At 67.4% G+C, this 54,302-nt stretch carries 58 protein-coding genes and 1 tRNA gene (2 of these 59 running past the window's edge); 40 read left to right on the top strand and 19 right to left on the bottom strand.

Annotation, left to right across the window (positions count from 1 at the left end):
- A protein-coding gene (locus tag ACNQPB_RS04375; RefSeq protein WP_498749413.1) for an APC family permease crosses the window boundary here: on the bottom strand, positions 1-504 show its 5' end (the start). Its footprint begins 1,473 nt before the window's first position; the window shows 504 of its 1,977 coding nt (coding positions 1-504); the start codon lies at positions 502-504; its stop codon lies off the left edge, out of view.
- 243 nt (positions 505-747) lie between these two features.
- Here ACNQPB_RS04375 and ACNQPB_RS04380 point away from each other — a divergent pair, with 243 nt between their 5' ends.
- Positions 748-1,314: a hypothetical protein gene (locus ACNQPB_RS04380; RefSeq protein ID WP_498749415.1), complete on the top strand. Its 567-nt coding sequence runs from the start codon at positions 748-750 to the stop codon at positions 1,312-1,314.
- A gap of 31 nt (positions 1,315-1,345) precedes the next feature.
- Here the strand turns inward: ACNQPB_RS04380 and ACNQPB_RS04385 are convergent, their stop codons facing one another.
- A complete protein-coding gene (locus ACNQPB_RS04385; RefSeq protein WP_498749416.1) occupies positions 1,346-1,954 on the bottom strand; it encodes a TetR/AcrR family transcriptional regulator in 609 nt (202 codons plus the stop codon).
- A gap of 99 nt (positions 1,955-2,053) precedes the next feature.
- On the opposite strand from ACNQPB_RS04385, the gene ACNQPB_RS04390 reads away from it, so the two are divergent.
- From ACNQPB_RS04390 to ACNQPB_RS04450, 13 genes are all read left to right on the top strand, one after another.
- Positions 2,054-3,556, top strand: coding sequence for an APC family permease (locus tag ACNQPB_RS04390; protein WP_498749418.1), 1,503 nt, complete (start codon positions 2,054-2,056; stop codon positions 3,554-3,556).
- Complete coding sequence (locus tag ACNQPB_RS04395) at positions 3,549-5,249, top strand: amidohydrolase (RefSeq protein WP_498749420.1); 1,701 nt, start codon at positions 3,549-3,551, stop codon at positions 5,247-5,249. Before ACNQPB_RS04390 ends, ACNQPB_RS04395 begins: the two co-directional genes overlap by 8 nt.
- A gap of 65 nt (positions 5,250-5,314) precedes the next feature.
- Complete coding sequence (locus ACNQPB_RS04400; protein ID WP_498749421.1) at positions 5,315-6,241, top strand: LysR family transcriptional regulator; 927 nt, start codon at positions 5,315-5,317, stop codon at positions 6,239-6,241.
- Between the two features lie 91 nt (positions 6,242-6,332).
- Complete coding sequence (locus ACNQPB_RS04405) at positions 6,333-7,703, top strand: MFS transporter (RefSeq protein ID WP_498749423.1); 1,371 nt, start codon at positions 6,333-6,335, stop codon at positions 7,701-7,703.
- A 34-nt stretch (positions 7,704-7,737) separates the two neighbouring features.
- On the top strand, positions 7,738-8,970 hold the full coding sequence (locus tag ACNQPB_RS04410) for a M20 family metallo-hydrolase (RefSeq protein WP_498749424.1): 1,233 nt from the start codon (positions 7,738-7,740) through the stop codon (positions 8,968-8,970).
- A complete protein-coding gene (locus tag ACNQPB_RS04415) occupies positions 8,967-10,397 on the top strand; it encodes an amidase (protein ID WP_498749426.1) in 1,431 nt (476 codons plus the stop codon). The genes ACNQPB_RS04410 and ACNQPB_RS04415 overlap by 4 nt, the downstream gene beginning before the upstream one ends.
- Before the next feature lie 207 nt (positions 10,398-10,604).
- On the top strand, positions 10,605-11,756 hold the full coding sequence (locus ACNQPB_RS04420; RefSeq protein WP_498749428.1) for a GGDEF domain-containing protein: 1,152 nt from the start codon (positions 10,605-10,607) through the stop codon (positions 11,754-11,756).
- The gene (locus ACNQPB_RS04425; RefSeq protein WP_498749429.1) at positions 11,756-13,096 is read left to right on the top strand and encodes an FAD-dependent oxidoreductase; all 1,341 of its coding nucleotides are present in this window, start codon (positions 11,756-11,758) and stop codon (positions 13,094-13,096) included. The genes ACNQPB_RS04420 and ACNQPB_RS04425 overlap by 1 nt, the downstream gene beginning before the upstream one ends.
- 4 nt (positions 13,097-13,100) lie before the next feature.
- Positions 13,101-13,625 carry a hypothetical protein gene (locus ACNQPB_RS04430; RefSeq protein ID WP_498749431.1) on the top strand — a complete coding sequence of 175 codons (525 nt, stop codon included), beginning with the start codon at positions 13,101-13,103 and terminating at the stop codon, positions 13,623-13,625.
- A 29-nt stretch (positions 13,626-13,654) separates the two neighbouring features.
- The gene (locus ACNQPB_RS04435; protein WP_498749432.1) at positions 13,655-15,337 is read left to right on the top strand and encodes an ATP-binding cassette domain-containing protein; all 1,683 of its coding nucleotides are present in this window, start codon (positions 13,655-13,657) and stop codon (positions 15,335-15,337) included.
- Between the two features lie 114 nt (positions 15,338-15,451).
- Positions 15,452-16,030, top strand: coding sequence for a sugar O-acetyltransferase (locus ACNQPB_RS04440; RefSeq protein ID WP_498749434.1), 579 nt, complete (start codon positions 15,452-15,454; stop codon positions 16,028-16,030).
- 4 nt (positions 16,031-16,034) lie between these two features.
- On the top strand, positions 16,035-16,640 hold the full coding sequence (locus ACNQPB_RS04445; RefSeq protein WP_498749435.1) for a TetR/AcrR family transcriptional regulator: 606 nt from the start codon (positions 16,035-16,037) through the stop codon (positions 16,638-16,640).
- The gene (locus tag ACNQPB_RS04450; RefSeq protein ID WP_498749437.1) at positions 16,637-17,821 is read left to right on the top strand and encodes an MFS transporter; all 1,185 of its coding nucleotides are present in this window, start codon (positions 16,637-16,639) and stop codon (positions 17,819-17,821) included. The genes ACNQPB_RS04445 and ACNQPB_RS04450 overlap by 4 nt, the downstream gene beginning before the upstream one ends.
- An 80-nt stretch (positions 17,822-17,901) precedes the next feature.
- Here the strand turns inward: ACNQPB_RS04450 and ACNQPB_RS04455 are convergent, their stop codons facing one another.
- The 6 genes from ACNQPB_RS04455 to ACNQPB_RS04480 all read right to left on the bottom strand — a co-directional run bounded on the left by ACNQPB_RS04455 (position 17,902) and on the right by ACNQPB_RS04480 (position 23,157).
- Positions 17,902-18,276 carry a hypothetical protein gene (locus ACNQPB_RS04455; protein ID WP_498749438.1) on the bottom strand — a complete coding sequence of 125 codons (375 nt, stop codon included), beginning with the start codon at positions 18,274-18,276 and terminating at the stop codon, positions 17,902-17,904.
- 49 nt (positions 18,277-18,325) lie between these two features.
- Positions 18,326-19,567: an ABC transporter permease gene (locus tag ACNQPB_RS04460; RefSeq protein ID WP_498749439.1), complete on the bottom strand. Its 1,242-nt coding sequence runs from the start codon at positions 19,565-19,567 to the stop codon at positions 18,326-18,328.
- The gene (locus ACNQPB_RS04465; protein WP_498749440.1) at positions 19,567-20,265 is read right to left on the bottom strand and encodes an ABC transporter ATP-binding protein; all 699 of its coding nucleotides are present in this window, start codon (positions 20,263-20,265) and stop codon (positions 19,567-19,569) included. Before ACNQPB_RS04465 ends, ACNQPB_RS04460 begins: the two co-directional genes overlap by 1 nt.
- Before the next feature lie 36 nt (positions 20,266-20,301).
- Positions 20,302-21,840, bottom strand: coding sequence for an efflux RND transporter periplasmic adaptor subunit (locus ACNQPB_RS04470; protein WP_498749442.1), 1,539 nt, complete (start codon positions 21,838-21,840; stop codon positions 20,302-20,304).
- Positions 21,841-21,915: 75 nt separating this feature from the next.
- Entirely contained in the window at positions 21,916-22,581 is a 666-nt protein-coding gene (locus ACNQPB_RS04475) for a phosphatase PAP2 family protein (protein ID WP_498749444.1), read from the bottom strand.
- A gap of 9 nt (positions 22,582-22,590) precedes the next feature.
- On the bottom strand, positions 22,591-23,157 hold the full coding sequence (locus tag ACNQPB_RS04480) for a hypothetical protein (protein WP_498749446.1): 567 nt from the start codon (positions 23,155-23,157) through the stop codon (positions 22,591-22,593).
- Between the two features lie 206 nt (positions 23,158-23,363).
- On the opposite strand from ACNQPB_RS04480, the gene ACNQPB_RS04485 reads away from it, so the two are divergent.
- Together ACNQPB_RS04485 and ACNQPB_RS04490 are read left to right on the top strand one after the other, a co-directional pair.
- A complete protein-coding gene (locus ACNQPB_RS04485; protein WP_498749448.1) occupies positions 23,364-24,587 on the top strand; it encodes an aspartate transaminase in 1,224 nt (407 codons plus the stop codon).
- A 46-nt stretch (positions 24,588-24,633) separates the two neighbouring features.
- Positions 24,634-25,308 carry a 4-carboxy-4-hydroxy-2-oxoadipate aldolase/oxaloacetate decarboxylase gene (locus tag ACNQPB_RS04490; protein WP_498749449.1) on the top strand — a complete coding sequence of 225 codons (675 nt, stop codon included), beginning with the start codon at positions 24,634-24,636 and terminating at the stop codon, positions 25,306-25,308.
- A 115-nt stretch (positions 25,309-25,423) separates the two neighbouring features.
- Here the strand turns inward: ACNQPB_RS04490 and nac are convergent, their stop codons facing one another.
- Entirely contained in the window at positions 25,424-26,365 is a 942-nt protein-coding gene (nac, locus tag ACNQPB_RS04495; RefSeq protein WP_498749450.1) for a nitrogen assimilation transcriptional regulator NAC, read from the bottom strand.
- Between the two features lie 239 nt (positions 26,366-26,604).
- On the opposite strand from nac, the gene ACNQPB_RS04500 reads away from it, so the two are divergent.
- The 10 genes from ACNQPB_RS04500 (at position 26,605) to ACNQPB_RS04545 (ending at position 37,343) form a co-directional block, all read left to right on the top strand.
- Positions 26,605-27,414: a LamB/YcsF family protein gene (locus tag ACNQPB_RS04500; protein WP_498749452.1), complete on the top strand. Its 810-nt coding sequence runs from the start codon at positions 26,605-26,607 to the stop codon at positions 27,412-27,414.
- Positions 27,411-28,190: a 5-oxoprolinase subunit B family protein gene (locus ACNQPB_RS04505; protein ID WP_498749454.1), complete on the top strand. Its 780-nt coding sequence runs from the start codon at positions 27,411-27,413 to the stop codon at positions 28,188-28,190. The genes ACNQPB_RS04500 and ACNQPB_RS04505 overlap by 4 nt, the downstream gene beginning before the upstream one ends.
- Entirely contained in the window at positions 28,187-29,200 is a 1,014-nt protein-coding gene (locus ACNQPB_RS04510; RefSeq protein WP_498749456.1) for a 5-oxoprolinase subunit C family protein, read from the top strand. Before ACNQPB_RS04505 ends, ACNQPB_RS04510 begins: the two co-directional genes overlap by 4 nt.
- 56 nt (positions 29,201-29,256) lie before the next feature.
- Positions 29,257-30,597: an MFS transporter gene (locus ACNQPB_RS04515; RefSeq protein ID WP_498749457.1), complete on the top strand. Its 1,341-nt coding sequence runs from the start codon at positions 29,257-29,259 to the stop codon at positions 30,595-30,597.
- Between the two features lie 69 nt (positions 30,598-30,666).
- On the top strand, positions 30,667-31,419 hold the full coding sequence (locus ACNQPB_RS04520) for an SDR family oxidoreductase (RefSeq protein ID WP_498749459.1): 753 nt from the start codon (positions 30,667-30,669) through the stop codon (positions 31,417-31,419).
- 221 nt (positions 31,420-31,640) lie between these two features.
- Positions 31,641-33,284, top strand: a complete 1,644-nt coding sequence (locus ACNQPB_RS04525; RefSeq protein ID WP_498749460.1) for a bifunctional phosphatase PAP2/diacylglycerol kinase family protein — start codon at positions 31,641-31,643, stop codon at positions 33,282-33,284.
- 136 nt (positions 33,285-33,420) lie between these two features.
- On the top strand, positions 33,421-34,416 hold the full coding sequence (locus tag ACNQPB_RS04530) for an ABC transporter ATP-binding protein (protein ID WP_498749462.1): 996 nt from the start codon (positions 33,421-33,423) through the stop codon (positions 34,414-34,416).
- Positions 34,413-35,264 (top strand): ABC-2 transporter permease, encoded by an 852-nt coding sequence (locus tag ACNQPB_RS04535; RefSeq protein WP_498749463.1) that lies wholly within the window; start codon positions 34,413-34,415, stop codon positions 35,262-35,264. Before ACNQPB_RS04530 ends, ACNQPB_RS04535 begins: the two co-directional genes overlap by 4 nt.
- A 49-nt stretch (positions 35,265-35,313) precedes the next feature.
- The gene (locus ACNQPB_RS04540; protein WP_498749465.1) at positions 35,314-36,642 is read left to right on the top strand and encodes a sensor histidine kinase; all 1,329 of its coding nucleotides are present in this window, start codon (positions 35,314-35,316) and stop codon (positions 36,640-36,642) included.
- Positions 36,639-37,343, top strand: coding sequence for a response regulator (locus ACNQPB_RS04545; RefSeq protein WP_498749467.1), 705 nt, complete (start codon positions 36,639-36,641; stop codon positions 37,341-37,343). The genes ACNQPB_RS04540 and ACNQPB_RS04545 overlap by 4 nt, the downstream gene beginning before the upstream one ends.
- Positions 37,344-37,407: 64 nt before the next feature.
- On the opposite strand, the gene ACNQPB_RS04550 is transcribed toward ACNQPB_RS04545, so the two are convergent.
- Positions 37,408-37,623, bottom strand: coding sequence for a hypothetical protein (locus tag ACNQPB_RS04550; protein WP_498749468.1), 216 nt, complete (start codon positions 37,621-37,623; stop codon positions 37,408-37,410).
- Between the two features lie 65 nt (positions 37,624-37,688).
- Positions 37,689-37,946: a hypothetical protein gene (locus ACNQPB_RS04555; protein ID WP_498749470.1), complete on the bottom strand. Its 258-nt coding sequence runs from the start codon at positions 37,944-37,946 to the stop codon at positions 37,689-37,691.
- 298 nt (positions 37,947-38,244) lie between these two features.
- Here ACNQPB_RS04555 and ACNQPB_RS04560 point away from each other — a divergent pair, with 298 nt between their 5' ends.
- The 3 genes from ACNQPB_RS04560 (at position 38,245) to ACNQPB_RS04570 (ending at position 41,379) form a co-directional block, all read left to right on the top strand.
- A complete protein-coding gene (locus tag ACNQPB_RS04560; RefSeq protein ID WP_498749942.1) occupies positions 38,245-38,949 on the top strand; it encodes a TetR/AcrR family transcriptional regulator C-terminal domain-containing protein in 705 nt (234 codons plus the stop codon).
- A gap of 69 nt (positions 38,950-39,018) precedes the next feature.
- Positions 39,019-39,966, top strand: coding sequence for an intradiol ring-cleavage dioxygenase (locus ACNQPB_RS04565; RefSeq protein WP_498749471.1), 948 nt, complete (start codon positions 39,019-39,021; stop codon positions 39,964-39,966).
- A 9-nt stretch (positions 39,967-39,975) separates the two neighbouring features.
- Positions 39,976-41,379, top strand: a complete 1,404-nt coding sequence (locus tag ACNQPB_RS04570) for a M18 family aminopeptidase (protein ID WP_498749473.1) — start codon at positions 39,976-39,978, stop codon at positions 41,377-41,379.
- Between the two features lie 29 nt (positions 41,380-41,408).
- Here the strand turns inward: ACNQPB_RS04570 and ACNQPB_RS04575 are convergent, their stop codons facing one another.
- Together ACNQPB_RS04575 and ACNQPB_RS04580 are read right to left on the bottom strand one after the other, a co-directional pair.
- Positions 41,409-42,098, bottom strand: coding sequence for a DUF1345 domain-containing protein (locus ACNQPB_RS04575; protein WP_498749475.1), 690 nt, complete (start codon positions 42,096-42,098; stop codon positions 41,409-41,411).
- Positions 42,085-42,246 (bottom strand): hypothetical protein, encoded by a 162-nt coding sequence (locus ACNQPB_RS04580; protein ID WP_498749477.1) that lies wholly within the window; start codon positions 42,244-42,246, stop codon positions 42,085-42,087. Before ACNQPB_RS04580 ends, ACNQPB_RS04575 begins: the two co-directional genes overlap by 14 nt.
- A gap of 149 nt (positions 42,247-42,395) precedes the next feature.
- Here ACNQPB_RS04580 and ACNQPB_RS04585 point away from each other — a divergent pair.
- Positions 42,396-42,478, top strand: a tRNA-Leu gene (locus tag ACNQPB_RS04585).
- A gap of 46 nt (positions 42,479-42,524) precedes the next feature.
- Here ACNQPB_RS04585 and ACNQPB_RS04590 read toward each other — a convergent pair.
- A complete protein-coding gene (locus tag ACNQPB_RS04590) occupies positions 42,525-42,863 on the bottom strand; it encodes a YnfA family protein (protein WP_498749478.1) in 339 nt (112 codons plus the stop codon).
- A 228-nt stretch (positions 42,864-43,091) separates the two neighbouring features.
- On the opposite strand from ACNQPB_RS04590, the gene rpsF reads away from it, so the two are divergent.
- The 7 genes from rpsF (at position 43,092) to ACNQPB_RS04625 (ending at position 47,247) form a co-directional block, all read left to right on the top strand.
- The gene (gene rpsF, locus ACNQPB_RS04595; protein WP_021473324.1) at positions 43,092-43,397 is read left to right on the top strand and encodes a 30S ribosomal protein S6; all 306 of its coding nucleotides are present in this window, start codon (positions 43,092-43,094) and stop codon (positions 43,395-43,397) included.
- 55 nt (positions 43,398-43,452) lie between these two features.
- Complete coding sequence (locus ACNQPB_RS04600) at positions 43,453-44,040, top strand: single-stranded DNA-binding protein (protein ID WP_498749480.1); 588 nt, start codon at positions 43,453-43,455, stop codon at positions 44,038-44,040.
- Positions 44,041-44,166: 126 nt separating this feature from the next.
- Entirely contained in the window at positions 44,167-44,406 is a 240-nt protein-coding gene (gene rpsR / locus ACNQPB_RS04605; protein WP_003800144.1) for a 30S ribosomal protein S18, read from the top strand.
- 17 nt (positions 44,407-44,423) lie between these two features.
- The gene (gene rplI, locus ACNQPB_RS04610) at positions 44,424-44,876 is read left to right on the top strand and encodes a 50S ribosomal protein L9 (RefSeq protein ID WP_498749481.1); all 453 of its coding nucleotides are present in this window, start codon (positions 44,424-44,426) and stop codon (positions 44,874-44,876) included.
- 257 nt (positions 44,877-45,133) lie between these two features.
- Positions 45,134-45,985, top strand: coding sequence for a PhzF family phenazine biosynthesis protein (locus tag ACNQPB_RS04615; RefSeq protein WP_498749483.1), 852 nt, complete (start codon positions 45,134-45,136; stop codon positions 45,983-45,985).
- A 191-nt stretch (positions 45,986-46,176) separates the two neighbouring features.
- A complete protein-coding gene (locus ACNQPB_RS04620) occupies positions 46,177-46,803 on the top strand; it encodes an FMN reductase (RefSeq protein WP_498749485.1) in 627 nt (208 codons plus the stop codon).
- A 108-nt stretch (positions 46,804-46,911) separates the two neighbouring features.
- Positions 46,912-47,247 (top strand): TFIIB-type zinc ribbon-containing protein, encoded by a 336-nt coding sequence (locus ACNQPB_RS04625; RefSeq protein WP_498749487.1) that lies wholly within the window; start codon positions 46,912-46,914, stop codon positions 47,245-47,247.
- A gap of 17 nt (positions 47,248-47,264) precedes the next feature.
- On the opposite strand, the gene ACNQPB_RS04630 is transcribed toward ACNQPB_RS04625, so the two are convergent.
- The 3 genes from ACNQPB_RS04630 to ACNQPB_RS04640 all read right to left on the bottom strand — a co-directional run bounded on the left by ACNQPB_RS04630 (position 47,265) and on the right by ACNQPB_RS04640 (position 48,662).
- Positions 47,265-47,840: a hypothetical protein gene (locus tag ACNQPB_RS04630; protein WP_498749488.1), complete on the bottom strand. Its 576-nt coding sequence runs from the start codon at positions 47,838-47,840 to the stop codon at positions 47,265-47,267.
- A gap of 3 nt (positions 47,841-47,843) precedes the next feature.
- Positions 47,844-48,341 (bottom strand): hypothetical protein, encoded by a 498-nt coding sequence (locus ACNQPB_RS04635; protein WP_498749490.1) that lies wholly within the window; start codon positions 48,339-48,341, stop codon positions 47,844-47,846.
- Positions 48,342-48,449: 108 nt separating this feature from the next.
- On the bottom strand, positions 48,450-48,662 hold the full coding sequence (locus ACNQPB_RS04640; protein WP_498749492.1) for a hypothetical protein: 213 nt from the start codon (positions 48,660-48,662) through the stop codon (positions 48,450-48,452).
- 327 nt (positions 48,663-48,989) lie between these two features.
- Here ACNQPB_RS04640 and dnaB point away from each other — a divergent pair, with 327 nt between their 5' ends.
- On the top strand, positions 48,990-50,372 hold the full coding sequence (dnaB, locus tag ACNQPB_RS04645) for a replicative DNA helicase (RefSeq protein WP_498749494.1): 1,383 nt from the start codon (positions 48,990-48,992) through the stop codon (positions 50,370-50,372).
- Positions 50,373-50,412: 40 nt separating this feature from the next.
- Here dnaB and ACNQPB_RS04650 read toward each other — a convergent pair whose 3' ends face one another.
- The gene (locus ACNQPB_RS04650) at positions 50,413-51,384 is read right to left on the bottom strand and encodes an acyl-CoA thioesterase (protein ID WP_498749495.1); all 972 of its coding nucleotides are present in this window, start codon (positions 51,382-51,384) and stop codon (positions 50,413-50,415) included.
- A 127-nt stretch (positions 51,385-51,511) separates the two neighbouring features.
- On the opposite strand from ACNQPB_RS04650, the gene aztD reads away from it, so the two are divergent.
- Positions 51,512-52,804, top strand: coding sequence for a zinc metallochaperone AztD (gene aztD, locus ACNQPB_RS04655; protein ID WP_498749497.1), 1,293 nt, complete (start codon positions 51,512-51,514; stop codon positions 52,802-52,804).
- A gap of 78 nt (positions 52,805-52,882) precedes the next feature.
- Here aztD and ACNQPB_RS04660 read toward each other — a convergent pair whose 3' ends face one another.
- Positions 52,883-53,317 (bottom strand): DoxX family protein, encoded by a 435-nt coding sequence (locus tag ACNQPB_RS04660; RefSeq protein ID WP_498749498.1) that lies wholly within the window; start codon positions 53,315-53,317, stop codon positions 52,883-52,885.
- A gap of 97 nt (positions 53,318-53,414) precedes the next feature.
- Between ACNQPB_RS04660 and ACNQPB_RS04665 the strand changes: the two genes are divergently transcribed.
- Positions 53,415-54,302 carry the 5' portion of an MATE family efflux transporter gene (locus tag ACNQPB_RS04665; protein WP_498749499.1) on the top strand. It continues 453 nt past the right edge of the window, so the window shows 888 of its 1,341 coding nt (coding positions 1-888); the start codon lies at positions 53,415-53,417; the stop codon falls past the right edge of the window.

The following is a 54,302-nucleotide window of genomic DNA, read 5'->3' on the forward strand; positions in this document are numbered from 1 at the left end:
AAGCCACCCCGGCATCAGGGGGTTCTGGACGGCGTGGGCGGTGGCGTCGGCGGCGGACAGGGTCATGGTGATCATGAAATCCGTGGCGGCAAAGCCAAGCAGGACCAGGACCAGCAGTTTTCCGCTCCAACTCGGCAGCAACCGCTCCAGCATCGCGATGGAACCCTCGCCGCGGGGGCTTTCCTGAGCGACTCTCCGATAGACCGGAAGGGCGCCGAACAGGGTCACGATGATCAAGACCAGGGTTGCCAGCGGGGAAATCACGCCCGCGGCCAGGGCGGCGATGGCCGGCTGGTAGCCCAGGGTGGAGAAATAGTCCACACCGGTCAGGCACATGACCTGCCACCAAGTGTGTTTCCTCAAGTGCTCGTCGCTGACGGCGCCGGGCCCCTGGTGCAGGCCCTTTGCGTCCTGGAGGCCGAACAGCAGCCATCTGCGGAAGCGCTCCGCGGACCCCGGCCGCGGCGCAGAGGGATCCGCCGGCGGGCGGCTGAGCGTGGTCATGATTACCTCTCCGCGACGGGGCGGGAACTCCGTGGCACTGCCGACGCTAGCACCGCGGAAAGACCCCGGAAGCGGTGTACCGGAATCCTTGATGAGTCCTTAACGCCCAGGGTCCGACGGCGACGGCTTTTCGCAGATTGGGCGTTTGGAATTCGTAAAGGCCGGTGTTGGAAAAGCTCGGACGGTGCTCCGATGGAGGGAGAGAACCCGGCGTTCACCGCTTCTGGCACAGGAGGTCAAGGAATGGAACCGGAATCACAAGAAGCCACGGACGCGCCGGGAACCGCGGCGTTCTTGTCGATCGATGAGACCGGCGACTTCAGCTACCACCCCTCGGAACAGGCGTTGCTTGAGGGGTATGAGTATGTGGGCGAGGCGGCCTGCATCCTTGACCGGGACGGCGCCCAGTACCGGCTTGTCCTGGACGAGGACCGCCGGCTTCGCTTGGGACCGCGGCTGGGGCAGGTCGACTTGAACTGGCTCAGGCAGGCATGGACCACCGCGCTGAAGACGCACGCCCCGGCGCATCGGCTGCGCCGGCACCTGCCGGCAGATTTGGGCACACTGCCCGCCGAGTTATTCGAGATCCTGGCCCTTGAACAAGGCGTCCCGCCCTTGGACGGTCCGTGGGTCCTTGAGGCCAAGGGAAAGACGGAAACGCTGCCAACCTTGGCGGAGACGGACCGGCGTGCGGCGGCCCTGCACGAACACGATGGCATCCGGGTAGAGGACCCGTACGGCCGCAGCTACCGCCTGGAATGGCCGCACCCGCGCCTGGTTCCCGGCAGGCCGTTCTACGTCGAAGTGTAGATTCCCCAGGATTCTTCGCCGAATGGCTCCCTTAGCCGGCGCCCACTCCAGCGCAGCCAAGCTGCGCGGCGAAGGCCAGCATGGCGTCGCGTGCCATGTCCACGGTGACGAGCCTGTTGCCGGACACGATGTGCAGCCCGTACGCGTCCTCGAGGGCCACCATGTTCATGGCCGCCTGGCCGAGATCCGAGGTGATCGAGAAGGCGCCGGAGGCATTTCCCTCCTCGAAGATGGCCCGGTACGTGGCGGTCTGCCGGAGGTACATCTGCTGGACCAGGGAGTCGTGCAGTTCCGAGCTGCCCGCCATGAAGTCGAACTCATAGAGCAGGCGCATGAGGGCGTCGTCCGGCCCGCTCGGCAGGCCGCCGTCGACCGCTGCGCGGAGCTTGTCCGCAGGGGACTTGAGCTCAGCCACCAGCTCGTCCCTCCGGTCGCAGAAGCGTTCGGTGCCGGCCCGGTGCGCCTCGACAAGGAGGGCATCCAGGTCGTCGAAATAGTAGAGCAAGGCCCCGCGGGTGAGGCCTGCACGCTTGGCGATGTCGGACAGCGAGAGGGAGCGCAAGCCCTGTGCGGAGGCTTCCTTGAGGGCGGCTTCCACGAGTTCCGAGCGCCGCTGCTGCTGCGTGTTGGGGCGGGCCATGCCCTTGACACTATCCGATGTGAGCTGCCACACTCCAATGGTTATTTGACGCTGGTGTCAAAAAACAAAATCCTTCCTTCGCAGACCGAACGGATTCCCATGGAAAAGCCCAGCAGCACCGCTCCGGTACGGGGCACGGCCCAGGCCCCGGATACGCAGGCGCCGGACACGCAAGCATCGGACACCCAGACAGGACGGTCCTACGACGCATCCCTGTCCCGCAGCCTCGGCCTTGGCGGCAACATCCTCATCACCCTGTCCTCCATCTCCCCCGCGTCCAGCGTCTTCATCCTCGGCGGTGCCGCACTGGCTGCGTTCGGCACCGGCGTGGTCTGGGGCTTCCTCATCGCAGGAATCGTCAGCATCCTCGTCGCCTTCTGCTACGCGGAACTCGCCTCCGCCTACCCCGTGGCGGGCGGGGACTACTCACTGGTGGCGCGGGCACTGGGCCCGGCGGCCGGCGTCGTGACCTTCTTCATCAGCCTCGTCTCGCTGCCGCTGATCGTCGCGGTCTTCGCGCTCGGCGTCGCAGACTACCTAGGGGTGGCCATCGCAGGCCTGTCCCCCGAAACGACCGCCCTCGTGGTGGTGGTGCTGACCACCGTCACCGCCTGCTTCAACATCAAGGCCAACGCCTGGCTCACCGGGGTTTTCCTCTTCGTGGAGATGGCGGCACTGGTGCTGCTCGCGGTCCTTGGCCTGGTCCATGTGGAGCGGCCGGTGGGCACCCTCTTCGTTCCGCAGGCACTCGACGCCGGCACCGGAGCCCTTGCGCCGCTGGCGATCGCGGGCCTGATGATCGCCGTCACCCAGGGCATCTTCTCCTTCAACGGCTATGGCGGAGCCGTCTACTTCGCCGAGGAAACCAGGAACCCCGCCCGCACCCTGGCGCGCGCCGTGCTGTGGAGCGCCGCCGCGACGATCGCGGCCGAGCTGATTCCGCTGCTCGCGATCCTGCTCGGCGCTTCCTCGCAGGAAGAACTGTTCGCCTCGGAACTGCCGGTTGAAGAGTTCCTCAGCGAACGCGCGGGTGACGCCGTCACCACCCTTGTGCTGCTCGCCGTCGCCTTCTCGATCATCAACGCCATCATCGCCATCACCCTCCAGTCCGGCCGGCTGCTCTATGCCGCGGCCCGCGACCGTGCGCTGCCCGAAGGCGTGGCCCGCGGCCTGCGCCGCGTGAGCTCCAGGGGCCAGGCGCCCGTCGCGGCAACCGCCGTCATGGGTGCCATCGCCTTCCTCGCCTGTTTCGTTCCGGTCGACATCCTGTTGACCGCCACCGGATCCACCCTCACGTTCAGCTACCTTTTCATCGCCCTCGCTGCAATCACCCACCGCCGGCGGTCAAGCATCCCGGGCAAACAGCCGGGGACCGGCTACCGGATGCCGTGGTGGCCGCTCCCGCCGGCCATCTGCATTGCCGCCCTGGTGCTGGTCTTCGTGGTGGCCGTCCTGGACCCGGAGCAGTGGCTGAGCGTGGGCATCTCCCTGGCCTTCGTCGCCGCCGGCTTCGCCTACTACTACCTGTACCTCCGGCCGCGCTCCGGAACCCACCTGCTGCTGCTTGACGCAGTGCACGACGAGGAGGACCACCTTGCTTGACTTGCTGCTCCACAACGGATCCGTTCGCACCTTCGACGGAACAGGCTGGGCCGAAGCGGTCGGCATCAGCAACGGTCTCATCAGCTACGTCGGCGCCGACCAGGACGCCCCTCCGGCCCGGCGCCGGCTCGACCTGCGCGGCCGGCTCCTAAGCCCCGGCGTCATCGACAGCCACAATCACCTCCTCCTGGGCTTCGACCCCGACGCGGTCAGCCTCGAAGGGGCCCACACCCTGCAGGAGGTGCGCCACCGGATCGCGGTCCACGCGGCTGCCCGGCCCGAACTGGACTGGGTCTGCGCCGAAAACGCTGTGTACGCCGTCGTCGAGGGCCGCCGGCCGAACGCTGCGGACCTGCGCGGCCTGACGGACCGGCCCGTCTTCATCACCACGTACGACCAGCATTCGGTGTGGCTCAACGACGCCGCGATCCGCGCCCTCGGGATCGAACGCGGCGCTACGATCCCGTGGGGCCGCCCCGAGTTCGACGACGACGGCCGGCCCACCGGCTGGGTGACCGATTTCTACACGAGCGCCATGACGACGGCGGGCCTGGCAGGACTGCAGCGCGATATTCCGATGTACTCCCCGGACCGCCGCTACCGCCGGATCACGTCCAGCCTTGAGATGGCGGCAGCCAGCGGCATCACCACCGTGGTCGAGCCCCAGGTTCCCCTTGCCGAGCTGGACCTCATGTACCGGGCCCGGCGCGAAGGCAGGATGCACTCCCGGGTCATCACGGCCCTGTTCCACCCTGTCGGTTCGGACGCGGCGTTCCGCCGGGAACTGCGCGACGCCGTTGACGGCGCTCCAGCCGACCCGATGCTCCGGCTCGGCCCGGTGAAGCTCTACGCGGACGACGTGATCGAACCGCACACCGCCGCGATGCTCGCCGACTACGCCAACCGGCCCGGCCACCGGGGTGCCCCGAGCTGCCCGCCCAACGAGTTCACGGCGACGCTCACGGAGCTGGACCGGCTCGGCTTCCAGACGCACACCCACGCCACGGGCGACTGGGGAGTGCGGCTGGCCCTCGATTCGATCGAGCACGCCCAGCGCAGCAACGGGACGGGGAGCAACGGCGCCGGCGACCGCCGGCACGGAATCGTGCACGTGGAGTGCCTGGCCGAGGAGGATGTTCCCCGCTTCGCGCAGCTGGGGGTGGTACCGGCGATGCAGCCGCGCCACTGCTCCCCGGACCTGGTGGCGGGAACGTGGATGGACAACGTGGGCGAGGAACGCTGGGACCGCGCCTGGCGCTTCAAGTCCCTCGCCCGCTCCGGCGCCCGCCTGGCGTTCTCCAGCGACTGGCAGGTGGGCGAGATGGACCCGCTGGTCGGCCTGTACAGCGCCCTCACCCGGGATTCGCTCGACGGCGGTGCCGCCTGGACGCCGGACGAGCGCCTAGACCTGGACACCAGTCTGCGGGCGTACACCCAAGGCGGCGCCTGGGCCTGGCACGCCGAGGACGAACTGGGCGTGATCCGCGTGGGCGCCCGGGCCGACGTCGTGGTGTGGTCCGCCAACCTGTACCGGCTGGAAGCCCCGGAACTCCTGGGTGAGAAGGCGGACCTGACGATCGTGGGCGGTGCCGTGGTGCACGACGCCCACCACGAGCTCAACGACGCCCCGCCGGTGCACGCCTCCGCGGTCCACGCCGGCCACCGGGCGCCGTCGATGGGGTGTGCACACTAGAAGCGTGCGTTCCTCCCTTTGAATCTTCCCGGCAGCTACGAGCTACGGAGTGGCACCATGGACGGATGGCCAAGCCCTTTACCCTGACCCAGCTGCGCTACTTCGCCGTGGTGGCCGAACTGGAGAACATGACGGCCGCTGCCGAGGTCCTCAAAGTCACGCAGCCCGCGCTTTCCACCGCGATGGCCCAGCTTGAAACCAGCCTTGCGACCCAGCTGTTCGTGCGTCAACGGACCCGAGGCATCCGGCTCACGTCCACCGGCAAACAGTTCGCCCAGGACATCAAGTCCTTCCTGGAGCACGCCGATTCGCTCTACGAGTCGGCCCGCGGCATGGCCGCCAACCTCTCCGGCGAACTCAAGGTAGGAGTCTTCGCCCCGCTTGCGCCGTTCCGGTTGCCGGCCATCCTGCAGGCCTTCGAGGCCGAGCATCCGGGTGTGGAGGTATCCATTGTGGAGGCCGACCTCGCACGCCTTCAGGAGGCGCTGTTGGGTGGGCAATGCGACGTTGCGCTGATGTACGGGCTCGGGCTGGGTCGCGGGTTCACGTATGAGGTGTTGGAGCGGATCCCTCCCCACGTGCTTGTCCACGTAGGGCATCCCCTGGCGATGGCGGGCCGGAAGGAGATCGCGTTGCGCGAATTGGAAGGTGAGCCGTCCGTGGTCCTGGACTTGCCGCACAGCCGCGAATACTACGAGCAGCTTTACGCCATGGCCGGCGTGGTCCCCAACGTCCGGCACCGCTTTTCCGGCTACGAAACCGTGCGCTCCTTCGTGGCCAAGGGCCATGGCTACGCTGTGCTCAACCAGCGCCTGCACAGCGACACCACCTACTCGGGAGGGCACGTCGTTTCCCTGGCGCTCACGGACAACTTCCCGCCGATCGAGGTCATGGTGGTCCGGCCCGAAGGAGTCCAGGCAACCCGAAGGGTCCTGGCCTTCGAGGAAAGCTGCCGCCGGATCTACGGGAGCAAAGGCCTCGGAGGCGCATAACTGAAATCTATGGGCCAACTAAAAACAATCAATTAGACAGATGTGATGGCCGTCACTGATTGTTGAATCCAAGCTCTTCTAAGGAGATTCAATGGTCCTGAAGTACGTCGAAGATGTCAGCGGAACCTCATCCGAAGGCTCCACCGTTCAAGCCAGCACCGACCAAGCCAGCGCCGCCCCCGCAGCGGCGAAGACCACCGCCATGCAGCGGCGGGTCCTCGCCGGCGGCAGCGTGGGCCAGTTCATCGAGTTCTACGATTTCACCCTGTACGGCCTTACGGCCGTGATTTTCTCCCAGGTGTTCTTCCCGGGCGGCAGCCCTCTCACCGCCATGCTCGCGACATTCGCCACCTTCGGCGTTGCCTTCGTGGTCCGCCCGCTCGGCGGCCTGTTCTTCGGAGCCCTGGGCGACCGCATCGGCCGACGCCGGGTCCTCACCATCACGCTCATGGCGATCGGCGGTGCCACCGCCCTGATGGGCCTGCTGCCCGGCTACGCGCAGATCGGCGCCTGGGCGCCCGTGCTGCTGGTCCTGTGCCGTCTCATCCAAGGCTTCTCCGCCGGCGGTGAATCCGTGGGCGCCCCGTCCTTCGTTTTCGAGCACGCTCCGGTGAACCGGCGCGGCTTCTGGCTCAACATCACCATCGCCGCGACGGCCTTGCCCTCGGTGGTTGCCGGCACCATGATCCTGATCCTCAGCCAGTCCATGCCCAATGAGGCCTTCACCTCCTGGGGCTGGCGCCTGCCCTTCCTGTTGGCGCTGCCGCTCGCCATGGTGGGTGTCTGGATCCGCAGCCGCACCGAGGAAAGCGAGGCGTTCAAGGACGCCCAGGCCACGCGGGAGAAGGAGTTCAGCCCGGTCCGCGAGGCCTTCCGCCAGAACAAGCTCCGCATGGTCCAGGTCATCTTCGTCATGGGACTGACCGCCATGGGCTTCTACTTCCTGTCCGCCTACTTCGTCTCCTATGTGCAGACCACCGGCCACCTGAGCCGCGAACAGTCTCTCCTGGTGAACGCAGCCGCCCTCGCCCTGTACGCGGTCCTGCTGCCGATCGGCGGACGGCTGGGTGACCGCTTCGGCCGCAAGCCGATGCTCATCGCGGGCTCGGCGGTGCTGGCCGTGCTTTCCGTCCCGAGCTTCATGCTGGTCACCAGCGGAAACCTGGGGCTCGCGCTCCTGGGCCAGTCCCTCTTCGTGCTGGCGCTCTGTGTCTACGGCGGCGGCTGCTACACCTTCTTCGTCGAAATTTTCACCACCAACACCCGTTTCACCTCGGCGGCCGTGAGTTACAACGCGGCCTACGCCATCTTCGGCGGCACCGCCCCGTTCATCGGCACCGCCCTGGTGGGAGCAAGCGGCGTCCCGCACATGCCAGGCGTGTACATGGCGGCCGCTGCCGCCGTCGTACTCCTGCTGGTCACCCTCACCAAGGTGCCCGAGACCCGCGGCCGCATCGGTTAAGACCCTCCCACCCGCTCCAGCTAAGGAATCCATCATGAGCGCAACAGCCTTCCTCGCCGATTTTCACCACGTGGCAACCATCGGCGCCACTCCCAACAACGGCGTGGACCGCCAGGCAGCCACCGCCGAGGACCGGCTCACCAGGGACTGGTTCGCCGCCTTTGTGCGCGACGCCGGGTGGCAGCTGCAGGTGGACGGCATCGGCAACATGTTCGGGATGCTGGAGTGGACGCCGGGCGCGCCGTACGTCCTGGTCGGATCGCACCTGGACAGCCAACCCCTTGCCGGACGGTTCGACGGCGCATACGGCGTGATCGCCGCGCTCCACGCGGCCAGGAGGCTCGACGCCGAAGTGGCGGCGTCCGCTGCCGCGCCACGGTACAACCTGGCGGTGGTGAACTGGTTCAACGAGGAAGGCAGCCGCTTCGCCCCGAGCATCATGGGCAGTTCCGTTTTCGCCGGACTGTTCGAGTGCGGGCAGATGCTGGACGTCCGGGACTTCACCGGAACAAGCGTCCGCGAGGCGTTGGGCGGGATCGGCTACCTCGGCACGGACCCCGGGCCGGAAGCGGCAGGCTACGCCGAAATCCACATCGAACAGGGCCGCATCCTGGAGCGCGAAGGGATCAGCATCGGCGTCGTCGATTCCAGCTGGCACACCCAGAAACTGGACATCGAGGTGCTCGGCGAGCAGTCCCACACCGGGGCCACGGCGATGGCGGACCGGCACGATGCGCTCGTGGCGGCGTCGAAAATCATCCTCATGGTGCACGACGTCACGAAGGACTTCGCCGAGGAATCACTGGTGTCCTCCGTGGGCCAGCTGACCCTGGAGCCCAACTCGCCGATCGTCGTCGCCCGCCGGGTGCACCTGGTGGCGGACCTGCGCTCCGGTGACCCGGAGATTGTGGGGGCGGCACGGGCAAAGCTGCTGCGCGACATCGACGTGCTGGCCCGCGAGCACGACATCAAGGTCAACGTGAAGGACTTCGACATCCGGCCGATCCGGCGCTTCCCTGACGCAGGGCTGGAACTCTCGGAAAAAGTCGCGGCCAACCTGGGGCTGACGGCGCGGCGGATCCAGACCATGGCCGGGCACGATTCCGTGGCCATGAACACCATGGTGCCGTCGGTGATGCTGTTCATCCCGAGCGTGGACGGCGTCTCGCACTGCGAACGGGAATTCAGCACCGATGCAGACATGGTTGCCGGCGTGGACATGCTCACCGGCGTGGCCCGGGAACTCGTGTCGGGGGCGCTGGCATGACGGAGCTTCACTATCTCGACGCCGGCACGGCCCTGCGCTTGTTCCGCCGCCGGGAGCTGTCCCCGGTGGAGCTGATGGACGCCGTCATCGCCCGGACTGAGCAGGTCAACAGCGGCATCAATGCCCTCACGGAGACCCTCTTTGACGAGGCACGGCGCACCGCGCGGCAGGCAGCCACCGCCTACGCCCGCGGCCGCGGCCTGACCCCGCTGCTCGGCCTGCCGGTCGCGGCGAAGGAGAAGCACGGACTCGCCGGGCACACCCTGTCCCAAGGCTTGATTGCGCAGAAGGATGTGATCGCTGCCGAAGACCATCCGGTCATTGCGCGGATCCGGGCTGCCGGTGGGATCATCCACGCACGCACCACCACCCCGGAGTACAGCTGCGCCACGGTCACCCACAGCCCGTTGTGGGGAATCACCCGGAACCCTTGGAACCCGAGGTACTCGCCCGGTGGTTCTTCCGGCGGCGCCGGAGCAGCACTGGCCGCGGGGCTGGCTCCCTTGGCAACGGCCTCGGACATTGCCGGCTCAACCCGCCTGCCGGCGTCGTTCACTGGAACGGTGGGCTTCAAAGCGCCGTACGGCAGGATCCCGGGGCTGGCCCCGCTGTCCGCCGACCACTACCGCGGCGACGGTCCCATGGCCCGGACCGTGGCCGACGCCGCCCTGCTGGCAAACGTCATGGCCGGCCGGCACCCGCGAGATCACACGTCGCTGGCGGATGGTGCACCTGTTTCGGCCGGTTCCGGCGCAGAAGCTGCCCGGGGGATGCGGATCGCGCTGTGCATCCGCCTGGGCAACTACCCGGTGGCGTCCGACGTCGAGGCCAACACCCGCACAGTGGCCGCGGCACTGCGGGACGCCGGCGCCGTCGTCGAGGAAGTCGAACTGCCCTGGACCACGGAATTCATCAGCCGGACCATGTTCACCCATTTCGGCTACCTTCTGGGGCCCGCCATGGAGGACGAGACGGACGGCACCGAAGACCAGCTCGCCCCCTACACGCGGCAGTTCATGGCCGATGCCCGTTCCGCAGCTAAGGCCAACCGCTTCGTGGACGGAATCCGCGCCGAAACGCAGATCCAGGCCCAGCTGGCGTCTGCCATGGCGGGGTTCGATGCACTGCTCTGCCCGGCCTCGGCCGTTCCCGCGCTGGAGGCGGAGGAAATGTACCTGGACGGGATCGACGCCGGCGGAGTGCACCTGGAGCACTACTGGCAGGGCCACATGACCGGGCCGTTCAACATCGCCAACCGTTGCCCCGTCCTTGCAGTGCCGAGCGGCATGGCGGACTGCGGAATTCCCACCGGCGTGCAGATTGTGGGCCATCCTTTCGACGACAACCCGGTCTTCAAGGTAGGCACCGCCGTCGAGGCCTTGCTCCCATGGGAGCGCCGAAGGCCGGAACTGAACCTGTCGGCCTGAGCGGCCGATGCGAGCCGCCTGGCTGGAGGCAGGCAAGCCCCTACTCACGCGCCCCGGCCGTTGATAAGCTCACATCCAGTCGAGCATCGGATCTAGCTGAGGGGATCAACATGCCCGTCGGCACAGCGTTTGAGCCCGCCAGTCTTTGCGGGTTGGAGCGCGGCCGGCCAGGGACTGTGGCCGCCGATCTCCGACGGGCTGGCACCGATGGCCCTTGACACTTACAGCCTGAGGGTGGCCTTCGCGGTCGTCGCGTTTACGGTGGGCCTCCTGTTCTACTTCGCGGACTATCTCACCACCCGCTCCCCGTACAGCGGCTGGTGGTGCGTATCGCTGGCCCTGTTCCTGATCGGATCGGCAGTGTTCCTGCTTGAACTGACGCCGCTGCGCTGGTTGGCGAATCCGGTGGGGAACCCCATGTTGGTGGCCGGCGCCTGCGCCGTCTGGGCCAGCGCCCGCTCCCTCAGGGCGCTCCGTCCTTCCGTCTGGGTGCTCGCGGCGGTGCCGGGGTGCGCGGCGGTGGCGGCAGTCGCAGATAATCCGTCCACCAACGAATGGGCCGGCGATCCGGTGTTCCTGGCTTTCATGTCCCTCATGATCGGACTGGCCGGACGGGAGCTGTGGCTCGGCGGGCCCGAGGCTTCCAGGATCCGGGTGTCCATGGGCATCGCCGCCGCCGCGGTCTCCACGTTCTACCTCTGCCGGCTCATGTCCTTCACCCTCGACGGCCCCCACAGTGCCCGGTACAACACCCTCTTCGGTTCCGCGGCCACGACCCTGGTTGGCATGGCATTCCTGGCTGTCGCTTCATTCAGCATGTTCGCCCTCAGCAGTGAGAACCGCACCCGTGTTCTCAGGACCGCTGCCGCCCAGGACGGCCTCACCGGCCTGCTGAACCGGGCCAGTTTTTTCCAGGAGGCGGGTGAGGAGCTCCGCAGGATGCGGCTCGATGACCGCACGGGCTCCTTGGTCCTGGCCGACCTCGACCATTTCAAGGCGGTCAACGACAGCTACGGGCACGCTGCGGGAGATGTCGCGCTGAAGGCATTCGCCGGGGCGTGCCGGGCGGCGGTCCGCTCCGGGGACCTGGTGGGGCGGATCGGCGGGGAGGAATTCGTCCTCCTCGTCCCGGGCATCAGCGCCGAGCGGGCACACACGATCGTCCAGGAGATCAGCGACCGCTTCGAAACGGCCGGCACCTCCGCCCGCTTTCCGATGCCCACCGTGAGCTACGGCATCATTGCGATCGACAAGGAAGGGGTGGATCTCGAGGCGCTCATCGGAGCTGCGGATACTGCCCTGTACATGGCCAAGAGCCTGGGCCGTAACCGCGCCGTCATCGGCACCCTGGGCGCCTGATGCACAAGGCTGAATACACCAGCTGCGTGATCGCCGGCGGGGGTCCGGCGGGGGTGATGCTCGGGTTGCTGCTGGCGCGGGCCGGCGTCGAGATCACCGTGCTGGAGAAGCACGCAGACTTCCTGCGCGATTTCCGCGGCGATACCGTCCACGCCTCCACCATCCGGCTCCTGGACGAACTCGGCCTCGGCGAAGAGTTCCGCAGGCTCCCGCAGAGCAGGCTGGAGAACTTCCGGCTCCCCACCCCGTCCGGGGATTCGGTGGTGCTGGCCGACTTCGGGCTGCTCAAGGCTCCCTACAACTACGTGGCCATGGTGCCGCAATGGGACCTGCTGAGCTTCCTCGTGGAAGCCGCCGGGCAGGAACGGGCCTTCACGCTCCGCCTGAACACGGAGGCCACGGATCTGTTGCGGGACAGCGCCGGGAAGGTCACCGGGGTGGCGTACCGGAGCCGGGAGCCGGAAAGCGGTGCCGAAACAGCTTCGGGGGAGATCCGGGCGGACCTGACGGTGGCGTGCGACGGCCGCGGCTCGGTGCTGCGGCAGCGGGCCGGGCTGGTGCCGCGCGAGTTTCCGGTGCCGTTCGACACCTGGTGGTTCCGGCTGCCTCGCGCTGCCGACGAGACGGAGCCCGTGGCCTCGATCGCGCCGCGCTTCGCCGGTTCCGAAGTGCTCCTGAGCCTGACGCGCAAGGACTACCACCAGATCGCCTACCTCGCGGCGAAGGGCCTGGACGCGAAACTCCGCGCGGACGGCGTCGAGGCGTTCCGTGCCCGGGTGGCCAGGCTCCGGCCGGACCTCGCCGACCGCGTGGACCACATCCGCTCCATGGACGATCTGCACCTGCTCGACGTCAAGCTCAACCGCCTGCCGAGGTGGCACCAGCCGGGCCTCCTGCTGCTGGGCGATGCCGCACATGCCATGTCCCCCGCCGGCGGCGTGGGCATCAACCTCGCCATCCAGGACGCGGTGGCCGCGGCCCGGCTCGTCGCCAAGCCGTTGTTGAGCAGAACGCTCGACGACGGCCACCTCGCCGCCGTCCAGAAGCGCCGCTGGATGCCCACGGTCACCGTGCAGTTGTTCCAGCGCTTGCTGCACCGCGCGGTTTTTGCGCAGGTCATGGCCGGCAAGCAGCCCGATCCACCCAAGCCCTTGGTCTTCGTGGCCCGGAACTTCCCGGCGTTCCGCAAACTGCCCGCGCGGATGATCGCTTTCGGTCCGCGTCCGGAACACGCTCCCGGGTTCGCCCGGCGCAAGCCGGACGCCCCGCCGGAGCCGGGCTCCGCCGTCGAACCCCCTGCCGGGCCGGACGCCGGACCGGCCGCCGGACAGGCAGGATAAGGCCATGGCTGAGCGGCGGTTGCTGCCGCAGGGTTGGAGAAAGCTGGTCCTGGTGCTGCATATCATCGGCGGCGTCGGCTGGATGGGCCTGGACGTCGGACTCCTGTTCCTCGTGTTCACAGGTCTGCTGACCGAGAACGGGAGGACCGCCGTCGCTGTGTATACCGCTCTCGGAATATTCGTTCCGCCGGCCGTTATCGCCCTCAGCCTGCTGATGCTGGTTACGGGTCTGATTCAGGGCATCTGGACCAAATGGGGATTGTTCCAGTACTGGTGGGTGTTCGTGAAGCTTCTGCTGGGAATCGTGTTGACGGCTTTGGTGTTTGTCGCGTTGCTGCCCGCTGTGGGCTCTCTGCCTGCCGGACTTACGGACGCGGACGGGACCAGCGGGGCAGCGGTGCGCCGCGCGCTGGGTGCCGCACCGGTCCAGCTTCTCTTTCCGCCCGTGGTGTCCTTCCTGTCGCTGGGATTTGCACAGGTGCTGGCCATCTACAAGCCCTGGGGCCGGCTGGGGAAGCGACTCCCTTAGCGGAAGCTCCGTCATGGGAAGATTGGGCAGTGGCCCATATTGACGTTTCCGGCATCGATTACTTCCTCTCCGACGGCACCCAGCTGCTCAACGGCGTGACCTTCAAGGTCCCGGACGGCAGCAAGACGGCCTTGATCGGGCCGAACGGAACCGGCAAGACCACCCTGTTCAAGATCATTTCCGGCGACATCACGCCGGACGAAGGCGTTGTGGGCCGCTCCGGCAGCATGGGCATCATGCGCCAGTTCGTGGGCCAGGTCCGCGACGAATCCACCGTGCGGGACCTGCTGGTCTCCGCCGCGCCGCCCGCCCTTGCCGCCGCCGCGAAGGCCGTGGAGGACGCCGAGCTCGCCATGATGGAGCACGACGACGAGCCCACCCAGATGCGGTACGCCCAGGCGATCGTGGACTGGGGAGACGCGGGCGGCTACGACGTCGAGACCGTCTGGGACGAGGTCTGCATGGCCGCGCTCGGAGTTTCCTTCGACAAGGCCCAGCACCGCCGCGCGTCGAGCCTGTCCGGCGGCGAGCAGAAACGGCTGGTCCTCGAAGCGCTCTTCGCCGGCCCGGACGACCTGCTCCTGCTGGACGAACCGGACAACTACCTGGACGTCCCCGGCAAACGCTGGCTGGAAGGCAAACTCAACGAATCCAGGAAGACCGTGTTCTTCATCAGCCACGACCGTGAACTCCTCAACAACGCCGCGGGCAGGATCGTCACTTTGGAACCGGGCATCAACGGCGCCGGCGCGTGGATCCACGGCGGCGGCTTCGGCAGTTATGTGGAGGCCCGTGCGGACCGGAACGCCCGCTTCGAGGAACTGCGCAAGCGCTGGGACGAAGAGCACGTGAAGCTCAAGGAACTGGTCAACATGTACAAGACCAAGGCCGCGTTCCGTTCCGACATGGCCAACAAGTACCAGGCCGCCCAGACCCGCCTGGCCAAGTTCCTGGAGGCCGGCCCGCCCGAGGCCCTGCCGCTGGAACAGAACGTGCAGATGCGCCTGCGCGGCGGCCGCACCGGCAAGCGCGCCGTGGTCGCAGAGAAGCTGGAGCTCACCGGCCTGATGAAGCCCTTCTCCACCGAGATCTGGTTCGGCGACCGCGTGGGCGTGCTGGGCTCCAACGGTTCCGGCAAGAGCCACTTCCTGCGGCTGCTCGCCGCCGGCGGCACCGACCCGGAGCGCGAACACCTGCCGGTCTCCGACGTCGAAATCGCCGAGGTGCCGCACGAGGGCACCGTGAAACTCGGCGCCCGCATCCGGCCCGGCTTCTTCGCCCAGACCCATTCCCGGCCGGACCTGCTGGGCCGGACCCTGCTGGACATCCTGCACCGCGGCGACGAGCACCGCTCCGGGCTGGGCCGTGAAGCCGCGTCCGGAGCCCTGGACGCCTACGGGCTGGTGGGCTCCGCGGAGCAGAAGTACGAGTCCCTGTCCGGCGGCCAGCAGGCCCGCTTCCAGATCCTGCTGCTGCAGCTGTCCGGCGCCACGCTCCTGCTCCTGGACGAGCCCACGGACAACCTGGACCTGCACTCGGGCGAGGCCCTGGAACGCGCGATCGACGCCTTCGAGGGGACCGTGCTGGCCGTGACCCACGACCGCTGGTTCGCCAAGTCCTTCGACCGCTTCCTGGTGTTCGGCTCCGACGGCAAGGTCTACGAATCCGCCGAACCGGTGTGGGACGAAAGCCGGGTGGAGCGGGCGCGGTAGGACACCACGCGCACCGCCACTTCGGGGTGAGCCGACGACGGCGGGCCCCCGGCCGCCGTCGTCATGGTTCCGGCGGGCTTCCTTCCCGGCCCGCCGATGCGTACGATCGTACGCATGACTGATTACTTCGCCGGAGACCCCCGCAGCAACCGGGAGCGCATGCTCGCCGGAGATCTTTACATCTCCGACGACCCGGAGAGCGAGAAGGAGGCCCAGCGCGCCATGGCGCTGCAGGCGAAGTTCGCCGCCGCCTACCCGGAGGATCCACTGGGATCGCAGGCCATCCTGGAGGAACTCCTCGGCAGCCTCGGTGAGGACGTGCACATCAAAGCGCCGATATATGTCGATTACGGCACATATATCTCGGTGGGTGCCCGCACCTTCATCAACTACAACCTCACGGCCCTCGACGTCGCCGCGATCACCATCGGCGAGGACTGCCAGATCGGCCCGAACGTCCAGCTCCTCACCCCCACACACCCTGTCGACCCGCAGCCGCGGCGCGACCGCCTCGAAGCGGCCGAGCCGATCACCATCGGGGACAATGTCTGGCTGGGCGGCGGCGCCATCGTGCTGCCGGGCGTCACCATCGGCGAAAACTCCGTGATCGGCGCAGGAGCCGTGGTCACGAAGGACATCCCGGCCAACTGCGTCGCCGTCGGCAACCCGGCGCGCGTCATCCGGGAGATCTGAGGATATGGCCACGCGCCGATTCGACCCCGACCGCCGGGACAGGATCATCGACGCCGCCCTCGACGTGATCGCCGCGGAGGGCGTGGCGGGGGCCTCGCACCGCAGGATCGCGGCGCACGCCGGGGTGCCGCTGGGCTCCATGAGCTATCACTTCAGCGGCATGGACGAGCTGCTCACCGAGGCGTTCACCCGCTTCGGCACCTCCATCTCGGACCGCTTCGACGCGCGCCTGGGCCGGGCCGAAGGGATCGACGCCGCCCGTCAGGCCGTGGTGGACTTGATCCACGAGGACCTCCTGGACTCGCAGCGGGAGCTGGTACTGACCCACGAGCTCTACACACTGGCGGCGCGGAAACCGGAGTTCCGCCGCATCACCCGCGACTGGATGGCACGAAGCCGGCGGGCCCTCGGCCTGAACTTCGATCCCGAGACCTGCCGGATGCTGGACGCCCTGATCGAGGGCCTCTCCATCCACGCCGCACTGGACACCGAACCGCACGACACCGAACCGCACGACACCGCGCCGCACAGCCGGGCCCGCACCGCCGAGGCGGTCTCGCGCATCACCGCCACCGCACCCGACAACACCAGGGAAGCCGCACACGAATGACCCTCACCACCAGCACCAACGTCCGCGCCGCAGCCGTGGCCACTTTCCTGGTCTTCGGCATGAACGGCCTGGTCTTCGCCAGCTGGGCCGCGCGCATCCCGGCCGTGTCCGAAACCCTCCGGCTGGGTTCGGGAGAAATCGGCACGCTGCTGCTCTGCATCGCCGTCGGCTCCCTCGTCGCGCTGCCGTCCAGCGGCTGGGTGATCGGCCGGATCGGCACGGCGAATGCCGTCCGCTTCGCCGGATTGCTGCTCGGTGCCGCCGGCTGCGGCGTGGCCTTCTCGTTGATGGCCGCAGCCGTGGTGCCGACCGCGATCTCCCTCTTCTTCCTCGGCATGGGCGTCGGCGTCTGGGACGTGGCGCAGAACATCGAAGGGGCCGACGTCGAACACCGCCTCGGGCGGACCATCATGCCGCAGTTCCACGCGGCCTTCAGCGGCGGCGCCTTCGTCGGCGCGCTCATCGGAGCCGGACTCTCGCAGCTCGGCGTCGGCCTGCCGGAACACCTGCTGGTCATCGCCGCCGTCGCCGTAGCGCTGGCCCTGACCGCGCCGCGCTACTTCATCCCACATGTCGCCGCGCACACCGAACCCGACGGCGGTGCTGCCGCCACCAAGGGCGCTTCGGCCTGGCGCGACAGCCGGACCCTGCTGATCGGCGTCGTCGTGCTCGGCGCCACCCTGACCGAAGGTGCCGGCAACGACTGGATCGCGAAGGCCGCCGTGGACGGCATGCACGCCAGCGAATCCACCGGTGCCCTGCTGTTCGCCCTGTTCGTCGCGGCGATGACCCTGATGCGGTTCCTGGGGGGCCGCGCGATCGACCGCTTCGGCCGGGTGGCCGTCCTGCGCGCGAGCATGGGCGCCGCCGCCCTGGGCCTGGCCCTGTTCGTCTTCGCCGGGAACATCGTCCTGGCCGCGGTCGGTGCTGCCCTGTGGGGCGTCGGCGCCGCCCTGGCATTCCCGATGGGCATGTCCGCCGCCGCGGATGATCCGAGGCACGCGGCGGCCCGGGTTTCGGTGGTGTCCACCATCGGCTACATCGCCTTCCTGGCCGGTCCGCCCCTGCTGGGCTACCTGGGTGACCACACCGGCATCCGCTTCGCGCTCCTGGCTATCGGGGCTCCGATCCTGCTGGCCCTGCTCCTCGCCGGCGCCGCGAAACCGCTCGCGGCTGACTAGGCCCCTCGCCGACCGTCTCCTGCACGACGGTCGTTTGCATGGCCGGAACGGTTGCGGCGGCTGGCCCCCTCCGGGCGCGCTTACGGCGACGCCGGAGCGGTGGCGGGCGCGGACGGCGAAGTGCGGGGCGAGGCCCCATCCGTTGGAGCGCCGTTTTGCCGGTTCCGGCCTTGCTGGCCGCCGTTGAACTGGCCACCGTTGAAATTCTGGAACTGGCTCCGGCCGGACCTGGCGTGCCCGGCGTCCATGAGCTTGGTGACGCCGACGCCGCCGAAGAAGCCTACCGCAAGCAGCAGCACGGCCAGGAGGATCTGGGTCAGGCGTCCCATGTGGAAGCGCTTCTTGGGCACAAAAGGCTCAGGCGCCTGGGCATAGGGCGGATGGGCCTGCCCCGCGTAGGGCTGTTGGGGTTCGGGCTGGTTCATCGGACCGGGTTCCGGGGCCGGGTAAGACATGGGATCTCCTGTTGCTGGTTTGTTCGTTGCTTGCTGGAAGGACGGCGGGCTATTCGTACCGCAGGGCGTCGATCGGCCGTAGTTTTGCCGCCTTGTTGGCCGGGTAAATTCCGAACATGAGGCCGATCGCCGCGGAAACCAGGAAGGACAGCCACACCGTCCACCATTGGACTTCGGGTTGGATTCCCAGCACCGGGAAGGCACTGCCGACGTAGCCTGCGGCAATGCCCAGCATTCCGCCGATCAGCGAAATGATGAGCGATTCGATGAGGAACTGGCTCACGATACTGCTCCGCGACGCGCCGATCGCCTTGCGGATGCCGATTTCGCGCGTGCGCTCAGTGACGGTGACCAGCATGATGTTCATGACGCCGATTCCGCCCACCAGGAGCGAAATGCCGGCCACGGCGCCCAGCAGGATGGTCAGGGTGGCCGTGGTTGTGGTGGCCGTGGTGAGGATCTGCGCCTGGTTCCGCACCTGGTAGTCCCGGTCCGCAGAGGTGACGTTGTGCCTGGCATCGAGGATCATCTGGACCTCGTTCTGCGCCCGGTTCATTACGTCCGCAGACTTTGCCTGCACGCTGATGGACGCCAGGGAGGGTGTGTACCCTGTGAACTTGTCCTGGGCGGCGCTGTAGGGGATCACCACAATGTCGTCCGGATCGTTCAGGCCCGAGGACCCCTTGGGAGCCAGCACGCCTGTGACCACGAAGTTCTGGCCGTTCAAGGCGATCGTCTGCCCCACCGCCGCGGCCACCGCATTGCCCACCAGATCCTGCGCCACGGTATTGCCGATTACCGCCACCGCGGTGCCGCTGCTCGCATCGCCGTCGCTGAAGTAGGAGCCAGCCGCCAGAGTGTCGTTCGAAATGGCAAAATACGACGGCGTGGTTCCCACGAATGTCGCCACGGCGTGGCTTGCGTCCTGGTAGGTTCCCGTGACATTCTGCGCGGTGACTACGGGCGCCGTCGTGGCGACGTCGGGGGCCATGACGGGGTCGGTCAACGCGCCCATGTCCTGGAGGGTCAGGTTGGTGCCGCGGGACCGCGGGCCGGTGACGGCCTGCCCGCCACCGGCCCGTCCGCCCGCCGCCGTCTGGCGGCTCACGGTGAGCACGTTGGTTCCCAGCTTGCCGATCTGGGCCTTGATTGCGTTGGCGGTGCCGGCACCGACGGCCAGCAGGATGATCACTGACGCAATACCGATCAGGATGCCCAAGGTGGTGAGTATGGAGCGCATCTTGTTAGCCATCACCCCCGTCAGGGCGAAGCGGACAGACTCGGCAATCATCACAGCGGAACCCCCGTCGCCAAGGGGTGCGCTTGGACGCCGCGGACCCGGTGGTCCTCGATGATGTGGCCGTCTTTCATGCGCACTACCCGGTTGGCGCGTGCCGCGACGTCGGCCTCGTGGGTAATCATCACGATGGTTCGCCCGCTGGCGTGCAGAGATTCGAAGAGATCCAGGATCTCGTGCGAGGACTTGGTGTCCAGGGCGCCGGTCGGTTCGTCGGCCAGCAGCAGCACCGGGTTCGTTACCAGCGCCCGCGCGATCGCAACACGTTGTTGCTGGCCGCCGGAGAGCTGTGACGGCTTGTGGTCCGCACGGGAAGCCAGGCCCACCGAATCGAGCACATCCAGCGCCCGCTCGCGTCGCTCCCGCCGGTGCACTTTTGCGTACGCGAGGGGCATGGCGACGTTGTCCACGGCGCGGGTGCGCGGTATGAGGTTGAAGTTCTGGAAGACGAAGCCGATTTTCCGGTTGCGGATCTGCGCCAGCTGGTATTCGTCCAGAGTGCCGGTATCGATGGCATCCAGGTGGTAGCTCCCGGCGGTGGCACCGTCGAGGCAGCCGATGATGTTCATCATGGTCGATTTACCGGAGCCCGAGGCGCCGATGATGGCCACGAAGTCGCCGCGGTCAACAGTAATGCTGACGGCGTCCAGTGCACGGACCTCGGCCTCGCCCTTGCCATAGACCTTGCTCACTGAGTCCAACTGGATGAGGGGGGCATTCACCGTTGTTCACCCGCCATTTCCGCGCGTGCCGCCGGTGCCGCCCCCGCCGCCCCCGCCGCCAAACCCGCCGCCGCCAAACCCGCCTCCGCCGAACCCGCCCGCCCCGGTCCGTCCGGTGGTGCCTGTGTCCAGGGTTGACGAGATGACCGGGAGTTCAACCTGATCGCCCGCGCTGAGGCCGGTCAGCACCTGGGTGCGGCCGTTGTCCGTGATCCCGGTGGTGATGGTCACCGGCGTCGAGGTTCCGTCCTTGAGGACGTTGACTGTCTGCCGGGACCCGGTGGTGGTGATTGCCAGCGTGGGCACCGTCAGCGCGTTCTTGGCGGTTGCTGTGGTCACGGAGATGTTTGCGCTCTGGCCAAGCCGGAGGACGGCCGGGGGGTTCTTGATGGAGATGGTTACGGGGTAGCTGACCACGTTGTTCGTGGTGACGGCGTTCTGGGCGATCGTCGTGATCGTGCCCGTCACGGGTGCAGCGGAAGGGTCCGTCTTGAGTGCAGGGAAGGTGAATGTGGCGGTATCGCCGGTCTTCATGGCGGCAATTTCCGATTCCGCGAAATTGGCGATGACTTGCAAATGAGCGGTGTCGCTGATGGTGATGAGCCCCGAAGACGAGGTGCTGGCAGTGCTTGTGGTGGCGCTGCCCGAGGCACCGGATGTTCCGGATGAGCCGGAGGAGGCAGAGGAGACGGCGGAGCCCGAGCTGCCGGCGTTGCCACCGACGACGGCGTTCACGGCAGTGACGGTGCCCGAAACCGGGGCGGCAAGCCGGCAGGACGCGAGGTTCTTGTTTGCCGTGTCGACGGCGATCTGGGCGGAAGTGGTGTTGGATGTGGGCCCACCGCTGTTTTGCGCGGAGTTGAAGGCCGTCTGCGCCGAGGCGAGTTGCTCGTTGTCCTTGAGGGACGCGCTCGATTGTTGCGTCGTTGCCTCGCTCAGCGCCTGGCTGTCCTTTGCCAGCTGGGCTTGAGCGGCCCCAAGGGCCGCCTGGGCCGTTTGGCTGCTGGGCTGGGCTCTGGCGACGGCTTGTGCTGAAGCGACGCGTGCCTTGTCATTGTTCACTGCCGTTTGAGCCGCGGCCACGGCATTGTTCTGCTGGCTCGCATCAAGATTGGCCGTCTGTTGGGCGTTGGACAGGTTTTGCCTGGCAGACGCGATCTGGTTGTCAGCCGAAGCCTGCTGTTGGCTTGCCTGCGCCGTGGCCGAATCGAGCTGCGCCTGCGCAACAGCCAAGGCGTTCCGGGCGTTTGTCGGATCAATGGTGACCAGCACCTGCCCGGCTTTGACTTGCTGACCCATCAGCGCAGAGACGGAGGAAATCGGGCCGTTGCAATTCTGTGCGTTGATCACGGTGGTGCTTGCCGGAGAGACGTTTCCGTTTGCCGTGGCTACAGCCGTGAGATCCGCCGTGCTCACCGCGACTGTGCGGGCGGTGGTGTCAGAAGCGGCTTGCGGGGTGCCGTTCAGCACGAAGAAGGCACCGGCGGCGATGCCGACAACTGCCACTCCGATGCCGCAGTTAATGAGTTGGGGCGTTGAGAGCATGCCCGAACACTATGGCCGCACGCTTGGAGCTGGCCGAGTGCAAGCTGCTGGTTTCCCCTGTGGCTGCTTTCACTATTACCCAGCGGTCCCCAGCGTAGCCCGCTCCGCATAAGTATTCTCCTGAATGCATATGTTCTGGACGGCCACCCACAGCAGGAGCACCACCGCGGTGGCCAGGCATGCGCCGCCCACCACGTCACTGAGCCAGTGGGCTGCCAGATAGGTGCGGCTGAGCATCATCGAGACTGTCCCGAGCGCAGCAAGCACCCAGGCCCAGGCGCGGCCGAAGAGCAGCGCGGCGGCTACGACGAATGCCGCGGTGCTGGAAGCATGCCCCGACGGGTATGAATAGGTTTCCGTGAACACCCCGGCGTCGCCGGGGCGCGGCCGCTGGACGAGCCACTTGAGGAGCTGGACCAGGAGCGTCACCACCAGCCCCGACACCACGCTGAAGAGGGCCATCTTCGGGCGCCGCCGAACGAGCAGGGCCGCACCCAGCAGGGCATGGAACACGAACATCCCCGTGTAACCGGCCCAGTTCAGCACCAGGTTCACGGTGTCCCAGAACGGGTTGCGCAGCCCCAGCATGGAGTCGTGCCAGGCGGTATCTGCGCCTTGGAAAGGCGGCCGGATCGGGTTTGTGAGGAGGATGCCGCCAAGGATCGCAGCAACGGCCAGCAGCACGGCGGCCGCGGCGGTGGTCGCGCCCGGGTGAAGTCTGCGTGGCTGAAGGCTCCCCATCAGCCCATCCTAGGAGGCCTTCCTGGTCCCCCGGACCATTTTGCGGATGTGCTCCGGGGTGAGGCCGGTGAGCGAGGCCAGTTCGAAGACGTCCAGCACGCCCCCGCGGTGCGCGGCGGCCACTAGGGCCTGCCGTTCCGTCTCGAAGCCGAGCCGCTCGGCCTCCGCCTCCGCGAGTTCCCGGGCGGCTTCCTCCAGCTGCACGAGGCGGCTTTGCCGGTTGTTGCCCGACGGCGGCAGTCCGGTGCCGTCCCCGGCGGCGGTCCGTACCACCCAGGCGGAGATGCCGAGCGCGGCCGCGATCATTGTGATGGGCACGCGATCCTGGGCGGACAGGGCGATGAGTTCATTGCGGCGGACGATCAGCGCGCGGAAGCTGCTGTCTGCGCGTGCGATGCGCTGCCGCTGTTGCGTGAGCCCCGAACGGAACCGGCCGCCGTCGTCCGCCCTTCCTTCGGCCGCCGCGGCGGCCGTGATGCGGGAAACGGCCCGGGGCCGGCGCACGGCACGCTGCGAGCCGCCGTAACGGTACCCGCCCGGGGGCAGGGAGGTGCCGCGCTTCAGCTGTCCGTCCATGCAAGAAAGCTAGCCGCGGCGGTGGCGTTCCGGGAAATACCAAATCCGCGTGAATCCATAAGCAAAGGCGATACCACAGGCTCGGGAAGCCATAAGGATGCCTTATCAAGCCACTCACAATTGGTCTTATCCATGCGGCTTTTGCATACCTAGGCTCGAAGGGAGCCCGACACACAAATTCCCAGCACACTGCTTCGGAGGAGATCATGCCCGACCATTCATCGGCGTCGTACGAACCGGCTTCCCGCGTCAGCCGCATCAAGTCGTCCCCCAGCGTCGCTGCCGCGGCCCGCGTCCGTGAGCTGAAGGCCGAAGGCCGTACGATCATCGACCTAACCGTGGGCGAACCGGACTTCGACACCCCGGAGCACATCAAGGCAGCCGCCGTCGCCGCGATCCAGGCCGGCGAGACCAAGTACACCTCGGTCACCGGAACCCCCGCCCTCCAGTCCGCCATCCTCGGCCGCCTGGAACGCCACACCGGCATCAGCTACGGCAAGAATGAGATCACCGTGGGCGGCGGCGCCAAGCAGGTCATCTTCCTCGCCTTGATGGCCACCCTCGACGCCGGCGACGAAGTCATCATCCCGGCCCCCTACTGGGTGTCCTACCCGGACATGGTGCTCGCCAACGAGGGCACCCCCGTGATCGTCCCCTGCGGCGAGGACGCCGGCTTCAAGCTCACCCCGGAAGCACTGCGCGGCGCCATCACCCCGCAGGGCAAATGGCTCATCCTCAACACCCCGTCCAACCCCACCGGCGCCGTCTACAGCCGGGCCGAGCTCACCGCCCTCGCCGCGGTGCTCGAGGAATTCCCGCAGCTGCTGGTCCTCACCGACGAGATCTACGACGAAATCAACTTCGGCAGCGAACGCATCTCCAGCCTGGTGGAGGTGGCGCCCGCGCTGAAGGACCGTATCCTCCTGGTCAACGGTGTCTCCAAGGCCTACGCCATGACCGGCTGGCGCATCGGCTACGCCGCCGGCCCCGCCCCGGTGGTGGCGGCCATCAACAAGCTGCAGTCCCAGATGTCCTCCTGCCCATCCTCGGTCAGCCAGGCCGCCGCAGCCGCCGCGCTCTCCGGCGAGCAGGGCTTCATCCGCGAAAGCGTGGAGGTCTACCGCGGCCGCCGGGATGCCGCCGTCGCAGGCCTGAACGCCGTGGACGGACTCTCCTGCACCGCAGCCGACGGCGCCTTCTACACCTGGGTGAACTGCTCCGGTGTGATCGGCAAGACGACACCGGCCGGCGCCACCATCCGCAACGACGAGGACTTCACCCTGTACCTCCTCGACGCCGCCTCCGTGGCAGTGATCCAGGGCTCCGCGTACGGCCTGGAACCGTACTTCCGCATCTCCTTCGCCACGGACCTGGACACCATCCAGTCCGCCGTCGTCGCCGTCGACAAAGCCGTCCGCGCGCTCAGCTGACACCCGACTGAGCCGCTCCCCGATCACCCAGCAGAAAGCCACAGCCATGATCCACGTCAAGACCAAATTCGAACGCCCGGACGCCGACGTCGTCGAACGGCTCTCGAAGTTCTCCTCCGCCACCATCCATGAGGCCCAGGGCCGCAAGGGCGCGCTGAACTCGAAGATCAAGCCGATCGACCGCGAGATGTCCTTCTGCGGGCCCGCCGTCACCGTGCGCTGCGCGCCGCAGGACAACCTGATGCTCCAGGTGGCCATCCACTACGCCCGGAGCGGCGACGTGGTGCTGGTGGGCACCGGGGAATATGAGGAAGCCGGCATCTTCGGCGACGTTCTCGGCAACGCCATGAAGGCCAAGGGCATCGCCGCCATGGTCACCGAATCCGGTGTGCGGGACACCGCCGACCTGATCGAACTCGGCCTGCCCGTGTTCTCCGGCAACGTCTGCATCAAGGGCACCGTCAAGGAAACCTTGGGCCCGATCAACCACCCGCTGGTGATCGGCGACGAGATCATCTACCCCGGCGACATCCTGCGCGGTGACGCCGACGGCGTGGTGGTGGTCCGCCGCGAGGAAGCCGAGGAGGTCATCGCCCTTTCGCAGGCCCGCGATGACCACGAGCGGGAGCTGATCAAGCTGTACCACGACGGCGGCACCACCATCGAGCTGTGCGAACTCACCGACAAGCTGAAGGCCAAGGGCCTGCTGGTGGAGGAATAAGCGGAACCGGCCTGACCGGACGAAATGTTGTTGGCCCCCCGAAATTTCGGCGGGCCAACTACATTTCAGCCTGCAAGAACGCCTAGGGCACTAGCGGTGGTCCGATAAGCGGCTTCTATGGGCGGTGGGCGTGCGGCGTCAACCCCGGTCCGTAGTCCTCCAGGAGTCGGTTGCGGATCATTTCGCGGATGATGATCAGCACGGCGGAGGCCGCCTCGGAGAGCGGTTCATGCTCGGCCGTGCACAGTGCGATCTTGCACTGCAATGCCGGTTCGACGATCCGCAGCACCTGGAAGTCCTCGTAGTGGAACAAGGCATCCGCGGCCGAACGGGGCAGGATCGTGGAACCCAGGCCCGAGGCGATCAGGCGGCCCAGAACGGGTACGGATTCCACCTCGCCGGCCAGCTTCACCGGCAGCCCCAGTTCCTCCATGCCCTTGTCCACCACTTGGCGCAGGGTGTGGATCCGCTCCGGCAGGAACAGCTTTTGGCCGGCTACCTCGGCCAGCGTCACCGTCTCGCCGTCGCCGATTTCCAGGCCCGTGTTCGAGACCAGGTGCAGGTCTTCCACCACCATGGTGGTGAACTGGACGCCCCGGATCGGCCCCGGTTCGTAGATGAGGGCCATGTCCAGCTTGCCGTTCTTGATCGCCTCGCTCAGGACGCCGCCGAAGGTTTCCGTCAGGTGCAGCACGATATCCGGGTACCGTTCACCCACTTCCCGCACGATCTCCGGCGCCAGCTTCGAGACCATGCTGTACGGCGCGATCGCGATCGACACCCGGCCGGCCGGGGCCGCCCCGGATGCCTCGACGTCGGTCCTCGCTTGCTCCACGAGGCGCAGGATGGTCTGGGCGTGGCGGTACAGGGCGTGCCCCGCAGAGGTGGGTTCCACGCCCTGCTTGCTGCGGATGAGCAGCCGCTGCTTGAGTTCCTTTTCCAGCGAGGAGACCTGCTGGCTTAGGGCGGGCTGGGCGACGTGGAGGCTTGCGGCGGCCTTGGTGATGCTTCCTGAATCCACGATCCGCACGAAGTATTCGAGCTTCCGTGTGTCCATTTTTGCGCCTTTCTAAACGGTCCGTCGACGGCCCTGCCTCATAGCAAAAGCTTATGCGGTGACGCCGAACAAGTCTTTGATACCCCGCCCTGGCCATGATCTCCGATTTCGACCGTCCTTTCCATAAGGCTTTCTTATGACGGGACGCCCAATAGGTCTTTGTCGTGAGGGTGGTCACGGTGGAACCCTCGAAGTGTGGGGAAGTGATGCACGCAACATCCGCGAGGAAAGAGGACAACGTGACTGCCGTGATCGATCTCGTGGCGGATCTGGGAGAAGGATTCGGCGCGTACACCCTGGGCGAGGACCAGGATCTCCTGGACATCGTCTCCAGTGCGAACATCGCGTGCGGCTTCCACGCGGGCGATCCGGACATCATGGACCGCACCGTGGCCGACTGCGTCCGCCGCGGAGTCGGCATCGGTGCCCATCCCAGCTTCCCGGACCTGCGCGGCTTTGGCCGGCGCGCCATGGACCTCACCGCGGAGGAAGTCCGCACCGACACCCTCTACCAGCTCGGCGCCCTCTCCGCCTTCGCCGCGTACCACGGCACCCGCGTTTCGCACATCGCCCCCCACGGCCGCCTGGGGAACCTCGTCGCCACCCGCGCGGACTACGCCGACGCCGTTGCTGACGCCGCCTTCCGCGCCGACCCCTCCCTGATCGTCCTCGCGCAGGACGGCGAACTGGCCCGTGCCGCCGCAGGGCGCGGCCTCGGCGTCGCGATCGTCGGCATCGCGGACCGTGCCTACCAGGCGGACGGCACCCTCGTTCCGCGCAGCGAGCCCGACGCGGTGCTGCACGATCCCGCCGACATCGTCGAACGGACCGTCCGCATGGTCACCGAAGGCGTCATCGAAACGGTGGCAGGCACCGACGTCGCCATCCAGGCGGACACCGTGCTGCTGCATGGCGACAACCCTGGCGCCGTCGCCCTCGCACGGCTCATCCGCAAGGAACTCACCGCCGCCGGCGTCCGCATCGCCCCGCTCGCCGAGGTCCTCGGCGCCCGGTACAACGGGAACCAGGCAGAACGCAGCCTGTCATGAGCACCTTCGCCGCCCCTGCCGTCGAGATCCACGAATCCGGCGATTCCGCCGTCCGCGTCGTGGCCGTCTCCGCGGACCCCGAGCACAACTGGGAAACCGTGCACCGCCTGGCCGGCTGGCTGGACACCTGCGACGCCGAAGGCCTCCACGGTGCCGTCCCCACCTACGATTCGGTGCTGGTGGAGTTCGACCCCGCCCTGGTTTCCGCGAAGCAGCTGCGCGCTTTCGTCCAGCTCGGACTGCGCCAGCTGGACCTCGCCGGCAGCTCCGCACGGGGACCGCAGCAGTTCGAAGTGCCGGTGGCTTACGGCGGCGACTTCGGCCCGGACCTGGAAATGGTCGCCGAGCAGCAGGGCATCACGGTTGACGAGGTCATCGCCCTGCACTCGGCCAAGAGCTACACCATCCGCTGCATGGGCGCACCGGCCGGTTCGCCCATGATGGACGGCCCCGAGTTCCCGGTCCCCGTTCCGCGGCTGAAGGACCCGCGCCTCAGCGTCCCCGCCGGCGCGATCGCCGTCGCCGGACGGCAGGCGGTCATCGCTCCGGCGGTGGCCCCCGGCGGCTGGTGCGTGATCGGCCAGACCCCGCTCACCGTGCTTCACCTCGGCCGGGATCCGCTGGTCCCGTACCGTCCCGGGGACACGCTGCGCTTCCGTCCGATCAGCCACGCCGAATTCGACGGCTACGTCGGCCGGCACCTGGCAGCCCTGCAGCCGACCGCCCTGCAGGCCACCCTGCAGCCGGCCACGCTGGAAGCGGAGGCTGCGCTGTGAACGGCCGGATCGTCGTCGAGCAGCCCGGAAACTCCGTGGTCACGGACCTCGGCCGCTTCCGTGGGCCGCGATTCGGCCTGCCGGTCAACGGCGCCCTGGACCAGTTCTCGGCCCGTGCCGCCAACATCCTCGCCGGCAACCCGGACGACGCCCCCCTCGTGGAGGTGACCGCGCTGGACTTCCGGATGCGCGCGGACCAGGACCTCTTGGTCGCCGTCACCGGTGCTCCCCTCACCCTCACGGTGGGCGGCCGGGAACAGCCCCGGTGGGAACCGGTGTCGGTCCGGGCCGGGGAAGCTGTGGCCATCCGCGGCATACACACCGGACTGCGCGCCTACCTGGCCATCCATGGCTCGGTCGATGCGCCGCTGCTGATGGGCAGCTGCGCCCCGGACACCGTGATCGGCTTCGGCTTGAAGCTGGGCGAAGGGACTGTGCTGGGCATCCAGCGCAGCGTTGCGCCGCTCCGGCAGCCCTATTTTGATATCCCGTTGTTCCGCCTGGGCCTTGAACGGCCCGCCATGGGTTCGGAACTCGCGGTGGACGTCACCGATGGCCCGGACGTGGCCGAATTCGGTGATTCGGCCGCCCTGCTGTTCGCCTCCGCCTACACGGTGAGCGGCCGCAGCAACCACATCGGACTCCGGCTCGGCGGCGAGCTGCCGGAACGGATGTCCAACGCGGAGGTCCTCTCCCGCGGTGTCCCGGTGGGCGCCGTGGAAGTCCCCAACGGGGAGGAACTCCTGGTTCTGCACCGGGGGCGCGGCGTCACTGCCGGGTACCCGGTCCTGGCCGTCGCCACCAGCCTCGGACTCGATGTCCTGGCCCAGGCCCGGCCAGGGGATGTTGTCCGCTTCCGGAAGACCACTGTCGCCGAGGCGACCCTGGCCTACCGGGCCTCCATGCGGCAGCTCGAATCCCTCCGAACAACCGTCAATACCGTTTTCAAACTCCTCGGAGTCGGAGACGAACCCGGATGGCGGGAACTGCCACCGGCCATCGCCATCTGAAAACCCTCGCCACCGTCACGGGGCCTTGTTAAGCTCCAAATATCAAGGGAAAGCACATGTCAACAAGCACCAATCCTGCCTCGACGCAGCCCCATCGGCTCACCGGCCGGCAGACCCGCAAGGTCGTCACCGCCGGTTGCGTCGGCATCTTCGTGGAACTCTACGACAACGGCATTTTCGCCTTCATGGCGGGAACCCTTGCCCTGGTGTTCCTCGCCCCGGGCAACCCGGACAACGCCCTGCTGTTCGTGTTCGCCGGCTACGCCGTGTCCTTCTTCGTGCGTCCGCTGGGCGCCGTGGTCTGCGGCTACCTCGGGGACCGGATCGGCAGGCAAAAGCTCCTGGTCTTCGTGATCCTGCTGATCAGCGTAGCCACCGCGGGTATCGGCTTGCTGCCGCCGTATGCCGCCATCGGCATCGCGGCTCCCGTGCTGCTGGTCCTCCTGCGGATGCTCCAGGGCTTCTCAGTCGGCGGTGAAGCCGCCGGTGCCATGACCTTCCTGGCCGAGCACGCTCCCGAAGGCAAGCGCGGCGTCATCACCTCCTACGCCCAGATCGCGTCCTTCGCGGCCCTGCTGACCGGCACCCTCGTGGCCTACTCCATGTCTCCGTGGCTCAGCCAGGCTGCCATCGACGGCGGCGGCTTCGGTTCCTTCGCATGGCGTGTTCCGTTCCTGGTCGCCATTCCCATGGGCATCATCGGCTTCTACATCCGCAAGGCCATCAGCGACACCCCGAATTTCACCAGGCTCAAGGAAGAGGGCGGGCTTTCCAAGAACCCGCTGAAGGAAGCCTTCAAGTCCGCTGAACACCGCCGCGCCATGGTGCTGGCCCTCTTCATCCCGCTGATGAATGGCTCCGGCTACTACGTGCTGTTCTCCTACATGCCTACCTTCCTGAAGGGCAAGCAGATCAACTTCAGCATCGGCGAGGCCCTGCTGGTCACCGCCTGCAGCCTGGTGGTCATCTGCATCGCCATCCCGTTCATGGGTGCCCTGTCCGACCGGGTGGGCCGCAAGAAGGTCATCGCCGGTGCCGCCATCGCCATGGCCATCATCGGCATCCCGGCTTATGCGCTGATCGCCACCGGCAACATGGGGCTCGCCATCCTGGGCGCCTCCCTCATGGCAATCGTCTTCGCCGGGCACACGGCCGTCATCCACATCCTGATCGTGGAGCTGTTCCCCACGCGTGTCCGCTACTCGGCCTACGGACTGGGCTACAACATCTCTTCCGCGCTCTTCGGCGGCACCGCCCCGCTGCTCATGACCTGGCTGATTTCCAGCACGGGCAACATCTACATGCCGGCCTTCTACGCCGTCGTCACCGCGCTGGGCACCCTCGCCGCGGTCAGCACGGTCAAGGACCGTGCCCACGAGCCGCTGCGCGACGCCTGAGCCCTTTCCATCCCGACGCCGGCCCCTCCTTCGGGGGCGGCGCCGCTTTCCAAGACTTCCGGAGTAACCATGTCCTTCTCTGACTACACCACCGCCGTTGTGACGGGCGCGTCCACCGGCATGGGCGCCGCCATCGCCGAGCGCCTCGCCAAGCGCGGATTGACGGTGCACGCCTTTGCCCGCAACGAAGACCGGCTCAAGGAGCTGGCCGACCGCACCGGGGCCATCCCGCACGCCGTCGACCTGACCGACACCGCCGCCGTCGCCGCGGAGCTGGAAGGCCTGGCGGTGGATATCCTGGTGAACTGTGCCGGGGTGTCCCGGCCCGGGAACATCCTGGACTCATCGGAATCGGACATTGACGAACTGATCGACGTGAACCTCCGCGGCCTCCTCCAGCTGACCCGGCTGGTGCTTCCGGGCATGGTGGAGCGGGACCTCGGCCACATCGTCAACATCAGCTCGATCGCCGGCGTCTACAACTTCTACGGCCACACGGTCTACCACGCCACCAAGGCAGCCGTTCACCAGATCTCCCGCCAGCTCCGCAACGACACCGTGGGCAAGCGGATCCGTGTCACCGAGATCTGCCCGGGCCGCGTGGAGACGGAGATCTTCGGCCGGAACATGGGCGGCACCCCGGAAGCCATGGAAGAGGCGTGGAAGACCTACTACGAAGGCTATGAGTCGCTCACCACCGGGGACATTGTGGACGCACTCGACTACGCCGTGGACACTCCCCGCCACGTGAATGTGGGCATGCTGGAAATCATGCCCACCTTCCAGGTCCCGGGCGGCCTGGTGTTCGACCGGCGCGACTAAGCCGCCGGGCCGCACCGCCCCTAAGCTGCCCGGACCTGCGGTCCGGGCCTACAGATTCCGGTGGAAAACGCACTCCCTCCACCGGATATACAAGCCGCCGGCCACACCCCGTTCCGTGGCCGGCGGCACCCGTTTAATGGCGGCTCCTAATGCGCGACGGCGGCGCCCGTCGTTCCCGACCCCGAACCGCCCGGCTCCCGCCCCTGGAGTACGCTGGCCCCATGCGGACAATCCTGCGCCGGAGCCTCGGGCTGCGCCCTGTGCACGGGCTGCGCCGAGGGTTCGCGTCGCAGGCTGCGCACCGCCTGCGCCGAGGCCTCGCGTCGAGCGCTGCGCACCGCCTGCGCCGCCGTGTGCGCAGCTTGCGTCGCGGCCCGGGCAAAATAGCCGATTTCGACCGGGCCGTGCTTCGCCGGATTTCCCGCTGGCCGCACGGGAACCACGACGCCTTTTTCCGCGGCCTCTCCGCCGCCGCCACCAAGGGCAAGCTGTGGTTCGCCGTCGCCGGCGCACTGGCTGCCGTTCCGGGCAAACCGCGCCGTGCCGCCGTGCATGGCCTCCTTGCCCTCGGTGTGGCGTCCGCCGTCACCAACCTCGGCTTCAAGGCGCTCCTCCCGCGCACCCGCCCCCTGCCCGAACACCTTCCGGTCTTCCGCTTCGTGCACCCGCAGCCCACCAGCTCCTCGATGCCTTCGGGCCATTCGGCGTCCGCCGTGGCCTTCACGCTGGGCGTCTCCTTCGTGCAGCCGGCCCTCGGCGCGCTGCTCGCCCCGGTGGCCGCCGGGGTGGCGTATTCCCGTGTCCACACCGGGGCGCACTGGCCCTCCGACGTGGTCTTCGGCTCGGCGATCGGCGCCGGCGCGGCGTTGCTCACCCGTCGCTGGTGGCCGGCGCGGGAAGCACCACCGGCGGTCCGCCGCACCCCCGAGGCCCTGGCGAAGATCGACGACGGCGCCGGGCTGGCGATCGTTGTCAACGCCAAGGGCGGTTCCTACTCCCCGGAGACCGGGAACCTCCTGCAGGAGGCCTTCCCACAGGCGCACATCCGCGAGACCGGCGACGACGAGGACATCAATGCGGTCATCGAGGAAACCGCAGCACGGCCCGGGACCAAGGCCCTCGGGGTGTGGGGCGGCGACGGTACGGTCGGCACCGCGGCGGCTGCCGCCGTCGAGCATGGACTGCCGCTGCTGGTGCTGCCCGGCGGGACGCTGAACCACTTTGCCCGCGACGCGGGCATCTCCACCCTCGCGGATGCCGTGGCGGCCGCGGAGGCCGGGAGCGGGATCCGCGCGGACACGGCCAGGGTAGCGGCCGGCCGCGGCCAGGCCGGGACGGACGAGATCCGCGAGTTCGCGATGCTGAACACCGCCAGCATCGGGGTCTATCCGAACCTCGTGCGCCGGCGCGAACGGCTCCAGGGCGCCCTCGGCAAGCCGCTGGCGGGCCTGATCGCGGGGCTGCGAACCTTCGCTGCGGCCTCGCCCACCACCTTGCTGATCGACGGCGTCCGGCACCGGATCTGGATCCTTTACCTGGGCCGCGGCCGCTACTACCCGCGGGACCTGGCGCCGCTGGCCCGCCCGGTGATGGACGACGGCGTCCTGGACATCCGCGTGGTCACCGCGGACGAGCCCTTTGCCCGGCTCCGCCTGCTCTGGGCGGTGCTCACCGGGACCGCCGGCAGTTCGAAGGTGACGCATTTGCGTGAGGCGGCCCGGATCAGCGTCGAAGCGGTGGACTCGCCGCTGGTTCTGGCGGTCGACGGCGAGCCGCTCCCCGGGGTGCGCCGCGCGGACTTCAGCGTCCGGCCGGGGCACCTGCTGGTGTACTCGCCGGATTCCGGTGCTCCGGATCATCCATGAGGATTACCCTGATCCGCCCCTGAATCATCCCTGGGACAGGCGATTCCCGGCGCCTGCATGGCTAGCGTTGTTAATACCGTCAACAACACTCGGCTTCAGCGAAAGGGAAGGGACACTTCCATGATCGGGGCACTCCATGATTGAGGCAATCGGGCTGCGAAAGGTCTACGGCGAGAAGACCGCCGTCGACGGCGTCAGCTTCACCGTCCAGCCCGGAAAGGTCACGGGCTTCCTGGGACCCAACGGCGCCGGCAAATCCACCACCATGCGCATGATCATGGGACTGGACAGGCCCACCGCGGGCAGCGTCACAGTGAACAACGTGCCGTTTGACCGGCACCAGGCACCGCTCCGTGAGATCGGCGCCCTCCTGGATGCCAAGGCCGTGCACACCAGCCGCACCGCCTACAACCACCTGCTGGCCATGGCCGCCACCCACAGCATCCCGAAAAAGCGCATCCACGAGGTCATCGACATGACCGGCCTGGGTGACGTGGCGCGGAAGAAGGTGAAGGGCTTCTCACTCGGCATGGGCCAGCGGCTGGGTATCGCCGCGGCGCTCCTGGGCGATCCGCAGACCATCATCCTGGACGAGCCTGTCAACGGCCTGGACCCGGAAGGCGTGCTCTGGGTGCGCAACCTGGTCAAATACCTGGCCGGGGAGGGGCGCACCGTTTTCCTCTCGAGCCACCTCATGAGCGAAATGGCCCTGACGGCGGACCACCTGATCGTGATCGGCCGCGGCAAGATCATCGCGGACGCCCCCATCGGCGAGATCATCTCCGGCAAGGGCAGGTCCCGCACCCGGGTCCGCACCGACGAACCGCTGCGCCTCATGCAGCTGCTGGCCGGCGACGGTGTGTCCGTGGAGGCCCAGGACCGTGAGCTCCTGGAAGTCTCCGGGCTGGATCCGCGCGGCATCGCGCGCACCGCCCTGGACAACCGGGTGATGGTCTACGAACTCACGCCGCTGCAGGCCAGCCTGGAAGAGGCCTACATGGAACTGACCAAGGACGAGGTCGAATACCACTCGCACATCACCACAGGACCGCCCGCAGCCGGCGGAGCTGCGGCGAACCCGGGCACCGTCCAGAACCCGGTCCCCGTCAAAACCGGAGGAGAGCAGGCATGAGCGCCACCACCTTGGAATCCCGCCGGGCCAGCCTCCCGGTCGGCCCCGGACCAGCCTTCCACCGGGTCCTGAATTCCGAATTCATCAAGTTCCGCACCCTGTTGTCCACTCTGATCCTGCTCGCCTCGACGGCTGTGGTGATGGTCGGCTTCGGTGCGCTGACCGCGTGGGGCACCGGCCAGTTCGCCGACGCCGCCACCCGGGATCCGGAAGCGGCCGCCGCCTTGGCCGCGCAGGGCGGGGACCTCGCGGTCACAGTGCCGACGGCAGGCATCGCCTTTGCCCAGCTGATCCTCGGATCCCTCGGCGTGCTGCTTATGAGCTCCGAATTCACCACCGGCATGGCCCGTTCCACCTTCGCTGCAGTGCCCAAGCGGCTCCCGGCGTTCCTGGCCAAGCTGATCGTGGTCACGGTGAGCTCCTTCGCCCTCACGGCCGTCTCCACCTACATCGCCGGCCTGGTCGCGCTCCCCATCCTGGACAGTTACAAGCTGCACCTGGATCTCGGCAGCCAGCAGTCCATCAAACTACTGGTGGTCAACAGCATCTACGTGGCCGCCGTCGCCGCCATCGGCATGTCCCTGGGCACCCTGCTCCGGAACTCTGCCGGCGGCATCATGAGCCTCGTGGGCCTGTTCTTCGTGGCACCGATCGCCTTCCAGCTCATCCCGGGGGACTTCTTCAAAGAAGCCCGCAAGTACCTGCCGGGCAACACGATCATGCCGCTGACCTCCGTCGAGCACGTCCCGGACACCCTGGAGGCCTGGCAGGCCGGCCTGGTCCTGGGCGCCTGGGTGGTGGTTCCCGTGGCCCTGGCCATGCTGCTGCTCAAGAAGCGCGACGTTTGATCCGACGGGATACGACAAGCCCGGCCGCGAGGCCGAATAGGCTCGTCCCATGAGCGAAGAACCGCTGGCGTTGGACGCGGCGGCCGCAGCGGGCACCATGGCCCCCGTGGCCGACGCGTCCTTCGCCGAGATCACGGCCCGCCGCCGCGGCAGGGTGCGCCGGTACTTCTACGAGCACCCGCGCCTGATGGATGCCGTGGTGGTGCTCTGTTACCTGATCCTGGCACTGTCCACGCTGATCAGCGGCATTGTGGAGGGGAAGTGGCTGGCGTCGGTGCTTCTCCTGGCCACCGCCGGGACGCTCTTCCTCCGCCGGATCTTCCCGCTCGCGGTGACGGCCGCCGTCGCGCTCCTGGAACTCGGGGTGACGCTGCTGCACCCGTGGGGCACCAATGTTTCCGCGGGCCTCTGGTTCGCGCTGTATGCCGTGGCGGTGGCGCAGCCACGGCGCCGCGCCCTCACGGTCTTCGCCGCCGCGAGCCTGCCGCTCACGCTGCTCTACCTGTTCATGTGGACGTCGCCCGGCGGACCGGCCGATCCCGGCGACCCGGCGCTGCCGGAGAACTTCCACCTCATCAGCAACATCACCGCCGCCGTCAGCATCCTGCTGTCCAACCTGATCGCCACCGGCATCGGCATCTCGGTACGGCAGCGCCGCGAGCACGAGTCCGAGATCCGCGCCTGGGCCGCCCGCACCGCGCACCTCGGTTCCGTGACGGAACGGAACCGGATCGCCCGGGAGATGCACGACGTCGTCGCGCATTCGCTCACGGTGATGATCAGCTTGTCCGACGGCGCCGCCGTCGTGGTCCGGAAGGATCCGGAACGCGCAGCGGAGGTGCTCGGCGAGCTTTCGCGCACCGGCCGCACCGCGCTGGCGGACATGCGCCGCGTGCTCGGGGTGCTGCGCGACGATTCCGGCCGTCCCGCGCCCCTCGCGCCCACCGCCTCCGGAGACCTCGCGACCCTGCTGGAGGGCTTCCGCACCGCCGGCCTGCCGCTGCATTTTTCGCACACCGGCCCGGCCCTGCCGGACGATCCTGCTTTCCGGCTCACCGTGTTCCGGATCGTGCAGGAGTCCCTCACCAACGTCCTGCGATACGGGCGCGCGCTGGGCCTCGTCGAGGTTCGCGTGCTGCGGGACGGGGACCGGGTCACCATTGACGTGCTCGACGACGGCCGGGACTTCCGGGAGGGCCTTGCCGGGGCGGGCGCTTCCGGAGTCCGCGGTTCCGGTTTGGGGACCGGGCAGGGCATCAACGGCATGCGGGAGCGGGCCCGGATCTACGCGGGCACCGTGGACGCGGGCCCTGGGCAGGGCGGTGGCTGGCGGGTCCACGCGGAATTGAACTGGAACGGCGACAAGGGGAAGCCATGACCGGAGACGGAACGATCAAAGTGCTGCTGGTGGACGACCAGCCGCTGCTGCGCATGGGCTTCCGGCTCATCCTGGAGGGCGAATCGGACCTGGACGTGGTGGGGGAGGCGTCCGACGGCAATGAGGCGCTGGCCCAGGCCGCGGCGCTGCACCCGGACGTCATCCTGATGGACGTGCGGATGCCCGGGATGGACGGCATCGAGGCCACCCGCCGGCTCAGTGCCTTGGATTCCGCGGCGCGGGTCATCATCCTCACCACCTTCGACCTGGACGAGTACGCTTTCGCCGGTCTGCAGGCCGGCGCGTCGGCGTTCCTGCTCAAGGACGTGGCCCCGGAGGAACTGGTGCACGCGGTGCGGCTGGTGGCCAGCGGGGACGCCGTGGTGGCGCCACGGGTCACGCAGCGGCTGCTCGAAACCTACGTCCGTGGGGCCCGGCCGCACGGGCAGTCCACACCCGCTGTACCGGCCCGGGATCCGCTATTGGACGAGCTCACGCCGCGCGAAACCGAGATGCTCCAGGCCATCGCCGAGGGCCTGTCCAACGCGGAGATCGCGCACAAGTTCTTCCTGTCCGAAGCCACAGTGAAGACCCACGTGCGCCGCATCCTGACCAAGCTGCACCTGCGGGACCGGGTCCAGGTGGTGGTGTATGCCTACGAAAGCGGCCTGGTGATTCCGAGCAACAACCCGGATTACTGAGCAGCGCTGCGGAGAGGGGTGCCCGGGGCCCTCGGGGTGCGCCCGGGGGCCTCGGGCACCAAGGTCAGTTGTCCTTGTCGCCGAATTCGGGCTCTTGTCCGCCCTGCTCCCGGAACTGGGGAGCCGCGCCGTGATGGTGCTTGGTGTTGTGTTTCTGGGCATAGCGCAAAGCGGGCTTAAGCTCGCGGAAAAGACGGCCCCTGGAAGAAGCTCCGCACTGGACGAGATACGCGGTGCCGTCCGGTCCGTAGGATTCCGACACGTCGGCCGGTCTGGTCATGATCTTGTCCTTCGCTCTGGTGCGGGCAGGCAATGCCGGCCCGCAGGTCATTGCCCCTCCAGCCGTCAGGGCAGGGCCGGGTAGCTTGCAAGGATGTAGTCCATCGCCGCTGGGCCGGTTATGCGCAGGCCAGGGACGGGAACCTTGATCCCGTGCTCTTTCATGGCCGACCGGAAGTCAGCCTCGTTGGCCGGAACATGGTGGTGCACCTGGCACCAACTGATGTAAAGACCAAAGAGCTCGTCGAGGCCAAGGGAGCGCGTCGGATCGGGATCCGGAATAGTGGCTTCGGCGAGGAATCGGCCGAAGTGGGAGATGGCCATTGGTGGCCTTTCGAGGCTGTTACTGCAGCTGCCGGCCGCGGTGGCCGGGGCAGCGGCACCACGGCCACGCGGACCAAGGATGCGCGGTGGCGGGTGCTTTTTTCGTACCGGAGGACGGCGGCACGGGCCGCATGGTGTGGTAATGCATACGAACGGGGTCTACGCTGTAGTCATAAGGCGTACACTTACTTCCTTGTCTACACTGTAGATCTACGGATTTTCTAAAGCAAGCATTTTGGAGGCGAGGTTTCTCCGGGAGGGGTTCCGGGAAGCTCCGCGCGGAAAGGCGGGAGAGATGATGGAACATGCAGGCACACCCGTGCATGATCCCCGCGCCGGGCGGCTCAACCGCCGGATCGTCGTGCGCGCGGCCTTGGAGTTGGTGGATGCGGATGGGCTGGAGGCCTTGAGCATGCGGCGGCTCGGGCATGCACTCGGCAGGGACCCGATGGCCTTGTACCGCCACGCTGCCAGCCGGAAAGAGCTGTTGGCGGGCGTCGTCGAACTGGTGCTGGAAGAGTTGGAGGTCTTCCCTGACGATGCGCATTGGCAGGACCAACTGCGCCGGATAGCCCATGAACTGCGCCGTGTGTGTCTGCTGCACCCGAACGTCGTGCCGGTGCTCGTGACCGGAGCGTTGTCGACGCCGCTGGGCCTGCGCCCCGCGGGAACGCTGAAGCCGCTGGAGCAGATTCTGGGGATCCTGATCGACGCCGGCTTCACCCCTGCGGACGCCCTGCACGTCTACCGCGCTTTTTACGGCTTCCTCTATGGACACATCCTGAACGAACTCCAGGAACTCATCGCCGACCCGGAAGAAAACGAAGCGCTCCTGCGGCTCGGACTCCATCGCCTGCCCCTTCGGGATTTCCCGCACCTCCGCCGTATGGCGCCCGAGCTTCTGGAGTACGACGGGGCATTGGAACTCGACCAGGGAATCAGCATCCTCCTGGCCGGGTTCGGCCAACAATTCGCCGACCGCCTACAGCACGCCGGGGCCTGAGGTTCCGCGCACAGCCCCGGCACAGAAACCCCATGTACACGGCACAGCCCGCCGGGCTTCCATGGATCCATGACTACATCACCCCGCACCCCTGAAAGCAACGGCCCGCATCCCGACCACGACCGCGGGCTCGAGTTCGACCTCTCCACGCTCCTGAGCCGCCGGACGCTTGGCGTGCTGTTCGGCGGTGCGGCCACCGCGGCGCTCGCCGCCTGCACCCCCAACGGCACCGGCGGCGGAACCGCCACGGACAGCGCAAGCAGCGCTGCGCCGTCGGGCACCGCAAGCAGCAGCACCTCAAGCCCAAGCACGACGGCGGCCGCCTCGCCGCCAGCCTCCGCGTCCTCCACGGTGACCCGCGCCTTCGCCGAATGCGGCGTGGAGATCCCGCAGGAAACTTCCGGCCCCTTCCCTGGCGACGGCTCCAATGGCCCCAACGTCCTCGTGGAATCCGGGGTGGTGCGCAAGGACATCACCTCCAGCTTCGGCAGCTCCAGCGCCAAGGCCGAGGGGGTGCCCCTGACCGTCACGTTGACCCTCCTCGACGGGTCAACGAAAGACGGCTCCAATGGCTGCCGGCCCCTCTCTGGCGCTGCGGTCTACGCCTGGCATTGCGACCGCGAAGGCCGGTACTCGCTCTACGACTCCAGCCTGGAGAACGAAAACTACCTGCGCGGCGTCCAGGAGGCTGACGCCAACGGGCAGCTGACCTTCACCACCATCTTCCCCGGCGCGTACAACGGCCGCTGGCCGCACATCCACTTCGAAGTGTTCGAATCCCTGAGCAACGCCACCAAGGCCGGGCAGCTGCTGGCGGTGTCGCAGATCGCGCTCACGGACGCCGCCTGCCGCGCCGTCTACGCCACCACGGGTTACGAATCCAGCGCCCGGAACTTCCCCAACACCACCCTGAACTCGGACAACGTCTTCGGCGACGACGGCGGCATCCACCAGCTCGCCACAATGTCCGGATCGGGGTCGGCGGGCTACACGGCCGGGCTCAACGTGACCATCTAGACTCGGGGCATGCCTTCCACTGCCAGCGCATCCGAGCACATCCGGGACCTCGGCGCCTACGTCACCGCGTCGCCGTCGAGCTTCCACGCCGTCCACGAAGCAGCCCGCCGGCTCGACGCGGCAAGGTTCACCAGGCTGGACGAAGCGCAGGCCTGGCCGGTCCCCTCGAAGGGCGGCGGCGCGTACTTCGTGATCCGCGACGGCGCCCTCATCGCCTGGGTGGTGCCGGGAGGCGCCGGACCCGCCACCGCCTTCAACATCCTGGGCACCCACACGGATTCGCCGTCCTTCAAGCTCAAGCCCAAGCCCACCACCGGCAAGTTCGGCTGGCTGCAGGCCGGCGTCGAGGTCTACGGCGGCCCGCTGCTGAACTCCTGGCTGGACCGCGAACTGCGCCTCGCGGGCCGGCTCGTGATGCTCGACGGCACCGAACACTTGACCGCCACCGGCCCGCTGTTGCGCTTCCCGCAGCTGGCCATCCACCTGGACCGCGCCGTCAACGAGGGCCTGACCCTGGGTAAGCAGCAGCACATGAACCCGGTCTTCGGCCTGGGCGATCCGGGATCGGAGGACCTGCTGGCGCTGCTCGCCGCGTCAGTCTCTTCCGGCGAGGACTCAGCGCGCCCTGCCGACTCAGCGCACCCTGCCGACTCAGCGCGCCCTGCCGACTCAGCGCACGACGGCGGCGGGAAGCCTTCCGGTGTGGATCCTGCCCTGATTGGCGGGTACGACATCGTGGTCGCCGACACCCAGGAGCCGGCGGTGTTCGGCGCAAAGGGCGAGTTCTTCGCCTCCGGCCGCCTGGACAACCTCTCCTCCACGCACGCGGGCCTTGCCGCCCTGATCGCGCATGCCACTGCGGGTGCGCAGGCCGGAGGCCCCATCGCGGTCCTGGCCGCCTTCGACCATGAGGAAATCGGGTCCGCGTCCCGGTCCGGTGCGTGCGGGCCGATCCTGGAAGACATCCTGACGCGGATCTCGGACGGCCTGGGCGCGTCGGTGAGTGAACGGCGGCAGGCCTTCGCGGCGTCGTTCTGTGTTTCCGCGGACGCCGGCCACGCCGTGCACCCCAACTACCCGGAACGGCACGACCCCGTCAACCGCCCGGTGCTCAACGGGGGGCCGCTGCTGAAGATCAATGCGAACCAGCGCTACGCCACCGACGCCGCGGGTGCCGCCTTCTGGGCGCGGCTCTGCGGCTACGCCGGCGTGCCGTACCAGGAGTTCGTCTCCAACAACGACGTCCCTTGCGGCTCCACCATCGGACCCCTGACGGCCACGCGACTGGGCATCCGGACGGTCGATGTCGGCATTCCGCTGCTGTCCATGCACTCCGCCCGCGAACTCTGCGGTACCGAGGACCCGCGGTCGCTGTCCGCCGTCGCGGAGCTGTTCTTCCGGACGGCCGCGTAGGGAGCTGCCACGGCGCTGCCCCCGGACTGCTACCCGGCCAATCCGACCACCAGGTTGATCGTCGCGGCCAGGATCACCGTGCCGAACAGGTAGGAGAGCAGGGCGTGCTTGAGGGCCTCGGCCCTGATGCGGTGGTTTTCGAGGTTGGTGTCCGATACCTGGTAGGTCATGCCCAGGCTCGTGGCCAGATACGCGAAATCGGTGTACTGCGGCAGTTCTTTCTGGTTGAAGTTGATGCCGCCCACCTCTCCGCCGGCGTCGTCCGCGGTGCCGTAGTACAGCTCGGCGTAGCGCAGTGTGAACAGGGTCTGGATCAGCATCCAGGACAGCGCGACACTCAGCAGCGACAGAGCTCCCGCAGCGAGCCGGCCGCTCAGCCCGCCGCCGTCGTCCTGGTGCGATCCGACCACGACGGCGGCCACCGCCGCGAGGCTCAAAAGGTTCGCGCCGAGGATCAGCAGTTCGCCCGTTCCGCGTGAGGGGTCTTCTTCCGTGGCGTGCCTGCGGGTGTCCTCCGGGCCGAGACGCCCGATGACGAGCCACACCCACAGCACATACGTGAAGGAGGCGACCGCCCAGCCCACCACCGGGGCAGCCAGCCAGCCCCCGGAGGCGCCGGTGGCCACTGCCGCAGCGGCACCGGCGGCGAACATGACGGCCAGGCGCAGCCGCTTCCGCCGGGCCCGCTGGGTGGGGGTCGGCTTGCTAGAGCCTGGCACCGGATTCGTCCTTGGCGTCGGCGCGCTTGTTGTCGGCCTGCAGGATGCCGTCCCGGACCCCGGAACGGATTACGAAGTACAGGGCGTACAGGAAAACGGCGGCGAAGAGCACGGGGATGACGGTGGCGTTCAGCATTGCGGCGTCCATAGGGCCACCCTAGCCGTGCCCCCCGACCTTTTGCTGGAGACCTCTGAAGTGTCCTGCCCGCTGTCCGAATCGGCAGGTGCGGGATTGCCGTGTTAGTGTCTTTTTCGCTGTCACGGAGAAAAACCAAACACGGCTTCTCCGGATCACCTGCGCGGGTGGCGGAATGGCAGACGCGCTAGCTTGAGGTGCTGGTCCTCGAAAGGGGGTGGGGGTTCAAGTCCCCCTCCGCGCACAGACACACCCCGGTTTTCGGACCGGGGTGTTCTTTTTTGCCCCGGCTACGCGCCGGTGCGTGGTGCGAACATGATGACGGCGACGCCCAGCAGGCAGATGACCGCGCCGGCGATGTCCCAACGGTCGGGCCGGAAACCGTCCATCAGCATTCCCCAGGCGAGGGAACCGGCGATGAAGACCCCGCCGTACGCCGCCAGGACGCGGCCGAAGTGGGCGTCGGGCTGGAACGCGGCCACGAAGCCGTAGATGCCCAGAGCCACGATGCCGAGGCCCGCCCACCACCACGGCTTGGCGTCCCGGACGGACTGCCACACCAGCCAGGCCCCGCCGATTTCGGCCACGGCGGCAAGGAGGAACAGCACGGAGGACTTCAGGATGGTCATGGCTTTCAGTTTGCCTCCGTGCCCGGTTTTCCACATACGGCGGCCGGGCAGTTCCCCCTCGCTGACACGCCGAATAGCCTTGGGTGTGGGAGATGGACTAAGATATTGAAGTCTGTGCTGCGCCCTGTCCCCGAATTTTCCGGTGGCGGAGCCTTGCACGGCATCGCAAATGAACCTCCTGTTACGGAAGTACCGTAACCGCTTAGCCCAAAGGAGGTGGGTTCACATATGCGTCCTTACGAATTGATGGTAATCATCGACCCCGAGGTCGAAGAGCGTACCGTTGAGCCGTCGCTTCAGAAGTTCCTGAATGTCATCACCACCGATGGTGGAACCATCGAGAAGGTTGACATCTGGGGCCGTCGTCGCCTGGCTTACGACATCAAGAAGAAGTCTGAAGGTATCTACGCCGTGGTGAACTTCACCGCTGAGCCGGCTACCGCCAAGGAACTTGACCGCCAGCTGTCTCTCAACGAGACCATCATGCGCACCAAGATCATCCGCCCCGAAGACCAGAAGGTTGTTGCTGAGTAATTCAGCTCCCGACTTTCCAATCTTTACCCCGTAGGAACGAACAAGGAGGCAGTAGATGGCAGGCGAAACCACTATTACGGTCATCGGTAATCTCACCAATGACCCGGAGCTGCGGTTCACCCCGTCTGGCTCGGCAGTAGCGAACTTCACCATCGCTTCTACTCCCCGGACCTTCGACCGCCAGTCCAACGAGTGGAAGGACGGGGAAACCCTGTTCCTCCGCGCGTCGGTGTGGCGTGAAGCAGCCGAGAACGTGGCCGAATCCCTCACCAAGGGCATGCGCGTCATCGTTTCCGGCCGCTTGAAGAGCCGCTCCTACGAAACCAAGGAAGGCGAGAAGCGCACCGTCATCGAGCTTGAGGTCGACGAAATCGGCCCCAGCCTCCGGTACGCCAATGCCAAGGTCAACCGTACCCAGCGCTCCGGCGGTGGCGGGTTTGGCGGCGGAAACGGCAACCAGGGCGGCTTCGGCGGCGGCGGCGGCGGTGGCTTCGGGGGCGGCTCTGGTGGAAACCAGGGCGGCAACTCCGGTGGAAACTGGGGTGGCAACCAGCCCGCGCAGCAGGATGACCCGTGGGCTACCCCCGGTGTCAGCAATGCAGGCGGCTGGGGCAACGGCCCGGATTCCGAACCTCCCTTCTAAACAAACATTCACGTCCGACGCCGGAACCCGCCCGGGTGCCGCAAGGCACCCAAGGTGGCAGACGCCGTCGGACACCACCATCCCGTGGATCAATATCCACGGGCTCCATAGAAAAGGAGCTCCACGATGGCTAAGGCTGAACTCCGTAAGCCCAAACCAAAGTCCAACCCCTTGAAGGCCGCTGACATCACCGTCATCGACTACAAGGACGTAGCACTGCTGCGCAAGTTCATCTCCGACCGCGGAAAGATCCGCGCTCGTCGCGTCACCGGCGTTACCGTTCAGGAACAGCGCAAGATCGCCCAGGCAATCAAGAACGCCCGCGAAGTTGCACTGCTGCCCTACTCCGGCGCTGGCCGCGGCTAAGGAAGGGATTAACTAACATGGCAAAGGTCATTCTGACCCACGAAGTTACCGGTCTCGGTGCTGCTGGCGATGTTGTCGAGGTCAAGAACGGTTACGCACGTAACTACCTCCTGCCCCGCGGCTTCGCCCTGACCTGGACCCGTGGTGGCGAGAAGCAGGTTGAGTCCATCAAGGCTGCACGTGCTGCCCGCGCCCATGCTTCCGTTGAAGCTGCCCAGGCACAGGCCGCTGCGCTGTCCGCCAAGAAGGTCCAGCTGGTTGTGAAGGCCGGCGAGTCCGGTCGTCTCTTCGGCACCGTCAAGCCGGCCGACGTCGCAGCTGCTGTTGAGGCTGCCGGTCTCGGCTCCATCGACAAGCGCAACGTTGAACTGCCGAACCACATCAAGTCTGTTGGTTCGTACCAGGCCAACGTCCGCCTGCACGAGGACGTTTCCGCTGTCATCGACCTCGAGGTCGTTGCAAGCAAGTAGCGCAGGGTTCCCTGAAACCGAGCTTGCGAGGTTTTAGGGAGTGCTACGCAGCGCAAGTGGCGCAAGCTGCATGAAAGGTCTCCGCCTCCGGTTTCCGGAGGCGGGGACCTTTTGCGTTGCGCGAACGTACAGTTGAGGCCCTTAAAATCGCAAAAACGGGGCACTATCTGTACGTTCGCGCAAGCGGTATGGGACCGTCCGAGCCCACGATGCTCCACCGCCCCCAGGCCTGCCGGAGCCGGTGATAGCCTGCAGCAGTGACTCCCGAAACCGCACGCGCACGGCGCTTTTTCCAACTCGATGTCTTCTCCGCGGTGCCCTGCCTTGGCAACCCTTTGGCCGTCGTCGTCGACGCCGAAGGCCTGGATGGCGCACAGATGCAGCAATTCGCGAACTGGACCAACCTGTCCGAAACCACCTTTCTGCTTCCGCCGGAGGACCCGGCCGCAGACTACCGGGTACGGATTTTCACCGCCAGCGAGGAACTGCCTTTCGCGGGGCATCCAACCCTGGGTTCGGCCTACGCGTGGTTGCAGGCCGGCGGCGTGCCGAAGCAGGAAGGCGTTCTTGTCCAGGAGTGCGGCGCCGGGTTGGTCCAAGTGCAGGCCGACGGCGGCCGGCTGGCTTTTGAGGCGCCTCCGCTTACCCGCTCGGGCCCGGTCGACGCTGCGACCCGGGAGAGGCTGGCCGCCGGGCTGCGCCTGCCGGAGGAGGCCCTGCTCGACGCCGCGTGGCTGGTGAACGGTCCGCGCTGGATCGGTGTGCTGCTGGAGTCCGCCGAGGAGGTTCTGGGGATCACTCCGGACCTGGCCGCGCTGGGGGAGTTGGAGGTGGGCGTGATCGGTCCGCACCGGCCCGGGGCGGGTGCCGACTTCGAGGTGCGGACGTTCATCGCCGGCGACGCGGTGGTGGAGGACCCCGTCACCGGGAGCTTCAACGCCGGGGCAGCCCAATGGCTGATCGGCAGCGGCCGCGCACCTGAGCGGTATCTCGCCGCCCAGGGAACCGTGCTGGGCCGGGCCGGACGGGTCCACGTGGAGTCCGTGGACGGCCGGATCTGGATCGGCGGGGACACAACGGCCTGCATCCAAGGAACCGTGCTGCTGTAGGGCACCGTTCGGAGCGCGAACGTGCAGCTGATGCCCTCAAAACCGCGAAAAAGGGGCATTATCTGCCCGTTCGCGCAAGGAACGCACTGAGGAAACCCGGGCGGGAATACTCCAACGCACTCTGTCGTTTGACGGTATAGATGCAAATGCATGTAATCTGTAAACGAACCGTCGAGCATCAGGAGAACGCCATGGAGACCCGCCGCATCACTGTCCTTTCCGCCGGACTCGGAGTCCCGTCGTCGAGCCGCCTGCTGGCCGACCAGCTCGCCGCATCGGCGAAGCGCCAGCTTGGAGAGGCGGGCTACGATGCCCAGGTCGAGGTCATCGAGCTGCGCGAGCTTGCCGTGGACATCGCGAACAACTTTGTCACCGGCTACGCGGGACCGCGCCTCGCAGAGGTGATTGCCGGCGTCGAGCAGTCCGACGGGATCATCGCCGTCAGCCCCGTCTTCAGCGCCTCCTACAGCGGCCTGTTCAAGTCCTTCATTGACGTACTGGACCCCAAGTCGCTGGACGGCAAGGCCGTCCTGATGGGCGCCACCGGCGGCACTGACCGCCACCAGATGGTGCTGGACCACGCCATGCGCCCGCTCTTCAGCTATCTGCGCACCCGGATGACCCAGACCTCCGTTTTCGCCGGTCCCCAGGACTGGGGAAACAACGACGACGGCGGCTCGCCACTGTCGGCCCGTGTGGACCGGGCGGCCGGGGAACTGGTGCAGCTGCTGAGCGGCGAACAACCGCACCGCAAGACCGACCCGATGGAGTCCCTGCCGTTCGAGCAGCTCCTGGCCGGAATCACCGGCGGCCGGTAGCCCGGCAGATCGCAGCCCGGCAGATCGCAGCCCGGCGCCCGGCTCCGGCCGGGCGGCGGGCCGAACTTTTTCCGGGCCCAGGTCGTTGAGCCGGTCATGAAGTGTCCTGTGGATTCAAATGACCTGGTGATGAGCGAGCGGAACGGAGTGGAGATCGACTACTGCCCGCAGTGCAGGGGCGTCTGGCTGGACCGGGGTGAGCTCGACAAGATCATTGACCGCGCGCCGGGCCAGTATGGCGCACAGTCCGCGCCGCCCCAGGCGCCGGCCGCACCACGCCAGGCTCCGCCCGCTCCGCCCGCACCGCCGCTCTACGACCGCGGCTACCCGGAGCGGCCGCGCTACGAGGACCGCGACTACGGCAACCGGGGTTACGACCGTGACTACGACCGGCGCAAGCACAAGAAGAAGGAAGGCTGGTTGGGGGACCTGTTTGACTTTTAGGCCCCGCCCCTCGTTGGTCAGTCCTCCAGCAGGGCGATGAACTCGCGTGCCTGCGCGAGGGAAATGTCAGAGTGGCGAACCAGGGCAAGGGCGGCGGCCTCTGCGTCGCCGCTCTTGGCCAGTGTGCGGATCCGCCCGTAGATATCGTCGTTGAGCATGTTGCTGCTGACCTCGCGGATCACATCGCCCTTGCTGGCGATGGCCCGGTAGCGGTAAGGGAAGCGTTCCGGCTCTTCTTCCTCCGGAAGCAGGTCCGCGGGAGGCGGTTCAGGCTGCCGGAACGGCTGCGGGTGCGCCGCGAGGGCGGCAACGGCATCGCGGGAGGCGCGCAGGCCCTCTCCCGTGCTGCTGAGGTACAGCTTGATCGCGGCCATGGCCTGTCCCTGGGCGATGAGCGAGTACAGCCGGCGGTGCTGGTCCTCGCTAAGCTTGGCCGCGGACTCCCGGGCCAGTTCCAGGGCGTCCACGGGCGCGCCCTCGGCGTCGTGCTTCTCCCGGTACTCCGTGGCACGGCGGCTCAACATGCGGTTCAGCAGCAGGACGGCGATGACCACGGCAACCAGGATCAGGGCCGGGATGATCAGGGATTCCATGTATCAGAGCCGATCTATGTAGTTCTTTGCGGAGAGCAGGTCCGCGCGGGTGTAGTCCCGTAGAAGTTTAATGGCCTGGATCTTCTGCCCGTTCCTGGCCATGAATTGAAGCTGCCGCACGAGGTCCGGATTCAGCTGCCCGTTGGAAAGCGCTGCCGGCTGGTAGTCCGCCGACGCCGGTGCTGCCGCCCCCGCGGTGCGCTGCTGCGGGTGGGCTGCCGGACCCTGCGGAGCCGGATGGTTTTCGGATTGCTGGCGAGCCTGTTCCTGGTTCTGGCTTGGCAGCGTTGACGCGTTGATCCGTTCGCGGACAGCCAGCGCGGCACGGACTTGTTCGGCCTGGTGCGCGGCCGAACGCCGGGCTAGTTCCCGTTGGTACCGTTCGGCCTCGGAGACGCCGAAGTCCCGGGGTTTGAAGGCATGGTTCAAGGCCCAGATCACCATGCCGAGGATGGCCGCTGGCGCGACGACAATCAGTACATCCCCCAAGGTGAAGTCCATGCCTAGAGCTTATGCCAGTTGCCAGTTATCCACAGCACATTCCCACGTGGGCATGCTTTTTGAGAGGATGCTGTCGAATTTTCGGGGAAATTGTGGGCTGAATCACAATCACGGCATATTTTCCACAGCCGACAGGGTGCCAGGTGGTCTGTCCATGCGTTCCGCGGCATTGAGGCTGTGGATGGAGGAGGCCGCAAAATACTTTTGTTCCACACCCTGTTCGAAGAGTTTTCCCAGTTCAGAGGCGAGTTTGTGGACAAAGTATTTCGCTTTCCACAGGATGATGCACAGACTGTGCACAAGCACGGCCACGTTATCCACGGGTTATCCACATGCCCGGCTTGGTTCCGCGAAAAAGCGGGGATAACGTGGCTGGGTACCCCTTTCAGGTACGTGGATTGCCCCGTTTTCGCCGCCGCTGGAGTTCCGTGCACTGGTCCATTTAGGATCTTGTGGATTTCCCTGTGGATAACCCGTGGATTGCTGGGGAAATCCGGATCTGCCGGTTCTGCGAGGTGCGCCGGCGGAAGAATGTCGGTGCCTGCCGCAAGGATGGGGCAACGGCAGATTCCAGGCGGTCGGCAGCCCCACACAGGGGGCGCCGCAAGGCTGCCCTGAAGCACCCGGCGGTACACATGGAGGACGGCTTTGTCAGTAACGCACCTGGATTCGATTGAGGGCGGCCGCTCATCCGAGCTGGGCCGCACTCCCCCGCAGGACATCGCGGCCGAGCAATCGGTACTCGGCGGCATGATGCTGTCCAAGGATGCCATTGCGGATGTCGTCGAGATCGTCCGCGGGCACGATTTCTACCGCCCTGCCCACGAGACCATCTACGAATCGATCATCGATCTCTACGGCCGCGGTGAACCGGCCGACGCCGTCACGGTCTCGGATGAACTGACCAAGCGCGGCGAGATCAACAAGATCGGCGGCCCCGCCTACCTGCACGAGCTCATCCAGACGGTTCCCACCGCCGCCAACGCCGGGTACTACGCGGAAATCGTGGCTGAACGGGCCGTGCTGCGCCGCCTCGTGAACGCCGGCACCAAGATCGTCCAGATGGGCTACGGCCAGGACGGCGAGGTGGAGGATCTGGTCAACCAGGCCCAGGCCGAGGTCTACGCCGTGGCCGAGCGCCGCACCGCCGAGGACTATGTCGCCCTGAAGGACGTCATGGAGTCCACCGTGGACGAAATCGAAGCCTCCGGGCACCGTGGCGAGGGCATGACCGGTGTTCCCACGGGCTTCTATGAGCTCGATGAGCTGACCCACGGCCTGCACCCCGGCCAGATGATCGTCATCGCGGCCCGTCCCGCGGTCGGCAAGTCCACCTTCGCGCTGGACTTCGCGCGTTCCGCGGCGATCAAGAACAACCTGGCCACCGTGATGTTTTCCCTCGAAATGGGCCGGAACGAAATCGCCATGCGCCTGCTTTCGGCCGAGGCCACCATCAGCCTCCAGGACCTCCGCAAGGGCACCATCAAGGACGAGCAATGGTCCAAGATCGCCACCACCATGGGCCGGATGAACGATGCCCCGCTGTTCATCGATGACAGCCCCAACATGTCCCTGATGGAGATCCGTGCCAAGTGCCGGCGCCTGAAGCAGCAGCACGACCTCAAGCTCGTGGTCCTGGACTACCTGCAGCTCATGAGCTCCGGCAAGCGCGTGGAGTCCCGCCAGCAGGAAGTCTCCGAGTTCTCGCGTGCGCTGAAGCTGCTCGCCAAGGAACTCCAGGTGCCCGTGATCGCCCTGTCCCAGCTGAACCGTGGCTCCGAACAGCGCCAGGATAAGCGCCCCATGGTCTCGGACCTGCGTGAATCCGGCTCCATCGAGCAGGACGCCGACATGGTCATCCTGCTGCACCGCGAGGACGTCTACGACAAGGAATCCCCGCGCGCCGGCGAGGCGGACATCCTGGTGGCCAAGCACCGTAACGGTCCCACCAAGGACATCGTGGTCGCCTTCCAGGGCCACTATTCGCGTTTCGCCAACATGGCCGGCGAGACGGGCGGCGGCGGCTTCTAGCAGGAGGCCTTCGGGCGCCCGGGCCGGATGTTGGAGGCGCCTAGGCGCCGCCCTCCAGCAGGTGGTCGGGCAGGCGGTTGCCCGGCGCGCCGCCGCGGATTTCCAGCAGTTCCCGCGCGTGTGCGTGCAGGCGCTTGTCCTCCTCGCTGACCGGCACCCATTGGGGCACCGGCACCGAGGCTCCGCTGTCGTCCCGGGCCACCATGACCGTCAGGCAATAGGTAGTGAGGTTCATTTCCCGGCTCTTCGGGCTGCCCGAACGCACGTGGACCGCGACGTGCATGCCCCTGTTGCCGGTGTACACCAGCCGGGCCTCCACTTCCACGACGTCGCCGATCAGCAGCGGCCGGTAGAAACGGACCCCGCCGGAGAATACGGCCACGGTGTCCCTGCCGCAATACCGCGAGGCGCAGACATAGGCGGCTTCGTCGATCCATTTCATGACGATGCCGCCGTGCACCTTGCCGCCCCAGTTCACGTCGGTGGGGGAAGCCATGAAGCGCAGCACCACGCGCTCGGCCGTGCCGGCGTCGGTATATTCCTGGGCGTTCATCGCTTCGACGATCTGCTCGCGCACGGCGATCCGCGCTAGGGCGTTGTCCCGCTGCTCGATTTCGGCCGGCGTCGACGGCGTGAACTGCGGAACCGGGACAGGCTTGCCGTCCGCGCCGACCGCCACGAAGATCACCAGGCATTGGCTGCGCATGGTGGCGGGGCCGCCCTTGGGGTCGGCCGCAGAAGTGACGGTGCGGATGTGCATCGAGGAGCGGCCGGTGTAGACGATGGTCGCCTCCACTTCCACCATGTCGCCGCTGTTCACGGGATCGCTGAAGTGGATGTTGCCGACGTACGCCGTCACGCAGTAGGACTTCGCCCAGCCGACGGCCGCCGCGTAGGCCGCCTTGTCCACCCATTCCAGGACGGTGCCGGCGTCCACCGAACCGCTGTGGCCGACGTCGGTGGGGGCGGCCAGGAAGCGAAGGGTGACGGAGTGCGGTGCGGGCTCGCTCATGAGGCGATTTTAGCGACGGGCCTGACGGCGGTGCCTTGTGTGACGGTGCCCGGCACCCACGGGCGGGGTGCGTTCTGGTGACGCAGCGATTTCGCTACTACTAATGAGAGTCATTATTGTTAAGCGCATGATCACTCACCCCTCGTCCAAACGTCCCGCCGGCCGCGCGCTCGCGCTGCCCTCCGTGGCACTTTCCGCACTTCTCCTCGCCGGCTGCGGCGCAGCCGCCTCTCCGGGCGGCCCTGCTTCCCCGTCGCCAAGCGGTGACGCGTCCGGCCCTGCAGCCGAGGAAGCCCAAGGCCCCACGCCGCGCCTCGTCCTCACCCATGACGGCGGCATCTCGGTCCTCGACGCCAGGACCCTGAAGCCGGTGGGAGGGGCGGAGCTCGACGGCTTCAACCGCCTGAACCCGGCCGGCGACGGCCGCCACGTGCTGGTCTCCACAGGCGATGCCTTCCGGGTATTCGACGCCGGTTCCTGGAGCGAGCCGCACGGCGACCACAGCCACCACTACGCAGGCGAGCCGCGCCTGACGGAACGCGCCTTCGAGGCCAGCAAGGCCGGTCACGTGGTGCGCCATGCCGGGACGACCGTGCTCTTCAGCGACGGCTCCGGAAAGGTCGAAAGTTTCGATCCCGCGGGGTTGACGAAGGCCCTGACCGGCGGCCTGCCCGAAACGGATGTCTACACGGCGCCGGAGGCCCATCACGGCGTCGCGGTGCCGCTCGAGGATGGCGGCCTGCTGGTGACCCTCGGAAACGAGGAGAGCCGATCCGGCGCCGTCGTCCTCGGCCCCGGCAAGGGGCAGCACCGGAAGGAAATCGCGCGGGCCGAAAACTGCCCCGGCGTCCACGGCGAGGCCGTCGCCGCGCACGGGACCGTGGTGCTCGGCTGCGAAAACGGCATGCTGATCTACAGGGGCGGCGGCAAGTTCACCAAGGTGGCCAGTCCCGACAAGTACGGCCGGGTGGGCAACCAGGCCGGATCCGAAAAATCCCCGGTGATCCTGGGTGACTACAAGATGGACAAGGCCGCGAAGCTGGAACGCCCCACCCGCATCTCGCTGGTCAACACCGACACCGCCACGCTGCGGCTTGTGGAACTCGGGACCAGCTACTCCTTCCGCTCCCTCGGCCGTGGCCCGGCCGGCGAGGCCTTGGTCCTCGGAACCGACGGCGGCCTGCGGGTGATCGATCCCGCCACCGGCAAAGTCACGTCCACCATCAAAGTGACGGCGCCCTGGACCGAGTCCGAAACCTGGCAGGACCCCCGGCCCACCCTCTTCGTTCAGGGTTCGACGGGGTACGTCACCGAGCCTGCGGGCCACCGGATCCATGCCGTGGACCTCAAGAGCGGCAAGGTGACCAAGAGTGCCGCGCTGGACTTTGTGCCGAACGAGCTGACCGGCGTCGAGGGCTGAGAGACCGTTAGGCTGAGAGGCCGCTAACAGGAAAACGCACCCGCCGAAGCGGGTGCGTTTTTCCTTTTCTGAAGGAGCCTAGGCGAGGACGCCCAGCTTGGAGCCCTTGCGGCCGAACGCTGCGGCGTCGACGGAGAGCCGCCCGGCGCCGGCGAGGGCCAGCGCGAGGGCGCCGCCGCCGAGGGCAAGCACGAGTTCGTAGCCGCCGTTGGCGACAAAGACCCCGGCCGGCGCGTGCACCAGCACCAGGGCGCCGAGCATGTCCGCGGCGAGGAGCGCGCCGAAGACGCGGGTCAGGAGTCCGGCGATGATCGCGATGCCGCCCACGAGTTCCAGTCCGGCCACGACGGGCGCCACGACGGATGCGCCCGGCACCCCCATCTGGGCGAAGGCGGCCTGGGTGCCGGCGATGGTGAATTCGTTGAATTTCTGCCAGCCGTGCGCGGCGAAGATGAATCCGACGATGACGCGCAGGACGGTAAGGGCTGTGGTGGTCAGCTTGGACTTGTTCATATAAGCAGCGTTGCGAACATTGCTTGAAGTGTCAAGTAAATGTGACGGGGAGCAACGGAGCCCCTGTCTTGTCTGCCCCTCCCGTTATGGTGGAAAAGTGCCCCAGACCGTAGCCCGAGCCGCCAGCCCGTCCCACGCCCGCGAGATCCTCCGCCTCGCCGTTCCGGCCTTCGGTGCCCTGATCGCGGAGCCCTTGTTCCTCCTGGCGGACTCGGCCATCGTGGGCCACCTCGGCGTCAGCCAGCTGGCCGGCGTCGGGCTGGCATCCACGCTGCTGCACACCGCCGTCGGGCTGATGGTCTTCCTTGCGTATTCGACGACGCCGGCGGTCGCCCGGGCGATCGGCGACGGCAAGCTGTCCAAGGCGCTCGCGGCAGGGCGCGACGGCGTGTGGCTGGCCCTGCTGCTGGGTACCGTGCTGGCGGTGGGCGGCTTCTTCGCAGCCGGGCCGCTGGTGGACCTGTTCGGCGCCGGGGGAGAGGTGCGCGGCTTCGCCGTCGACTACCTCCGCTGGTCCATGCCCGGGCTGGTGGCCATGTTGCTGATCTTCGCGGGCACCGGCGTGCTCCGCGGCCTGCAGGACACCCGTACTCCGCTGGTGGTGGCCACAGCCGGCTTCGCGCTCAATATCGCCCTGAACTGGGCGCTGGTCTACGGGCTGCACCTCTCGGTCACGGGTTCGGCGCTCGGCACCAGCATCGCGCAATGGGCCATGGCTGCGGTGTACCTGGTGATGGTCGGCCGCAACGCCCGCCGTCATGGGGTGTCGCTGCGGCCGGACTGGCACGGCATCCGGGCCATGACCACGGTGGGTTCCTGGCTGATGCTCCGTACGCTCTCCCTGCGCCTGGCGATCCTCGCCACTGTGCTCGTGGCCACCTCGCAGGGGGCGGTCAACCTGGCCGCACACCAGCTCACCATGACCATCTTCTCCTTCCTGGCCTTCGCGCTGGATGCCCTGGCCATCGCCGCCCAGGCCCTGATC

The sequence above is a fragment of the Curtobacterium sp. LFS079 genome (assembly GCF_047977865.1).
In the GTDB taxonomy this organism is placed as follows: Bacteria; Actinomycetota; Actinomycetes; order Actinomycetales; family Micrococcaceae; genus Arthrobacter.

Coding starts and splice junctions, on each gene's coding strand:
- ACNQPB_RS04380 (WP_498749415.1), top strand. CDS start 748: ATGGAACCGGAATCACAAGAAGCCACGGACGCGCCGGGAACCGCGGCG.
- ACNQPB_RS04385 (WP_498749416.1), bottom strand. CDS start 1,954: ATGGCCCGCCCCAACACGCAGCAGCAGCGGCGCTCGGAACTCGTGGAA.
- ACNQPB_RS04390 (WP_498749418.1), top strand. CDS start 2,054: ATGGAAAAGCCCAGCAGCACCGCTCCGGTACGGGGCACGGCCCAGGCC.
- ACNQPB_RS04400 (WP_498749421.1), top strand. CDS start 5,315: ATGGCCAAGCCCTTTACCCTGACCCAGCTGCGCTACTTCGCCGTGGTG.
- ACNQPB_RS04405 (WP_498749423.1), top strand. CDS start 6,333: ATGGTCCTGAAGTACGTCGAAGATGTCAGCGGAACCTCATCCGAAGGC.
- ACNQPB_RS04410 (WP_498749424.1), top strand. CDS start 7,738: ATGAGCGCAACAGCCTTCCTCGCCGATTTTCACCACGTGGCAACCATC.
- ACNQPB_RS04415 (WP_498749426.1), top strand. CDS start 8,967: ATGACGGAGCTTCACTATCTCGACGCCGGCACGGCCCTGCGCTTGTTC.
- ACNQPB_RS04420 (WP_498749428.1), top strand. CDS start 10,605: ATGGCCCTTGACACTTACAGCCTGAGGGTGGCCTTCGCGGTCGTCGCG.
- ACNQPB_RS04425 (WP_498749429.1), top strand. CDS start 11,756: ATGCACAAGGCTGAATACACCAGCTGCGTGATCGCCGGCGGGGGTCCG.
- ACNQPB_RS04430 (WP_498749431.1), top strand. CDS start 13,101: ATGGCTGAGCGGCGGTTGCTGCCGCAGGGTTGGAGAAAGCTGGTCCTG.
- ACNQPB_RS04440 (WP_498749434.1), top strand. CDS start 15,452: ATGACTGATTACTTCGCCGGAGACCCCCGCAGCAACCGGGAGCGCATG.
- ACNQPB_RS04445 (WP_498749435.1), top strand. CDS start 16,035: ATGGCCACGCGCCGATTCGACCCCGACCGCCGGGACAGGATCATCGAC.
- ACNQPB_RS04450 (WP_498749437.1), top strand. CDS start 16,637: ATGACCCTCACCACCAGCACCAACGTCCGCGCCGCAGCCGTGGCCACT.
- ACNQPB_RS04455 (WP_498749438.1), bottom strand. CDS start 18,276: ATGTCTTACCCGGCCCCGGAACCCGGTCCGATGAACCAGCCCGAACCC.
- ACNQPB_RS04460 (WP_498749439.1), bottom strand. CDS start 19,567: ATGATTGCCGAGTCTGTCCGCTTCGCCCTGACGGGGGTGATGGCTAAC.
- ACNQPB_RS04470 (WP_498749442.1), bottom strand. CDS start 21,840: ATGCTCTCAACGCCCCAACTCATTAACTGCGGCATCGGAGTGGCAGTT.
- ACNQPB_RS04475 (WP_498749444.1), bottom strand. CDS start 22,581: ATGGGGAGCCTTCAGCCACGCAGACTTCACCCGGGCGCGACCACCGCC.
- ACNQPB_RS04480 (WP_498749446.1), bottom strand. CDS start 23,157: ATGGACGGACAGCTGAAGCGCGGCACCTCCCTGCCCCCGGGCGGGTAC.
- ACNQPB_RS04485 (WP_498749448.1), top strand. CDS start 23,364: ATGCCCGACCATTCATCGGCGTCGTACGAACCGGCTTCCCGCGTCAGC.
- ACNQPB_RS04490 (WP_498749449.1), top strand. CDS start 24,634: ATGATCCACGTCAAGACCAAATTCGAACGCCCGGACGCCGACGTCGTC.
- nac (WP_498749450.1), bottom strand. CDS start 26,365: ATGGACACACGGAAGCTCGAATACTTCGTGCGGATCGTGGATTCAGGA.
- ACNQPB_RS04505 (WP_498749454.1), top strand. CDS start 27,411: ATGAGCACCTTCGCCGCCCCTGCCGTCGAGATCCACGAATCCGGCGAT.
- ACNQPB_RS04515 (WP_498749457.1), top strand. CDS start 29,257: ATGTCAACAAGCACCAATCCTGCCTCGACGCAGCCCCATCGGCTCACC.
- ACNQPB_RS04520 (WP_498749459.1), top strand. CDS start 30,667: ATGTCCTTCTCTGACTACACCACCGCCGTTGTGACGGGCGCGTCCACC.
- ACNQPB_RS04525 (WP_498749460.1), top strand. CDS start 31,641: ATGCGGACAATCCTGCGCCGGAGCCTCGGGCTGCGCCCTGTGCACGGG.
- ACNQPB_RS04530 (WP_498749462.1), top strand. CDS start 33,421: ATGATTGAGGCAATCGGGCTGCGAAAGGTCTACGGCGAGAAGACCGCC.
- ACNQPB_RS04535 (WP_498749463.1), top strand. CDS start 34,413: ATGAGCGCCACCACCTTGGAATCCCGCCGGGCCAGCCTCCCGGTCGGC.
- ACNQPB_RS04540 (WP_498749465.1), top strand. CDS start 35,314: ATGAGCGAAGAACCGCTGGCGTTGGACGCGGCGGCCGCAGCGGGCACC.
- ACNQPB_RS04545 (WP_498749467.1), top strand. CDS start 36,639: ATGACCGGAGACGGAACGATCAAAGTGCTGCTGGTGGACGACCAGCCG.
- ACNQPB_RS04550 (WP_498749468.1), bottom strand. CDS start 37,623: ATGACCAGACCGGCCGACGTGTCGGAATCCTACGGACCGGACGGCACC.
- ACNQPB_RS04555 (WP_498749470.1), bottom strand. CDS start 37,946: ATGGCCATCTCCCACTTCGGCCGATTCCTCGCCGAAGCCACTATTCCG.
- ACNQPB_RS04560 (WP_498749942.1), top strand. CDS start 38,245: ATGGAACATGCAGGCACACCCGTGCATGATCCCCGCGCCGGGCGGCTC.
- ACNQPB_RS04565 (WP_498749471.1), top strand. CDS start 39,019: ATGACTACATCACCCCGCACCCCTGAAAGCAACGGCCCGCATCCCGAC.
- ACNQPB_RS04570 (WP_498749473.1), top strand. CDS start 39,976: ATGCCTTCCACTGCCAGCGCATCCGAGCACATCCGGGACCTCGGCGCC.
- ACNQPB_RS04580 (WP_498749477.1), bottom strand. CDS start 42,246: ATGGACGCCGCAATGCTGAACGCCACCGTCATCCCCGTGCTCTTCGCC.
- ACNQPB_RS04590 (WP_498749478.1), bottom strand. CDS start 42,863: ATGACCATCCTGAAGTCCTCCGTGCTGTTCCTCCTTGCCGCCGTGGCC.
- rpsF (WP_021473324.1), top strand. CDS start 43,092: ATGCGTCCTTACGAATTGATGGTAATCATCGACCCCGAGGTCGAAGAG.
- ACNQPB_RS04600 (WP_498749480.1), top strand. CDS start 43,453: ATGGCAGGCGAAACCACTATTACGGTCATCGGTAATCTCACCAATGAC.
- rpsR (WP_003800144.1), top strand. CDS start 44,167: ATGGCTAAGGCTGAACTCCGTAAGCCCAAACCAAAGTCCAACCCCTTG.
- rplI (WP_498749481.1), top strand. CDS start 44,424: ATGGCAAAGGTCATTCTGACCCACGAAGTTACCGGTCTCGGTGCTGCT.
- ACNQPB_RS04620 (WP_498749485.1), top strand. CDS start 46,177: ATGGAGACCCGCCGCATCACTGTCCTTTCCGCCGGACTCGGAGTCCCG.
- ACNQPB_RS04630 (WP_498749488.1), bottom strand. CDS start 47,840: ATGGAATCCCTGATCATCCCGGCCCTGATCCTGGTTGCCGTGGTCATC.
- ACNQPB_RS04635 (WP_498749490.1), bottom strand. CDS start 48,341: ATGGACTTCACCTTGGGGGATGTACTGATTGTCGTCGCGCCAGCGGCC.
- ACNQPB_RS04650 (WP_498749495.1), bottom strand. CDS start 51,384: ATGAGCGAGCCCGCACCGCACTCCGTCACCCTTCGCTTCCTGGCCGCC.
- aztD (WP_498749497.1), top strand. CDS start 51,512: ATGATCACTCACCCCTCGTCCAAACGTCCCGCCGGCCGCGCGCTCGCG.
- ACNQPB_RS04660 (WP_498749498.1), bottom strand. CDS start 53,317: ATGAACAAGTCCAAGCTGACCACCACAGCCCTTACCGTCCTGCGCGTC.